Below are 41,465 nucleotides of genomic sequence, written 5' to 3' on the forward strand. Positions count from 1 at the left end.
ATGGCCCCCTCTCGTCAAGTTGTTGTGTCGCAACTCAACTTTAACCGATGAGGCCCTATCCTTCATCCTTTTTTATTCAACTGTCCAACATGTATTGTACTCCTACACTTTGATTGTCCCGCCCCCGCCGCCTTTCCTTGACACCCCGCCTGAAAATGGGGTAAGATATAACGATAACGACGAAAAATCCAATCGACCCAGAAGGAGAAGGCCCAATGGCAAACAGCAGCGCGAAATCCTACGGCAATCAATCCATTTCCGCCCTCAAGGGCGCCGACCGGGTGCGCAAACGCCCCGGCGTCATCTTCGGCTCCGACGGCCTGGACGGCTGTGAGCACGCCGTCTTTGAGATTCTCTCCAACGCCATCGACGAGGCCAGAGAGGGCCACGGCTCGGTGATTACCCTCACCCGCTATGACGACCAGTCCATCGAGGTGGAGGACTTCGGCCGGGGCTGCCCGGTGGACTGGAACGAAAACGAGCAGAAGTTCAACTGGGAACTGGTGTTCTGCGAGCTCTACGCCGGCGGCAAGTACGGCAACGGCGACGGCGACAACTACGAATACTCCCTGGGTCTCAACGGCCTGGGCTCCTGCGCCACCCAGTACGCCAGCGAATGGTTCGACGCCGTCATCCATCGGGACGGCTTTGAATATACCCTCCACTTTGAAAAGGGGGAAAACATCGGCGGACTGAAAAAAGCGCCGTACGCCGGCAAAAAAACCGGCTCCCGTTTCCGCTGGAAGCCAGATCTGGAGGTCTTTACCGACATCAGCATCCCGGTGGAATTTTTCCTGGACGTGCTCAAGCGGCAGGCGGTGGTCAACGCCGGCGTCACCTTCCGCTTCCGCAACCAGGTGGGAGCCAACCGCTTTGAAATCACCGAATTCAAATACGACAACGGCATCGAGGATTACGTCAAAGAGCTGGCCGGGGAAAAGTCCCTCACCCAGCCCGCCTTTTGGCAGACCGAGCGGAAGGGCCGGGATCGGGCGGATAAGCCGGAATACAAGGTCAGGCTCTCGGTCTCCTTCTGCTTTTCCAACACGGTCAACCGCATCGAGCACTATCATAACTCCTCCTGGCTGGAGCACGGCGGCTCCCCCGAAAAGGCCATGCGCTCCGCCTTCGTCTCCGCCATCGACGGCTACCTGAAAAATCAGGGCAAGTATCAGAAAAGCGAGAGCAAGATCACCTGGGCCGACATCGAGGACTGTCTGGTCCTGGTGTCCAACAACTTCTCCACCCAGACCTCCTACGAAAACCAGACCAAAAAGGCCATCAACAACCGTTTCGTCCAGGAGGCCATGACCGACTTCCTCAAGTCCCAGCTGGAGGTCTACTTCATCGAAAACCCCTTCGACGCCGAGAAGATCGCCGAACAGGTGCTGGTCAACAAGCGCTCCCGGGAGAGCGCCGAAAAGGCCCGGCTCAACATCAAGAAAAAGCTGTCCGGCAATGTGGACATCTCCAACCGGGTGCAGAAGTTCGTGGACTGCCGCACCAAGGACACCGAGCGCCGGGAGCTCTACATCGTGGAGGGCGACTCCGCCCTGGGCGCCGTCAAGCTCTCCCGGGACGCCGAGTTCCAGGGCATCATGCCGGTACGGGGAAAGATCCTCAACTGCCTCAAGGCCGACTACGCCCGCATCTTCAAAAGCGACATCATCATGGATCTCATCAAGGTGCTGGGCTGCGGCGTGGAGGTGCAGGACAAGCACGCCAAGGATATGTCCGCCTTTGACCTGATGAATTTAAGGTGGAACAAAATCATCATCTGCACCGACGCCGACGTGGACGGCTTCCAGATCCGCACCCTCATTCTGACCATGCTCTACCGCCTCACCCCCACCCTCATCCAGAGAGGGTATGTCTACATCGCCGAGTCCCCCCTTTACGAGATCACCTGCAAGGACAAGACCTGGTTTGCTTACTCCGACAAGGAAAAAACCGACATTACCGCCAAGCTGGCGGGGAAAAAGTACGATATCCAGCGCTCCAAGGGCCTGGGCGAGAACGAACCGGATATGATGTGGCTCACCACCATGAACCCCGAGACGAGACGGCTCATCAAAGTCATGCCCGAGGACGTGGAACGCACCGCCGCCGTCTTTGACCTGCTGCTGGGGGACAACCTCCAGGGCCGCAAGGATCACATCGCCGCGCACGGGTGCGAGTATCTGGAATTGGCGGACATTTCGTAAGCGATCAAAAGGACGCGGGCGCCATGTATGGCGCCCCTACGGAGGGGGATGGATGATGGAACGGCCTGTGAGAAAACATGTCAGGTTGAAACACTATGACTACAATCAAAATGGCGGATATTTCATTACCATATGCACCCGGGGAAGAATCCCTCTTTTCCGGGAAGGAGATCGGCTCTCCGCTGCCGGCATGATTGCCCGGGCTTGTGCAGAGGAAATATCTAACCATTTTCCGGAGATTGTGGTTGATCTGTACTGCATCATGCCGGACCATGTCCATTTTCTATTCATGGCCGTAGGGACGCCATATATGGCGTCCGTCCGTTCCAATCCCACCATCTCCAAAGTCGTTCAACAATATAAAGCCGCCGTCAGCCGACGCATTGGACGCCCAGTCTGGCAGCGCTCCTTTTACGACCATATCATTCGCAATCCAACCGATCTGGAGGAAACCAGACGGTATATCGCCCAAAACCCTCTGAAAAGGATGAACTCCAATGGCTAAGAAAAAGGCCCCGGACAGCGGGGCGAAAAAAGTCAACAACCCAAACGTCATGGGGCTCCATGCCGAAGTGGTGGAACAGCCCATCACCCAGACCCTGGAAGTCAACTACATGCCCTACGCCATGAGCGTCATCGTCTCCCGGGCCATCCCCGAGATCGACGGCTTCAAGCCCTCCCACCGGAAGCTCCTCTACACCATGTATCAGATGAAGCTCCTGGGGGGCAGCCGCACCAAAAGCGCCAACGTGGTGGGCCAGACCATGAAGCTCAACCCCCACGGCGACGCCGCCATCTATGACACCATGGTCCGCCTCTCCCGGGGTTACGGCGCTCTTCTCCACCCCCTGGTGGACTCCAAGGGCAACTTCGGCAAGGTCTACTCCCGCGACATGGCCTGGGCCGCCAGCCGGTACACCGAGGTCCGGCTGGACCCCATCTGCGCCGAGCTCTTCCGGGACATCGACCAGGACACGGTGGACTTTGTGGATAACTACGACGGCAAGCTCCAGGAGCCTACCCTCCTCCCCACCACCTTTCCCAATGTGCTGGTCTCCGCCAACCAGGGCATCGCCGTGGGCATGGCCTCCAACCTGTGCGGCTTCAACCTGGCCGAGGTGTGCGACGCCGCCATCGCCTGGATGAAAAAGCCCGGCGTGGACCTCCTCCCCATCCTCAAAGCCCCCGATTTTCCCACCGGCGGCGCCCTCCTCTACGACGAGAGCGCCCTCCGCCAGATCTATGAGACCGGCCGGGGCTCCGTCCAGGTGCGGGCCAAGTGGCGCTATCTCAAAAAGGAAAACCTCATCGAGATCGTGGAGATCCCCTACTCCACCACCGTGGAGGCCATCATGGACAAGGTGGCCGAGCTCATCAAGGCGGGCAAAATCAAGGAAATCGCCGACATGCGGGATGAGACCGACCTCAACGGCCTGAAAATCACCATTGACCTCAAGCGGGGCGCCGACCCCGACAAGCTCATGGCCAAGCTCTTCCGCTCCACCCCCCTGCAGGACCCCTACTCCTGCAACTTCAACATCCTCATTGCCGGTATGCCCAGGGTCATGGGGGTGGGGGAGATCCTCACCGAGTGGATCGCCTGGCGGATGGAGGGAGTCCGGCGCCGCACCCACTACGCCATGTGCAAAAAGCAGGAAAAGCTCCACCTCCTCCGGGGCCTCCGGAAGATTTTGCTGGACATCGACCGGGCCATTCAGATCATCCGGGAGACCGAGGAGGACGCCGAGGTGGTGCCCAATCTGATGATCGGCTTCGGCATCGACCAGGTCCAGGCCGAATATGTGGCCGACATCAAGCTGCGCAACATCAACAGGGAGTATATCCTCAAGCGCACCCAGGAGACCGACGCCCTGGCCGATGAGATCGCCGACCTGCGGGACATTGTGGAAAAGCCGGAGCGGATCAAGAAGATTATCACCGCCGAGCTTCAGGCGGTGAAGAAAAAATACGCCGCGCCGCGGAAAACCGAGATCCTCTACGAGTGGGGCGAGCAGGTCGCCGACGAGACGGAGGAGGATGTGCCCGATTACCCCGTCTTTGCCTTCTTGTCCCGGGAGGGATACTTCAAAAAGATCACCCCCCAGTCCCTCCGGATGAGCGCCGAGCAGAAATACAAGGAGGGGGACGGCCCCTTCCTCCAGTGGGAGGGGACCAACCGGGACGAGCTGCTGGTGTTCACCGACAAGCAGCAGTGCTACAAAACCCGCCTCTCCGAGTTCGCCGATACCAAGGCCAGCGTTTTGGGCGAATACCTCCCCACCCGTCTGGGCATGGACCAGGGGGAAACGCCCGTGTGGGCCACGGTTACCGGCGACTACGGCGGACACGTCTTTTTCTTCTTCGCAAACGGCAAGGTGGCCCGGGTGGAGCTGGCTGCCTACAAGACCCAGACCCGCCGCCGCCGTCTCACCGGCGCCTACTCCGATAAATCCCCCCTGGCCGCCGCCCTCCTCCTCCACCAGGACACCGAGGTGGCCATGGCCTCCACCGAGGGACGCTGCCTTCTCTTCCATACCGCACTCCTCACCCCCAAGGCCACCCGCTCCACCCAGGGCGTGGCCGTCATGACCCTGAAGCCCAAGCATCAGGTGGCCTGGGCCAAGCCCGTCCAGGAGACCCCCATCGTTAACCACGCCCGCTATCGGGCCAAGAGCCTCCCGGTCAACGGCGCGCTGCTGCGCCCCGAGGACAAGGGAGAGGAACAACTGACCATCCTGTGACCGGAGGTTTCCCATGAGAGCCAAAGCAAAGCAGCTTCTCCTTTCCTATGTGATGATTACCCTGGCGTCGGCCCTCTACGCTTTGGGCTTCGACTGGTGCTACGCCCCCAACCAGATCGGCTTCGGCGGCATCACCGGCCTGGCCCAGGTCATCAACGCCGCCGTCCCCCTCCTCTCCATCGGCTTGCTGGTGATCCTGCTCAACATCCCCCTCTTCTTCCTGGGCTGGCGGCTGCTGGGGGGACACCTCCTCCTCTCCTCCCTCTACGCCATGTTCATCTCCTCGGTCTTTGTGGACCTGATTGCCGCCGCCATCCCCTTCGCCCCTATGGACCCCATGCTGGCCGCCATTTTCGGCGGTATCCTGGTGGGGCTCTCCCTGGGTCTCATCTTCCTCCAGGGCGCCACCACCGGCGGCACCGACCTGGCCGCCCGGCTGTTGAAGCTCCGGCTGGCCTGGCTCCCCATGGGGAAGCTCCTCATGGGGGTGGACCTGGTGGTCATCGCCGCCGCCGCCGTGGCCTTCCGCAACCTGTCCAGCGCCCTCTACGGCGTGGTGTCCCTCTATATCTCCACCGTGGTGATGGACATGGTCCTCTACGGGATGGATTCGGCCAAGGTGGCCTATATCATCAGCAGCTGCCCCGACGAAATCTCAGCGGCCATTTTTCAGGAGCTGGAGCGGGGGGTCACCATCCTCCACGGAGAAGGGGCCTACTCCGGACAGGAAAAGCAGGTCCTCCTGTGCGCCTTCAAGCAGCGCCAGATCGTCCCCCTCAAGCGCCTCGTCAAGGAGCGGGACCCCAACGCCTTTCTCATCGTCTGCGACGCCCACGAGGTGCTGGGCGACGGCTTCCGCCCCCATCACGGCAATGAGCTCTGACCATCCATGTATATCAATTGAATCAGGAGGTTATTTTTATGGCAAATCTGGAACAATTGCAGGAAAATCTGCGGGCAAGAGGGTTTGAATGCTCCTGCTTCGCCACCGCCAGGGAGGCCGCCGACTATCTGGACGCCAAGATCGACGGCTGCACCGTGGGCATGGGAGGCTCCATGACCATCCAGCAGCTGGGCCTCATGGAGCGGCTGGCCGCCCACAATGACTTCCGCTCCCACTGGACCGGCGGCACCTGGGCCGACTGCGAGGGCACCCAGGTCTACCTCTGTTCGGTGAACGGCCTGGCGGAGACCGGCGAGATCATCAACATCGACGGCAGCGGCAACCGGGTGGCCGCCACCATCTACGGCCATCAGGAGCTTTACCTGGTGGTGGGCATCAACAAAATCGCCCCCGACTACGAGAGCGCCCTCTGGCGGGCCCGCAACATCGCCGCCCCCCGCAACGCCCAGCGCCTGGGGGTGGACACCCCCTGCGCCAAAAAGGGCGACCGCTGCTATGATTGCAGCAGCCCCCAGCGGATCTGCCGCGCCCTCACCGTGCTGTGGGAAAAGCCCAGGGCCATCGGCCGGGCGGAAGTGGTCCTGGTGGGGGAGGAGCTGGGCCTTTGAGCCCCGCCCGCCGGCGGCTGCCGGCCCTCCTCCTCTCCGCCGCGCTGCTGCTTTCCGCCCTGTCCGGCTGCTCGGTCATCCTGGAACGGGAATACCTGGTCAGCACCCCCCACGAGGAACAGCCCGTCACCGACGACGATGAAAACATCCTCCAGGTGGAGACCTATCAGGAGCTGGTCAACAGCATCCTCTATTTTGTGGACCACCGGATGGAACACGGCGTGGTCCGCCTCATCAACTACCCCCGGGACGTGGAGAGCGATCTCTCCGCCGCCTGCCTGGAGGTGGCCAGCGACGCGCCCATCGGCGCTTACGCCGTCTCCAACATCCGCTATGACTCCACCCGGGTGGTCAAATACTATGAGGCCAACCTCTACATCACCTACCGCCGCACCGCCCAGCAGATGGACGCTGTCCGCAGCGTCATCGGCGCCAGCGCCATTCGGGGCGTCCTGGCCGAGACCCTCTCTTCCTTCGGCCAGGAGGCCGTGATGCAAGTGAGCTACTTTGCCGAGGATGAGGCTTATATCTCCGGCCTGGTGCGGCAGACCTATTACGACACCCCAGACGCCGCCCTGGGAATGCCGGAGTATACCATCACTCTCTATCCCGAACAGGGCAGTGAGCGCATCGTAGAGGTCCGCTTTACCTACGCCCTCTCCGCCGAGACCCTGGCCCAGCGGCGGCAGACCCTCCAGCGGGAGGCGGAGGACATCACCGCGCCCCTCCAGGGACAGACCGGACAGACCGCCGTCTCCTCCCTCTTCCGCCTCCTGCGGAAACGGGTCCCACAGTGTACCCAGGGCGCCACCGCCTATGAGGTGCTCCTCAACGGCCAGGGGGACAGCGAGGGGATGGCCCTGGCGTTTCAGCTTTTGTGCCAGTGCATGAAGGTGGAGTCGGTGGTGGTCCAGGGGACCCTGGACGGCGCGCCCCATTTTTGGAACGTGGTCACCTTTGACGACGGAACCGCCCGCCACGTGGACGCCACCCGGGAGGACGGCCTGCTGCTGGACGACGACGCCCTGACCCAGATGGGCTACACCTGGGACCGGGACGAGACCCCGGCCTGTACCCCCGCCGCCCAGCCGGAGATCTCCCCCCAGCCCTCCGGGACGCCGTAAAAATTTTTGCGGTTTTTTGCGAAAAATACTTGACGAACGGCCTGTGCTCCGCTATAATAACACCTGTCGCTTGCAGGTGTAGCTCATCTGGTAGAGCGCCACCTTGCCAAGGTGGAGGTAGCGAGTTCGAGCCTCGTCACCTGCTCCAGCAAAAAGGACACGATGTTCCATCGTGTCCTTTCTTTTTTTCGAAAAACCCCTTGACAATTTCGAGAGGCTTCGCTATAATAATACCTGCCGTTTGCAGGTGTAGCTCATCTGGTAGAGCGCCACCTTGCCAAGGTGGAGGTAGCGAGTTCGAGCCTCGTCACCTGCTCCAGCAAAAGAGAGACATGACAGCCGTCATGTCTCTCTTTTTTTTACCCCAGCAGTTCCTCCGCCAGCCGGTCCGCCGTGGCCAGGACCCGGTCGAAATCCACGTGGGGATTGTAAAGAGCCTCCAGCCGGTCGTGCTTTTCCTTGGCCTGGGCCATGGCCTCCACCGCCTCTTCGGTCAGCGCGGCGGCGATCTTGCGGCCAAAGCGCAGCCGAGCCCGGCTGCGGCGGACGGCTTGGGGGTCGGCCATGGCGTCCACCCGCAGCCGGCGGTAGGCATGGCCCTCATAGGGCAGCTCCGGCGTGCTGGTGAGAAAGGCCAGGGAGAGGGACGGAATCAGGAGATGGGACATCCGGTCGGGCTGGGCGGGGTCGGGACAGACGGTCACGTCATACCCCGCCGCCATCGCCCCCGCGGCCAGGGCCGAGAGGAGAGGATGGGCCAAGCCATAGCTGTCGCACAGGACGTACCGCCGCTGGCACAGGGCCTCCGCCGTGTCAAAGTGACAGACCACCCCCCGGCAGCATACCGCCCCCAAAAAGCGCTGCACCGCTTTGCCCGGCTGGCCGCCGGTCTTTTTGCACTCCCGGGACAAGATCCCCTTTGCCCGGCGGAGCAGCCGCTCCTCCAGCTGAGGGGTCTCCAGCAGGGCCCGCAGATCCGCCCGGATCTCCGACGCCGCCCGCAGACACCGGTAAGCCCGCCGGTAACAGGCCGGGTAGCCCTCCATGGCCTGGACCAGCGCCTGGCGCATGGGCTTTAAGGCCGCCGTGTCGTAGCAGGCCCCCAGATTGACGTAGCGCTCCAGCGCCCCCGGACAGGTGGGTTCCACCACGTGGGGGGCGGTGGCGTCCACCAGCGCCGCGCCCAGGGACGGGATCACCACCGCGTCCAGCGAGTCCGGGTCGCCGGAGCATTGGATGTACTCCACGGTATGGCCCGCAGCCTCCATCCGAGCCGCCACCCGGCGCATGAGGGTGGACTTGCCGCAGCCGGGGCCGCCCTTGATGAGGAAATAATCCCGGGCGCTCTCCCGGTCGATGAGCTGGTCATAGAGCGAATAAAAACCCGTGGGCGCGTTGGCGCCCAGGAAAAAGCAGACCTGCGGGCTGTTTGCCATAAAAAGACCTCCGTTTCTTCACGTTCTATCCCACCATATGCCGCAGCCGGGCCGCTGGTGCGGGGAGCGGTTGCGATCACTGCCGGTTTGTGTTAAAATAACCTCTATATCCGTCTGGACAAGGGCATTATGGGGGTGTTTTCCCGTTGAATTTGCTTTCTATGGCATTTTTCTGCTTTTTTCCCGTGGTGATGGCGGGATGGATTCTGCTGCCGGCCCGCCCGGCCCGGCTCTGGCTGCTGGGGGCAAGCTGGCTGTTCGCCCTCTGGTCCGGGCCGGAGGCCCTCCTCTCCCTGCTGTGCGCCACGGTGGTGACCTATGGGGGCGCGCTGGCGCTGGAGCGGGTGAACCGTGGGAAAAAAGCCCTGCTGACCCTGCTGCTGCTTTGCCTGTTTGGCGCCCTCTTCCTCTTTAAGTACCTGGGCTTTGCCTGCACCCTCCTCACCGGGCTGGGCTGGCCCGTCCAGGCTCCGGCCCTCTTCCTCCCCGCCGGGATCTCCTTTTACCTCTTTATGGCGGCGGGCTATCTGGTGGACGTGTACCGGGGCAAGCACCGGGCTGCCCGGTCCTTTGTGGACACCGCCCTTTTTCTCGCCTTTTTCCCCCAGCTCCTCTCCGGCCCCATCGGCAGGGCAAAGGAGCTGATGCCCCAGCTGCGGACGGGGCGCGCCCCCTCCTGGGACGGCCTCCGGCTGGGCGCGTTTCGCTTTTTGTGGGGCGCCTTCAAAAAGCTGGTCATCGCCGACCGGCTGGGACTGCTGGTCTCCACCGTCTACGCCGACCCCGCCGCCTTCGGACGGCTCCAGGTCATCGCCGCCGCCTGCGCCTTTTCCATCCAGATCTACTGCGACTTCTCCGCCTATTCCGATATGGCCCTGGGCTGTGCCCGGATGCTGGGGGTGGAGCTGATGGAAAATTTCAAAACGCCTTATTTTTCCCGGTCCATTGCGGAATTCTGGCGGCGGTGGCATATCTCCCTCTCCTCCTGGTTCCGGGACTACCTCTATATTCCCCTGGGCGGCAGCCGGAAGGGCGTGATACGGAAATACCGAAATGTTCTGATCGTATTCGCCGTCAGCGGATTGTGGCACGGCGCGGCGCTCACCTTCCTGGTGTGGGGGCTGCTCAACGGCCTTTATCAGGTGGCGGGAGACCTCGCCGCCCGGCACCGGGCCTCCTTGCGCCGCGCCCTCCGGCTGGGGGAGGACAGCCCCCTGACCGCCGGCTTTCAGATGCTGTGGACCTTCCTGCTGAGCACGGCGGCCTGGGTCTTTTTCAAGGCCGAGTCCCTGGGCAAGGCGGCGGCCATCTTTGCCGCCATGGTCCGGGGGCCGTGGCTCACCCACCCGGTCACCGCCTGGGGCCTGGACCGGCCGGAGCTGGTGGTGGCCGGTCTGGCCCTGCTGCTGTTTTTCTTTGTGGAGGTCCGTACCCTCCGGCGGCCGGTGGGCGCCGGCCTGCTGGATGCGCCCCGTCCCCTCCGCTGGGCCGCGGCGCTGCTGCTGGCTGCGGCGGTGCTGGTGTTCGGCATCTACGGCACCGGCTATGACGCCCAGGACTTCATCTATTTCAAATTTTAAGGAGGGCGGGACATGCGTATAAAGCGATGGCGGGCGGTGTGCTGGTCCCTGACCTTTGTGGGACTCCTGCTCCTTGTGACCGTCTTTCTCTCCGCTCTGCTGCGCCCGGTACGGACCAATTACGGCGCGGTGTGGAAGGCCTATCTGGCCGAGCCCAGGGACAGCCTGGACTATCTGTGGATGGGCAGCTCCTACGCCTACTGCGACGTGAATCCCGCCCTGGTCTACGACCAAAGCGGCTTGACCGGTTATGTGGTGGCCGGACCGGAGCTTACCCTCTCCCAGAGCTACTGGTATTTGCGGGAGGCCCTCAAGACCCAGAGCCCCTCCGCTGTCTATCTGGAGGTCACCGCCCTCCAGTTTCAGACCTATCAGGGCTATACCCAGATCAACGTGGGCTATCTGCCCGCCGGATACAACAAGCTGGGGGCTATTTTCACCGCCTCCGAGCCGGAGCTGCGGGAGGGGCTCCTCTGTGACCTGATCTTTTACCACGACCGGTGGAAGGAGCTGACCTGGGAGGAGGCGATGGAGGCCCTCTCACCCCCCGAGACCGACCCCGGCAAGGGCTATACCTGCGTGGAGGGCAGCGACGGCACCCGGGGCGATAGCCCTTATTTCCGCACCGCCGTGGACCGGGAGGTTTATGGGGAAAACCTGGTCTGGCTGGACCGGATGGCCCGGCTCTGCCGGGAGAAGGATATCTCCTTTACCGCCGTCCTCCACCCCACCTGGAGCCGGATCACGGAAGAAAAACGGGAGGAGATGGCGGCGGACCTGGCGGAGCTGAGCATCCCCTTCCTGGACTGGACCGAGGCGGAGGGGGAGATGGGCCTCCAGCCCGACCGGCACTACTACGATGCCGGACACTTCAACCGGGACGGGGCGGCGGTGTTCTCCCGCTGGCTGGGGGAGTTTCTTACCCGCACCGAGGAGCTGACGCCCCGGCCCCAGACCGGGGAAAACCGGAACAGCTGGGAAGCCGCCGCCGCCTTTTGGCGCTCCTGACAGAAAAAACGCATCCGAAACAACAGAACTGCTGTTCCGGATGCGTTTTTTACGGCCTTTTAGTAGAGCGCTACATAGTGGAAGGTGGCCCCCTCCACGTTCAGGCCGCCGCTGCTGCCCTCGGAAATGGTAAAGCCGGTATCGTGGAAGGTGCAGCTGGTATAGATAGAGTTGCTGTAAGAGCGGATGATGGAGACCATCATGCCGCTCACCCCCAGCGCCGCCACCACATCGCTGGCGTTCTGAGCGCTGCTGTGGGTGGATATGAGCAGCATAAAGCTGGGCCGGAAGCCCAGCGTCACCGTTATGGTGCTGCCGGTGCCCACATAGGTGCCGTAGATGCCGGAGGGCGATGTCCGGACGTTTTGGATGGCGGTGTCGATCTTTTGAAAATCCTCGTTGAAGTCCTGCCGGAGAAAGGGGTCCTCCGGCGCCCACTGGTGGAGCGAGATGGTGGGTGTATAGGTTGCCATGGCAATGCCTCCTTTCATTTCTCCCCTTCCCCACCGGCCTTTGTTGCACGTTTGCGTGCAACAAAAAAGCCCCCTTGACATATATCGAATATTGATATACTATGAAGCTGAGGAGAGTAGCGAATATCGATATAGGGAGGTGGGACCGTGGCGCGCAAAAAGCTGGAGACCCTCACCGAGCAGATGTTTTATGTGCTGCTGGCCCTCCGGACCGAGCGGCACGGCTACGGCGTCATGCAGTATGTGGCCCGGCTTACCCAGGAGCGGGTCACCATCGGCGCGGGCACCCTCTACGCCCTTTTGGACCGCTTTGAAAAGGACGGGTACATCCACCGGACCCGCACCATGGAGAGCCGCAAATATTATGTCATCTCCCCCCAGGGGGAGGAGCGCTTACAGCAGGAATACCGCCGCATCCGACAGCAGGCCCGGGACATGGAACGGGCCTTGGGAGAGGAGGAACCGCTATGAAATACCGCTATGAGCTTTTTTGCTATTCGGTCATCGACCTCAAAGCCGCCCAGGCCCACCTCAACCGGATGGGAGCTTCGGGGTGGAGGCTGGACCGGATCTGGCTGGAGACCGTGGCCCGCTATGTCCCCGCCGACCGGCCGGTCTCCTACTGTGTGGACTGGTGCGACGCCCGATTTGACGAAAACGACGACTATTTGCAGCTGTGCGCCGACGCCGGGTGGACCTTTGTGGCCAAGCAGGGCTATTGGAATCTCTACGAGGCCCCGGCGGGCACGCCGCCCATTCAGACCGACAGCGCGCTGGAATACGAACGCTTCCAAAAGCAGGTGTGGAAGCAGATGAGATGGGGGGCCGTTCTGGGCGGCGCGGGGCTCCTCTTCCTGGCCTGGCTTTTGTGGCTGACGGCGCAGGAGATACCCATGGACGGAAATACCCTGCTGCTGTGGATGGGCATGGCCCCGGTGGGCGCGGTGTTTTTCGGTTTGTCGGCAGTCATGGGCCTGGTCGGGCTGGCGCGGTTTTTTACGCAGCTTGCCAAATGGCGGCGGGCCGCCCGGACGGGAGAACCGGTCCCGGACCCCGGCCGGGGGGAAAGGACCGCGGCCAAGGTGTTTGGCAGCTGGAACGCCTTCTTTTGGGTGGGGTGGATTGCCATTTTGACCCACTGCCTGGCCAAAGAGGGCTTTGAAAAGGTCCTTTTTTACGCGGTGGTGTGGATTGCCATCGGAATCTGGTTCCGGAAGCGGCCCTTCCCCACGGCGGGACAGCGGCGGGAGGCCAAGGGATGTATGATAGCGGCGGTATGGGTCCTCCTTTATTGGCTGCTTCTCTTCCCGGTGGCGCGCAGCTGGGAGACGCCCGGACCCGCCATCCCGTCGCTGCTCACCGACGATCCCGCCCGGGTGGCCGCCCAGAGTCTGGGCGACGCCGACACCCTCCGCTACAATGTCCAAGAGACAAGGGGCCTTTTGCTCCACTACACCAGCTGGGACGAGACCGACGGAGACAACCAGGCGTCCCTTTCCTGTTATCGGAGCCGGTGGGAGGCCCTCACCGACGCGGCCTTCCGGTCCATGCTGCGCCAGACCCCCGGCCTGGCGCCGGCGGAAGAAGGGGAGGCGCTTTGGGAGATGGAGGAAGTCTGGCGGGCGGATGTGGTGCGCACGGTCTACCTGCTGCGGACGGAAAACGGCGTGGCGGAGGCAACGCTCTTTACCGTGGGACCGGTGGAGGATGCCCTCAAAACGGACGTGATCCGGCGGATGGAACACTGCCTGGAGGAGTGAGGTGGACGCCATGAAAAAATATACGCTCTGCCTTTTGGAGGCGGTGGATTATAAGACCGCCCAGCGCTGGCTGGACGATATGGCCCGAAAAGGCTGGGAGCTGGAGCGCTGCAACCGCATCTTTGCCGCCTTCCGCAGGGTGGAGGACCGGCCGGTCCGCCACTTCGCCGACCTGGCCGCCGGCTGGGAGGACCGGGAGGATTACCTTCAGCTGTGCGCCGACGCCGGCTGGGAGCGGGTGAGCAAAGTCAACGGCATGGACCTCTTCCGCGCCCTGCCCGGGCGGGAAGTAACGCCCATCCAGAGCGACAAGGGGATGGAGGGAAGGCGCTACTTCCGCAAAAAGCTGGCGGTGGAAGGCGTCCTTTTGATCGTCCTCTTTTTGGTGCTGGCCTTCCTGGTCCCCTGGCTCGTTTCCCTGAGAACCGATTGGAGGATGCAGCTCCTCACCAGCACCGGCGCGCAGCTCACCGGCCTGGCGGTGGTCCTCTTCGCCCTCCATCTGCTCTGGACCCTGGTCCATTCTCTCGGCCTGGCCGTCCGGTACGGCAGGGATCGGGAGGTGCCCCGCTCCGCCCTTCCCCTCTGCCGGGCAAGGGTGGCCCTCTACTGGGTGTCGTGGCTCCTCTATTTGCTGGGACAGGTGCTCTTTCCCCTGTTTGGCCTTCTTTTTACACAGGGCGTGTCGGTTGGGATGGACACCCCCACCGACGCCCAGTGGAGCGTGGTGGAAGAGGCGCCCGTCCCCACCCTGGAACGGCTGGGGGGAGAGAATGGGGATACCTTTGTGCTCTCCCTGCACAAGACCCAGTCCTTTCTGGTCGAGGGGTGGGACTATGCGCAGTGCGCAGGGGCGGACGCCCTCTGGTGTGAGCGGTATACCTGCGTCAGCGCGGACGCGGCCCGGCAGCTGGTCCGCGCCGTACAGGACGCCAAGGCGGAGCGGGGACAGAACGGATATGGCGTCCTGACCTTTTCCCCGCAGGAGCTGCCCGGTGCGGACGAGAGCTGGACGGCCCGGGAGGAGACCTTCGTGCTCCTCCGGCGGGGGACAGAGGTGGCCTTCGCGGGCTGGCGCACCGGGGAAGAGACCCCGCCCATCACCCGGGGGGAGACCTGGGAACGGCTGCTGGAGGCCCTGGAATGGGAGGAAACGCCATGAAACAGCGGAAATGGATGCTTTTGACCTTTCATGCGGTGGATTACCGGTCCATTCCCCTGTTTTTGGAGCGGCAGGAGGAACGGGGCTGGCGGCTGGAGCGAGTCCTGTGGCCCTGGATCGGCCTTTTTGTGCCGGCGGAGACCCAAAGCCGCTATGCCGCCGACCTTTTCCCCACCGACGCCCTGGGAGACGAGGAGAAACGGGCGGAATACCTCCGGCTGTGCGCCGACGCCGGTTGGGACTATGTGGGGCGGCTGGACCGGGCGGCCCTCTTCCGGGCCCGGCCTGGCCGGGCGGTGGTCCCCCTCCAGACCGACCCGGCCCTGGAAAAACGGCAGATAAAAGAGGGGGCCGTCAAGCCGGTCCTCTGGGCGGCGGCGGTGCTGGTATTGAATATGGTTCTCCAGACCCTGCTTCGCGCCGCCATGGGGGAGACCTTTTACTGGTTCGAGCTCTTCCTCAGCGGACCGGCGCTGCTGCTGGCCGCCGGGCTCCTGCTGCTGGCGGCCGATAACCTGATTTTGTGCGGATACGCCCTCCACGCCCTCCGGCGCACCGCCCCCGCCCCGCCGGAACGGGCGCGGCTGTGGAAGGGGCTGGAGCTCCTCTTTCTGCTGCTGCTGGCAGCGGTGCTGATTGTGGGGCTGGCCGCCGGCGGCGGGGAGGAGACCGTGGCCCTGGAAGCGCTGGACCGGCCCCCCTACACCACCGGACAGGTTTCCACACCGCTGGAGGCCTTTGTGGAAAAAGGACCGGGGCTGGAAAAGGTCTGGACCATTGAGAGCCTGGAGGAGGGCATCTCCTACACCAAGCGCTACGACGCCAGGTGGACCTGGCTGGCTGAGGCCGCCTTTGACCAGCTGGCCCGGCAGGCCGACCGGGACAAGACCCGGCAGGTGGCCTGCGGCAACGGGACAGGTACGCCGGAGGCGCCGGATCTGCCCGGCACGGAACACCTGCTCCTCCGATACCAGCGGGGGACCTACCTCATTTTGCGGCAGGGAAAGACCGTGCTGTGCGTGGCGGGAACGGCGGACTGGTCCGACCAACGGAATCTGGACCGGCTGGCGGCGCTTTTGGCGGAAACGGACCCGCCTTGCATCGGGACAGAAGCTGTGGTAGGATAGAGAAAACCATTTCTTTGGGAGGAATCCATATGAATGTCCTCTTTATCGACGCCTGCGTACGGGGCGAACGGTCCCGCACCCTGGCGCTGGCCCGCCGCTTCCTGGACGCCTACCGGACCGGTCACCCGGAGGATACGGTCGCCGTCCGGAACCTGTGCCAGGACCGGCTGCCGCCCCAGTACCCGGAGATACTGGCGGAGCGGGACGCCCTGTGGAGCGCCGGACGGCTGGACCACCCCATGTTCCAACCTGCCCGGCAGTTCGCCGCCGCCGACAAGATCGTCATTGCCGCCCCCTTTTGGGACCTGTCCTTTCCCGCCGTGCTGAAGATCTACCTGGAGCGCATCTCGGTGTGTGACATCACCTTCGGCTACGACGAGACGGGAAAGAGCGTGGGACTTTGCAGGGCCCGATCCCTCCTCTTCATTACCACCCGGGGCGGCAGCTTCTCCCGGCCCGGCGCCTCCTGGATGGAGATGGGCGCCCGGCATCTGGAGGCCCTGTGCGCCATGTACGGCATCCCCGACTTCCGGTGCCTCTGCGCCGAGGGGCTGGACGACGTACACCTGGACCAGCGGGCCCTCATGCAGCGGGCCATGGACCGGGCCGACGCCCTGGCAAAGGAGTTTTGAGCCGTGGAGAAAGCCAAACCCCGTATCCTCCTCCTGGCCACCGGCGGCACCATCGCCTCCCAGCCTACCGGCCAGGGATTGGCCCCCGGACTGGACGGCGCCGCCCTGACCGCCATGCTCCCACAAAGCATTCTGGCCAACTATGCGGTCACCGTCAGGGACATCCTCCATATGGACAGCTCCAACATCCAGCCGGAGGAATGGCAGATCATCGCCCGCCATGTGTATGAAAACCGGAAGGACTTTGACGGTATCGTCATCACTCACGGCACCGACACCATGGCCTACACCGCCGCCATCCTCTCCTTTATGGTCTGCGGCATCGGCATCCCCGTGGTCCTCACCGGCTCCCAGCTCCCCATCGACCACCCCCTCTCCGACGGACCGGAAAATCTCCGCCTGGCTCTGGCCATGGCCGCCTCCGCCACCCCCGGCGTCTTTGTGGCCTTCGACCGGAAGGTCATCCTGGGCACCCGGGCCGTCAAGACCCGTACCACCGGCTTCGACGCCTTTGAAAGCGTCAACTGGCCCTATGTGGCCCAGGTCTCCGGCGGCGGGCTCAACCTCAACCCCGGCGCCCTGCCCCCCAAAACCGGGGAAGGGTGTACCCTGAAGGACGCCATCTCCCCACGGGTCTTTTTGATGAAGCTCACCCCCGGCATGGACCCGGAGCTCTTCGATATGCTCCTCCAGATGCACTACCGGGGCATTGTCATCGAGGCCTTCGGCGCCGGCGGGCTCCACTTCGTCCGCCGGGACCTGGTGGCCAAGCTTCAGACCGCCGCCCAGGCCGGCGTGGCCGTGGTGGTGTGCAGTCAGTGCCTCTACGAGCCCAGCGACTTTTCCCTCTACCAGGCCGGACGGCTGGCCCTGGCACAGGGCGTGATGCAGGGACGGGACATGACCACCGAGGCCGCCGTCACCAAGCTCATGTGGGCCCTGGGACAGAGCGGCGATCCCCGGACGGTCCGCGCCCTGTTTGAAAAAAATCTCGCCGGTGAGCGGAGTATGTTAGAGAAAAGAGGAATGCAGCATGATCGTTGAGTATCAGCCCAAAGGCGTCTGTTCCCGTAAGATGCGCATTGACGTGGAGGACGGCGTGGTCCGCTCCCTGGAGGTCACCGCCGGCTGCGACGGCAATTTGCAGGGCATCGCCAAGCTGGTGGAGGGTATGCCGGTGGACGAGGTCATCCGCCGCCTGTCCGGCATCCGCTGCGGCAGAAAGAATACCTCCTGCCCCGACCAGCTGGCCAAGGCGCTGGAGGAGATAAGAGATAAAAGATAAGAGATAGGGCGGGCTGCTCCGGATTTGGAAGCAGTCCGCCCTTATTGCGTGATTACGGGGTTATATGCAGCGTAAAGGTATAAATGCTCTGCGTGCCGTCCGCCCAGGTGTAGGTAAGGGTATAATACTGAGTCTGGGGCGGAAAGGTCCCCTCCGGCGCGCCGATGGGGGTGAGCTGAGTACCCGTGGAGCCGCCCGAGACGCTGCCCGAGGCGATGTCCGTCTCACCGGCGGTATCGGTGTGGGCGGTGAGGGAGACCTCCCCGCTCCGGTCCGGATGGGTGATGTTCAGATAGGTCCCGTAGGGGACGGCAGCCGTTCCCCCGTCGGGGGAGAGCAGGGTATCGCCCGCCACCAGAATGGGCTCCTCCACCGCCTGGCCCTGAGCCATCCGGGGAAAGGTCAGCTGGAAGGCGTAGGAGAGGGACAGAGCGTCCCCGCCGCTTTCCCAGGTGCAGTCCAGCACATAGAGCCGGGTCTCCAGTCCGCCGGTCTCTCCGCCCCGGGGACGCACCCGCAGCAGCCAGCCGGCATCGCTTCCGTAAGGGGAGAGCTCCGCCGGGAGTCCCTCCGTTGCTTGGCCGTCTACGAGCAGGTATTCCGTGCAGGAGAATCGGTCGGGCATACGGCTGCCGTCCAGATAGAGGTCCGCCCAGGGACTGGGGGTAGGGTCCGTCCGGTGAAGAGCGGGCAGCGCCTCCGGCCAGGGGGCCTCCCCCTGGGGAGAGACCGAAAGGGCGTGGGCGCTGTCCATACCGGGACCGTCCCCGGTGAGATGGAGGGTGATTTCCGGCGTATGGTCGGGCAGAGGCTGAAACAGCGGGTCACACAAAAGCCCCGCCCCCACCAGGAGGACCACCGCCAGTCCCGCCGCCAGCACCCACACCCCCGGCCGGCGCCAGTGGAGGGCCTGACGGATGCGGGCCCCCACGCCGGTCTCCCCAAAGCAGGGAGGGGAGAAGGGGGAAAGCCGGGGAGACGCCAGCGCCAGCAGGGCGGAGGCGTATGCCTTCCGCTGCTCCGGCCAGCGGCGCAGGACGGCGGCGTCACACTGGAGCTCCAAATCCCGGCAGAAGAGGACCCACGCCAGCCACAGCACCGGATTCCACCAGTGCAGGCCCAGCGCCGCGAAGAAAAGCACCTTCAGCCGGGGATGAACCAGACGGATATGGGCCCTTTCGTGGCGCAGCACCCAGGGGAGGACCTCCGGACACAGCCCCAGAGGGACAAAAATGCGGGGCCGCAGCAGACCGTAGACAAAGGGGGTGTCGATGCGGTCGCTCTCCCACCAGACAAGGGGGCCCTCTTGGCGGGGCAGGGCGTCGGACACCCGGCGGCCCAGGGCCATCCAGCGGACCAGCCCGTAGCCCCACAAAAGCACCGTGCCCCCCAGCCACAGCCAGCAGTACCAGGGGAAGGCGGGAGAGACGGCAGCCGGCAGGACCGTCCCCGCCGCCGGTACCGGCTGGGCGGCGGGCAGGACCTGGACGATGGCCTCTGCCTGGGTCTCTACCGCCGGCGCGGTCCAGCGCAGCAGGCTGAAAGGGGCGGTCAGCACTCCGGTGGGCAGCACCATCCGCACCCACACCACCAGCCACAGCAGCACCGAGAGAGCGGCCGGCAGCTTCAGACGGCGGACCGCCCACCGCAGCGCCATCACCACGCCCGCCGCCACGGAGGCGGTGAGACTCATGGAATAAAGGGTGGAACAAAGCTCAGTCATGGCCTTCCTCGCTTTCGTCGATGAGGCGGCGCAGGGCCTCGGCTTCGGCGGCGCTCAGCTTGCGCCCCGTCAGAAAGGCCGCCACAAAGGCGGGCAGCGACCCGCCAAAGCTGTGCCCCACCACCTGGGCGCTCTCATACCGCCGTACCGCGCCCCGGTCCACCAGCGCCGTCACCGTGGCGTCCTCACTGGCCAAAAAGCCCCGGGCACACAGCTTGCGGATGAGATTATAGACTGTGGATTTCTTCCACCCGTACTGCTCCAGACAGAGCCGGGCCAGCTGGGTGGAGTTGATGGGCTCCCGGGACCAGACCAGATCCATCAGCCGGTATTCCGCCTCGTGCAGCTGGTAATCCTCCATGAATCATCCCTCCTTTGTAAAAAGTGGGTTTGCTTTAAGAAACCTTATAGGAGAAGTTTATCAGGACAAACCTCTTTTGTCAAGAGCGAGAAAAAAGACCCGCCGCATTGCTGCGACAGGCCTTTTTTATAAATATCATCGGGGAATCAGCGACGGCGGCGGCCGGAGTAACGGGAACGGGCGGAGCTGCGGCGCTTGCCGAAAATCAGGGCCCGGAGAATCAGAATCACAATCACCACCGCCAGCACGATAAGCACCACGCGCACCCACAGCTGGGAGAAGAATTTCTGGATCTGATCCAGACGGTACAAAAGCTCCGAACGTTCCACCGCGCTGTTGGCCACCAGGTCCAGACTGCCGTATTCCTGGCCGTTGTAGGTCATGGTCACCTTGCCCAGCACCTGGCCCGCCTCCACCGGCGCTTCCACCGTCTCGGGGCAGTCCACCACCCGCTCAAAGGAGGTGATGTCCACGTCGTCCGGCAGGGTGATGGTCAGCGCACCGCTGGGATGGACCGTCACATAGTCGGCTTCCTTGGACAGCGTCACCGCGATTTCAGGGAAGTCCATGGCCGAGTCGTCCAGAATCACCTGCTGCGAGAAGTTGGAAAAGCCCCAGTTGAGGAGGCGAACGGTCTCGGAGAAATAGGTAAAGCCCTCGCTGCCGGTGGTGCCCTCCACACGGGTGCAGTCCATCACCACCGAGATCAGCATCTTTCCGTTTTTCTCCGCCGCGGCCGAGAGACAGTAGCCCGCCTCGGGAGTGTAGCCCGTCTTGACGCCGATGGCGTACTCGTACCAGTAGCCGGTGACGTTAAAGGTGGAGATCAGGCCGTTGGTGGAGCGGACGATCCGCTCCTCGTGCATATTGGTGGCCGGCATGGTGTAGTTTTTGGAGGAGACGATGGTGCGGAAGGTCTCGTATTTCATGGCCTCGGCGCTCATGAGATAGATATCATAGGCGGTGGTGTAGTGATCGTCGTCGTGATAGCCGTGGGTGTTGGCAAAGTGGGTGCCCGTCATGCCCAGCTCGGCGGCCCGCTGGTTCATCAGGTCCACAAAGGCGTCCACGCTGCCCGACACCGTCTCGGCCAGCACGTTGCACGCCTCGTTGGCCGAGGGGATCAGCGCCGCGTACAAAAGGTCGATGACGCGCAGCTGTTCACCCTCCTTGATGTCGGCGGTGGAGGCGTTTTCCCCAATGCCGGCGTGCAGGCTGCCGCTGGCGGTGACCACATCCTCCAGCGACAGCTCGCCCCGGTCCACGGCCTCCAGGGTCAGCAGACAGGTCATCACCTTGGTGATGGAGGCGGGGTAGCGCTTGGTGTGGGCGTCCTGTTCATAGAGGATCTCACCGGTGTCGGCGTCCACCAAAATGGCGGAGCCGGCGTCCACGTGCATGTCGGCAATGATCTGGCTTTGATCGGCCGAGGCGGTCTGATGGTCCTCCACCTCCTGGATGACCTCCCCTTCGGCGGCGGTGGAGGGATTGGCGGCGGCCAGAGCGGGGACGCTCAGCAGGGAGGCCCCCAGGACCATGGAAAGGAAAAGAGAGAGAATACGATTTTTTTTCATAGGAAACGCTCCATATTTATGTTATACTAGACAATATCCGAAATACTGCCGCCGGTGGCGGCAAGTGACATAATGCGACTTTCATTATACCAAACCCCAACCCGGCCTGCAACGGAAAGGAGCGGGAAAATGCGAAAAATTTCCGGTTTGGAAGGGGCGGCTCTTGTGCTGACCGCCCTATGCGCGGCCTTCTCCGCCGGCTGGCTGGTCAGAGGGGCGGCCGAGCCTCCGCCGGTGCTGGTGGAGCGTTCCGCCTTTACCGCGGCCACGGCCCAGCCCATCCCGTCCGCCGCCGGCACCCCGGAGCGCGCCCCCACCCCCAGCGCCACGCCGGTGCAGGACAAGATCAACATCAACACCGCCGATCTGGAAGCCCTCCAAACCTTGCCGGGCATCGGAGAAGCGCGGGCCCAGGCCATCCTGGACGACCGGGAGGCAAACGGCCCCTTCCCCATCCCGGAGGACATCACCCGGGTGAACGGCATCGGCGAGGGGATTTTGGAAAATATCATTGACTACATCACGGTGGAATGACAGCCGTACCGCCGGAAAGGAGAAGCATTCTTGAAAGTTTTAGTGGTAGACGACGAAAAAGTCATCGTCAAGGCCATCAAGTTCAACCTGGAGAGCGAGGGCTATCAGGTGGAGGTGGGCTACGACGGGGAGACCGCCGTGGAATTGGCCAGAGGGGGCTCCTTCGACCTCATCCTGCTGGACCTGATGATGCCCCGCATCGACGGCTTGCAGGCCTGTATGCGCATCCGGGAGTTTTCCAACGTGCCCATTATCATGCTCACCGCCCGCAGCGAGGACGCCGACAAGCTCATGGGCTTCGAGTGCGGCGCGGACGACTATATCACCAAGCCCTTTAACCTCCTGGAGCTCAAGGCCCGCATCCGCGCCCTCCTCCGCCGGGCCGGCATGACCCAGCAGAAGGCCAGAGGCGGCCGGCTCACCGTGGGCCATATTACCCTGGACCCCGACGAGCGCGCCGTCTGGAAGGGCGAGACGCCCGTGGACCTGACCGCCAAGGAGTTTGACCTGATGGAGCTCCTCATGCGCAATCCCAACCGGGTGTACAGCCGGGAAAATCTGCTCAATGTGGTGTGGGGCTACGAGTACGCCGGCGATTACCGCACCGTGGACGTACACATCCGCCGCCTGCGGGAAAAGCTGGAGCTGGACCCCGCCCACCCGGTCTACCTGATGACCAAATGGGGCGTGGGCTATTATCTCAAAAATGGCTGAGCCCCGCTGGAAGGCCTGGCTGGAGCGGCACAAGAGGAGCGGCAGGCTGGTAGGTCCCGCCCGCTCCCTGCAGGCCAGATTCGCCCTGAGCTACGGCGCCATCATTGTGGCCCTCATCCTCTTTCTCAATACCTACCCGGTCCTCATCTCCCAAAACCTGATGTTTCAGTCCAAAGAGGATACCCTCCGCCGGCAGGCCGATATCGTCACCTCCACCCTGGCCGGCTCCGAGGCCCTCACCGCCGAGGGGGTGGAGGCCAACCTCACCAAGCTGGGCCTCACCGGCGTGGACCGCATCATGGTCACCGACCCCGCCGGCCTGGTCCTCTACGACACCAGCCAGCTGGACAACGCCAGCGGACGGTACGCCCTCCTCTGGGAGGTGGTCACCGCCCTCCACGGCAACGACGTCTTTCGCTCCGAGTACCGGGAGGACGCCTTCCGCAGCCGCGCCGCCTCCCCCATCGTCTACCGTGGTATGACCCTGGGGTCGGTCTACCTCTACGAATACGACAGCGAGCAGGCCCTCCTCCTTATGAATTTCCAGGATAACCTGCGCACCATTTCCCTCCTGCTGTGCGCCGCCGCCCTGGTGCTCAGCGTCATCTTTTCCAAAGCGGTTACCCGCCGGGTGGGCGAGCTGCTGGAGGGCGTGCGCAGCGTCCGGGAGGGACAGTACAGCCACCGGGTCTCGGTCTCCGGCCGGGACGAGCTGGCCCTCCTGGCCGACGAGTTCAATGAGCTCACCGACCGGCTCCAGACCACCGAGGAGGTGCGCCGCCGCTTTGTCTCCGACGCCTCCCACGAGCTGAAAACGCCCCTGGCCTCCATCCGCCTGCTCACCGACTCCATTTTGCAGAACGACGGCATGGACCCGGACACCGTCCAGGAGTTCGTCAGCGACATCGGCGAGGAGGCCGAACGCCTCACCCGCATCACCGAAAAGCTGCTGGCCCTCACCCGCCTGGACAGCGGCCGGGCCGTGGCCCGCGCGGCGGTGGATGTGGGCGGCGTGGCGCGCAAGGTGGAGCGGATGCTCACCCCCCTGGCCAGAGCGGTGAATGTGACCCTCTCCCTGACGCTGGAGGAGGGCTGCCGCATCTGGGCCCTTGAGGACGACATCTATCAGGTGGCCTTTAACCTGATGGAAAACGCCGTCAAATACAACCTGCCCGGCGGACAGGTGCTGGTCTCCCTGACCAAGACCGGACCCGCCGGCGATACGGTCCTCCTCCGCGTGGAGGACACCGGCGTGGGCATCCCGGAGGAGGATCTGCCCAAAATTTTCGACCGGTTTTACCGGGTGGACAAGGCCCGCTCCCGGGCCGCCGGCGGCACCGGTTTGGGCCTGTCCATCGTGCGGGATACCGTCCGGCTCCACGGCGGCTCGGTCTCGGTCCGGGGCCGGGCGGAAAAGGGGACCTGCTTTGAAGTGCGCTTCCCGCTGTGGCGGGAGGAGAAAGGGGAGACCCCATGAGACAGAGGCTTCGTATCCTGACAGCCGCCGGACTCTCCGCTCTGCTGCTGGCCGGCTGCGCCGCCTCCGGCGAAAAACAGGGCCAGACCGAATATGAGGTCTATTTCCTCTCCGGCGAGGACGCCAACGGCGCCGCCGTTTCCGCCCAGACCTGCCGCGTGGAGGAGGGAGAGGAGACCATACAGGTCCTGCTGGACCAGCTGCTGGCGGGCCCCTATGAGAGCGGACAGTACAGCCCCTTCCCCCAGGGGACCGAGCTGCGCAGCTGGACGCTGGAGGACGGGGTTCTTACCCTGGACTTTTCCGAGCCGTACGGCGGGATCTCCGGCGTGGATCTGACGCTGGCCAACTCCTGCCTGACCCTCACCCTCTGCCAGGTGGAGCCGGTGGAGGCCGTGCGGGTCACCGTGGAGGGGGAGACCCTCCCCTTCCAGAACGCCGACGCCCTCCGCCCCGCCGATCTCCTCCTCTCCGGCGCGGAGGAGGAGCCGGTCTACTATACCGCCACCCTCTGGTTCCCCAGAACCACCGGCGAGGGGCTGGGGGTGGAGTACCGGCAGATGATGCTCATTGAGGGGGACTCCCTGGTGAATATGGTCTTTAACGCGTGGCTCGCCGGCCCGGTCTCCGAGAGCCTGGCCGGGCCAGGCGTGCAGGACTGCTTCCTCCTCAGCGGCGTGGCCGAGGGTGAGGTCTGCTATCTGGATCTGTCCGAGCGGTTTATGGACCTTTTGCAGGGCACGGAATCGGAGGTCCGGCTGCGGCTCTATTCTCTGGTCAACACCATGGCCAGCAATCTGGAGGGGGTCTCCGCCGTCCAGCTGCGGGTCCAGGGGGAGAGCTTGGGCAGTCAGGCCGGTCTGGACCTGAATCTTCCCCTGGAGGCCGATCCCACACTGGAAAAGAGTTGACAAATCCCCCCGTGTCACGTACCATGAAAACCAGATTTTTTCGACAGAAAGGAAGTCCTCACATGAGCCAGCACCACAACGGTACCAAGTGCCTCCACGCCGGCTACCGCCCCGAAAACGGTCAGCCCCGCAATATCCCCATTGTCCAGTCCACCACCTTCCGCTATGAGACCGGCGAGGCCATGGGCAAGCTCTTTGACCTGGAGGCCAGCGGCTACTTCTACACCCGCCTCCAGAACCCCACCTGTGACCAGGTGGCCGCCAAGATCTGCGCCCTGGAGGGCGGTACCGCCGCCATGCTCACCTCCTCCGGCCAGGCGGCCAACTTCTTCGCCATCTTTAACATTGCCTCCGCCGGCGACCATGTGGTGGCCTCCTCCGCCATCTACGGCGGCACCTTTAACCTCTTTGCCGTCACCATGCAGCGGATGGGCATTTCCTTCACCTTCGTGGACCCCGACTGCTCCGAGGAGGACCTGTCCGCCGCCTTCCAGCCCAACACCAAGGCCCTCTTCGGCGAGACCATCGCCAATCCCGCCCTCACCGTGCTGGACATCGAGAAGTTCGCCCGGGTGGCCCACGCCCACGGCGTCCCCCTCATCGTGGACAATACCTTCCCCACCCCCATCAACTGCCAGCCTCTGAAGTGGGGGGCCGACATCGTCACCCACTCCACCACCAAGTATATGGACGGCCATGCCAATCAGGTGGGCGGCGCCATCGTGGACGGCGGCGCCTTTGACTGGAACGCCCACGCCGACAAGTTCCCCGGCCTCACCACCCCCGACGAGAGCTATCACGGCATCACCTATACCGAGCGCTTCGGCCTGGGCGGCGCCTTCATCACCAAGGCCACCGCCCAGCTGATGCGGGACTTCGGCGCCTCCCCCGCCCCCATGAACGCCTATTTCCTGAATATCGGCCTGGAGACCCTCCACCTGCGTATGCCCCGTCACTGCTCCAACGCCCAGCAGGTGGCCCAGTTCCTCCAGGACCACCCCAAGGTGGCCTGGGTCAAGTATCCCGGCCTCCCCGGCGACCCCCACTACGCTCTGGCCCGGAAGTATATGCCCAACGGCTCCTGCGGCGTGGTCTCCTTCGGCGTCAAGGGTGGACGGGCCGCCGCCGAGACCTTCATGGCCGGGCTGGAGCTGGCCTCCATCGCCACCCATGTGGCCGACGCCAAGACCTGCGTCCTCCACCCCGCCTCCACCACCCACCGCCAGATGAACGACGCCGAGCTCCACGCCGCCGGCATCTCCCCCGACCTGGTCCGCCTCTCGGTGGGCATCGAGGACCCGGAGGACATCATCGCCGACCTGGAAAAGGCGCTGGACGCCGTCCGGGTATGACAAGCGATTTGCAGAGGGGAATCCCGCCTTTTATGGGAAATCCCTTGCATTAAACGACGGGATTCGATATAATAAACTATACATCTGTCGTTTGATGTGTTCGTGTGTCAAATCTCTTTGTATTGGGAGGTAAAAGAATGGCTTTTTGCAGAAATTGCGGCTCGCAAATCAATGACGGCACCATGATCTGCCCCAAATGCGGCGCATCCCAGAATATGGGCGGTATGCCCCAGCAGAACTATAACAACAACGGCTACAACAACGGCGGCTACCCCAACCCCAATTATAACAACAGCTACGACAGCGGCGGCATCGGCTGGGGTATCCTGGGCTTTTGTATCCCCCTGGTGGGCCTGATCCTCTTCCTGGTGTGGAAGGATCAGAAGCCTCTGTCCGCCAAGGCGGCCGGTATGGGCGCCCTGATCTCGGTGGTCATCGGCGTGGTGTTCTACATCCTGGCCATCATCGTGGGTATGGGCAGCTACTACTACTAACTTGATCCTGTGGCTTTACCGCTGGCTCCCCATCCTCTGCGGGTGCCATTGCAGGGATGACCGCTCCTTCCACTTCCACGGCAGACGGTTCCCCGTCTGCGCCCGCTGTACCGGAGAGCTGATCGGCGTGCTGCTGGCGGCGGTCACCTTTTGGCTCTGGCACCCCAGCGGCTGGATTGCCGCGGCGCTCCTCCTGCCCCTCATCGTGGACGGGACCGTCCAGGCCAGGACCCGCTATGAGAGCACCAACGGAAAACGGCTGGTTACCGGTATCCTTTTCGGATACGGGGGGATCGTGCTCTTTTTCCTCTCGGTATCTGCCGCCTATTCCTTCGGCCGCGCTTTGGGACCGGTGTTCTTCGGTCCAAGGCCGGCGGGCTGAGCGCATCAAAAGGAGGTACCTATGCCTTTTTGCAGACAATGCGGAAAAGTGTTGGAGGAAGGGGACGATTATTGCCCCAAGTGCGGCGCGCCTCAGCACGACGCCCCCTCCTATGAAACGCCGTCCTCCTCCGGCGCCGCCGACCGGGGCGGCATCGGCTGGACGATCCTGGGATTTTTCATCCCGCTGGCCGGTCTCATCATCTATCTGCTGTGGAAGGACCAAAAGCCCAACACCGCCCATATGGCGGGACTGGGCGCGCTGGTGTGGCTCATCGTCCGGCTGGGGGTCAGCCTCCTGGCGGCGCTGTTCCACTGAGGGCAAAGAACCGGCGGCGTGCCAACAAAATCAACACAAAGAGCGGGGTCAGGACCTGAAAAATTGTCCTGACCCCGCTTTTTTGATGCCCTCATAACAGGGCCGCCATATCCGCCGGGAGCGGCGACTCCCATTCCATCGCCGCCCCCGTCACCGGATGGCGGAGGGCCAGGGCGCGGGCATGGAGGGCCGGACGGGAGATCTCCGCCGTCTCTGTGCCGTAGAGAAAATCCCCCGTCAGGGGACAGCCCATGTGGGCCATGTGGACCCGGATCTGGTGGGTCCGGCCGGTGTCCAGAACCAGGCGCACCAGGCTGCGCCCTCCCGACACGGAGAGCACCTCATAATGGGTGCAGGCGGACTGGCCGTCGGGCCGGACCTCCCGCCGGAGAGAACTTCCCTCCGCCCGGCCGATGGGGGCGTCGATCACCCCGGCGGCCCGCGGCGGGGTTCCCTGGCACACCGCCAGATACACCCGCTGAAAGGCCGGCGTGTGCAGGGCCGCCTTCAGCTTCTCGTGGGCGTAGGCGTGCTGGGCGGCGCACAGAAGCCCCGAGGTCCCCCGGTCCAGCCGGTTTACCGGCCGGAAAATGGGGCTGTGTCCACACTGATGGTAATAAAATACGACGAAATTCCCCAATGTATCCAAATCGTGGCCGGGACTGGGGTGCATGGCCACCCCGGCGGGCTTGTTCAGGATCAAAATGTCCCCGTCCTCATACACGATGTCCACCGGCCCGGGGGCAGGGGCAATGTCCCCTGACGCGCCCGGCGGGTCGCCCACCGCCACCGACAGAATTTGCCCCGCCCGGACCCGGGCCGTGACCCAGACCGGCTGGCCGTCCAGCAGGATGCCGTCCGCCGTCCGCTTGGCCCGCTTGACCAGCGTGCCAGACAGCCCCAGCACCCGGCGCAGCAGGGTATCCACCTGGACGCCCTCCTGCCGGGGGGAGACGGTCAGCGTCAGCCGGCGGACCTGGTTCTGCCCCATCGGTTGACAGAACATGGCTCATTCCTCCTCAAACAGAAAGACTTCTTCGATGGTCAGCCCAAAATACCGGGCGATCCGGTGGGCCAGCTGGAGCGAAGCGCTGCATTTGCCGTTTTCGAGGGAAATGATGGTCTGCCGCGTGACCCCCACCGCCCGGCCCAGCTCCTCCTGGGTGATGCGGCGCGCCCGCCGCAGGGCGCTGATCCGATTTTCCAAGCCATCTCCTCCTCCTGGCGCTTTCAAATGTAAAGCTTACTTTACAAGAAGGGTACCAGCAAAGGGGAAGGATGTCAAGCGTATTTTACATCTATCCCGCCTTTTTCCAAAAAACGACACGAAAGCTATTTTCATTCCCTGAAAAAAGCGGTATAATAACATCTACCGTGGCGTTTCTCAAAACGCCGCGATCTTTTTCGACGAGGTGGAGCGCCATGGCAGGCAAACTCGGTATTTATATTCACATCCCCTTCTGCCGCAGCAAATGCGATTACTGCGACTTTTACTCGCTGGCGGGCCGGGAGGACCGGATGGACGACTACCGAAAGGCGCTGACGGCCCATATCCGCGAGACCGCGCCCCTGGCCAAGGGCTATCAGGTGGATACCATCTACTTCGGCGGCGGCACCCCCAGCTATTTCGGCGCAAAGCGCGTCAAAGAGGTTTTGGGGGAGATCCAGCGCCGCTTCGACGTGGTCCGGGAGGCCGAGGTCACCGTGGAGTGCAACCCGGACAGCGTGGATAAGAAAATGCTCACCTGCCTGCGCCGGGCAGGGGTCAACCGCATCTCCCTGGGGGTCCAGTCCTCCTGCGACGCCCAGCTGGCTGCCCTCCACCGGCCCCACACCTTCCAGCAGGCCAAGGACGCCGTCCGGGCCGTCCGGGAGGCCAAGATCAAAAACCTCAGCCTGGACCTGATCTACGGACTGCCCGGACAGGATATGGAGGGCTGGAAGCAGTCGGTGGAGGACCTCATCGCTCTGGAGCCGGAGCACCTGTCCTGCTACGGCCTGAAGGTGGAGGAGGGGACCCCCCTCTATCTCCGGGTGGCCGGGGGCGAGATCCTGCCCGACGACGACCAGCAGGCCGATATGTACCTCTGGATGGTAGACCGCCTCCAGGAGGCCGGATACCAGCAGTACGAGATCTCCAACTTTGCCAAAAAGGGTTTCCAGTCCCGGCACAACCTGAAATACTGGCTTGGAAAACCCTATATCGGCTTCGGACCCGGCGCACATTCCGACTTCGGCGGAAGGCGTTATTCCTTCGTCCGCGATCTGGACCGCTACATCCAGGGCGTTTTGAAGGGGGGCGGCATCGTGGATCAGTCGGAGCTCATCCCCCAGCGGGAGCGGAGCGGCGAGTATCTGATGCTCCGCCTGCGCACCACCCGGGGAGTGGAGGAGTGGGAATACCGGCGGGAGTATTTCATGAACTTTGACCCCATCGAACAAAAGCTGGCGGAATTTGAGCGCATGGGATGGGCGGTCTGGGAGGACCGGCGGTGGCACCTGACGCCCAAGGGCTTTCTGGTCTCCAATCAGCTCATCGGCACCCTGTTGGAGATCCAGGAAAAGGAGGCCCTGGACTCCCTCCTCCCCAGACTCCGCCGCGCCCGCCAGGAGCAGAAGCCCTGAGGGAAAACTCCCCGACGGCCTGTTTACAACCCGCAGGCTTTGTGTTACCATAAAGGGCAAGCTCTGTGAGCTGTCGTTTCTCAACGCCCGGCCCAGTAGGGCCGGGCGTTGCTGCTCCCATCGCCCGGCTCCGGGCCACACATCACATGGAGGTACCAGAATGAAAAAATCCATCCGGCAGGTCTTGTCCGCCGCCCTGGCCCTGGCGTTCCTTGCCGCGCCCGCCGCCCAGGCCTCGGTGGCGCTGGGCCACGACCTGCACGAAGTTTCCACCGAGCTCTCGGTGGGCACCGGCATTACAAAGGGCCAGTTTTGGAGCGATACCTATTCCGATCTGCGCACCGAACACTATTTGACCTATACGCCCAATGAGGACGTGGTCCCCACCGTCTCCTATGGCAATTACATCACCAGCCGGGTCACCCTAACCAATATGGCCGCCGTCCTGGAGTACCAGGGACACCGGGTGGTGGGCGGCATCAACGGCGATTATTACGCCTTTTCCACCGGCGCGCCCAACGGTATCGTCATCACCGACGGCGTCCTCCGCTCGGCCTACTCCGCCGACAGCTCCCTGGGCAGCGGCGCCTGGTACTGGGCCGTGGGCTTCCGGGAGGACGGTACCGCCTTCATCAGCAAGCCCGCCATCTCCATCCAGGCCTACTTCGGCGGACAGGCCTATTACATCTACGGCGGTCTCAACAAGGTGCGCAACGCCAGCACCGCCTATACCCTCCTCAACCGGGACTTTGCCGCCACCACCTACAACACCAGCCCCGGCGTGGATGTGATCCTCTCCCCCGTCACCGACAATCTGGGCCAGACCGTTACCCGGGCCGACGGCAAAACCGTGGTGCGCAGCGATGAGCCGGTCATCAACGGCCGCATGACCTTTGTGGTGGAACAGGTGCTGGAGTCCGCTGCCGGCATCGACATCCCCGAGGGCAAGTACATCCTCACCGTCAACAACGAGAGCGGCGAGATCTGGACCGAGCCCCTGAAAGCCCTCCAGCCCGGCGACACCGTGGAGGTGGATTTCACCAGCAAGGACACCGCCAACGACTGGTCCCAGGCGGTCTCCGCCACCGGCGCCCCCAGCCGCCTGGTCAACAACGGCACGGTGGATTATACCACCTTCCAAAACGACAGCAACGCCAACAAGCAGACCGCCCGCACCGCCATCGGCATCAAGGCCGACGGCAGCGTGATCTTCTACACCCTGGACGGCGGACAGGACGGGTACAGCGTGGGCTGTACCCTGGAACAGACCGCAAAGCGCCTCATTGAGCTGGGATGCGTCCAGGCCGTGGCCCTGGACGGCGGCGGCTCCACCACCCTGGGGGCCACCTATCCCGTGGACGAGCGGATGGGCGTGGAAAACGAGCCCTCCGAAGGCACCCAGCGGGCCAATTCCACCGCCATCTTCCTCACCACCGACCTCCAGCCCACCGGCGAGCTGAGCGGCTACTATCTGGCCCCCAGAGATAACCTGCTCCTCTCCGGGGCCACCCTCCAGCTCTCCGCCACGGCCCTGGATACCGCCTATTACCCCATGGAGGGCCTGGAAAACGAACTCTCCTACGCGGTGGTCAACGGCGACGGCACGGTGGACGAAAAGGGCCTCTTTACCGCCGGAAGCACCGCCGGCGTGGTGGAGGTGTCCGTCACCGACGGCCTGGCGGAGGGGACCGCCTCCGTCCAGGTGGTGAGCCAGCCCGACAGCTTTACCGTCTCCCGGGAGGACAACGGCGCCCAGGTCTCCACCCTCAGCCTCAGCCCCGGCCAGCAGGTGGATCTGACCGCCTCCGCCTCCTACCGGAACCTCCCCCTCACCAGTCAGGATACCTGCTACCGCTGGTCGTGCAGCGAGAATATCGGCGCCATTGACGAAAACGGCCTCTTTACCGCCTCCGATGACAAGGGCTCCGGCACCATTCAGGTCTCGGTGGGCACCAAGCAGGTCACCATCCAGGTCAACATCGCCGGCCATATCTCCACCCTGGAGACCTTTGAAGGGGAGGCGCTGACCACCCTGGCCGGTACCGACAGCGTCGCCATCGCCGCCGAGACCGACCAGACCCACGTCAGCCGCGGCAGCCGGAGCCTCCGGATGGAGTACAACACCGCCGACGGCGGCGCGGCGGTGGCCGACGCCGTCCTTAATCTCCCCGACGGGGAGCGCTATCTGGGCCTCTGGGTCTATGGGGACAACTCGGACAACACCCTCAGCGCCCTCACCCAGGACGAAAACGGCGATACCGTGGCCCACACCATTACCGGCCTGAACTTTACCGGCTGGAGATGGGTGTCGGTGACCCTCCCCGCCAAGACCGCCGCCGTCACCGGCTTTGAGATCCTCTGCGGCACCGAGCAGCAGGAGGGGACCATCTGGATCGACCAGATCACCTCCGCCAATGAGGACGTGCAGGACACCGCTGCCCCCACCGTCCAGGTCTCCTGTACGGGTCAGACCGTCACCGCCGTGGTCAGCGACGACCTGGACCGGACCTTTGCCGCCGGACAGGTGACCCTCACCGTGGACGGCACGGCCGTCCAGGGCACCTGGAAGGCCGAGACCTCCACCCTCACCGCCACGGTGCCCGCCCTGAGCGACGGACAGGCCCACCGGGTCACCGTTACCGCCAGCGACGCCAGCGGCAACCTGGGCCGGGGCTCCGCCGACGTGTCCGCCGCTTCCTCCGCCGTTTTCGGCGATATGGATGACCACTGGGCGGCCTCCTATGCCCAATACCTCTACGCCGCCGGGGTGACCAACGGCGTGGCCGGCGCGGACGGTACCCTCCTCTTCCAGCCCGACCGCAACATCAGCCGGGGCGAGTTCTTCGCCCTCACCGCCCGGTGGATGGGGCTGGACCTGAACGACTACGCCGATGTGGAGCTGCCCTTTGCCGACCTGGACGACATCCCCGACTGGTGCCGGAACGAGATCAAGGCCATGTACAGCCTGGGCATCCTCCAGGGAACCGCCGCCGCTGACGGCTCCCTCCTCTGCAACCCCAACGCCTCGATCACCCGGGTGGAGGTCATGACCGTGCTGGGCCGTACCCAGCCCAAGGGCTACGCCACCGCACCCCTGACCTTTGACGACGCCGCCGACGTGCCCGCCTGGGCCCTGAGCTACGCCGAAACCCTGACCGCCCAGGGCGTGGTCAGCGGTTATCAAAACCGCATCGGCCCCAACAACCCCATCACCCGGGCCGAGGTGGCAAAGCTGCTCTATACCATGCTTTGATCCCTGACCGTTATTACAACCGGGACCGCGGGGACGGCAGCGCCGTCCCCGCGCCGCCAAAGGAGGACAAACCCATGTACCGACTCATTGCCCTGGACGTGGACGGCACCCTGCTGGACCCGGACGGAAAGGTCACGCCCGCCACCCGACAGGCCATCCAAATGGCCAGGGCGGAAGGGGTCTATGTGGTGCTGGCCACCGGCCGCTCCTGGCAGGAGGCCGAACACCTGGTGCCCCTGTCCGGCTGCGACAGCCGTATGGTCTGCCAGGGGGGCACCGCCGTGGCCGACTGCGCCCAAAAGCGCAACTTGCAGCAGTGGACCCTCCCCAGAGAGCAGGCCGTGGCCGCCATGGAGGCCCTGGAAGCCCACGGCTTCGGCCTGCTGGTCTTTGCCGACAACGGCCTTTGGGTGGATCAGACCGGCGACGACCTCTTTGTCAGCTATGAGTCGCCGGGCTTTCACCGCTATAAGCAGGTCAGGCCCACCCTGGCCGGCTTCTTTGCCCACAATACCATGCCGGTCAACAAGATCTATGCCCAGGCCGTCCATACCGGCCAGTTCGACGCCGTCCGCCCCCATCTGGAGGAGATGGACGGGCTCTTCCTCACCTCCTCCGGGTGGAACAACCTGGAGATCGTCCCCACCGGCGTGGACAAGGGCACCGGCCTCCGGGCCCTGGCCAGGCTGCTGGACGTGCCCATGGAGCAGACCGCCGGCATCGGCGACAACGACAACGACTTGGGCATGTTTGACGCCGTGGCCATGCCCATCGCCATGGGCAACGCACCCAGGCACGTCAAGGAGCGGGCGGGACGGGTCACCGCCCCTAACGACCGGGACGGAGTGGCCCAGGCCATCCGCGCCCTGCTGGCCGAAAACAAAAACGCTTCGGTTTAGAAAGATTTCCCTTGACGCAGGCGGCAAGATGGGTTATCATAGTGGGCACAGTCAAAAAGGACCGCCATGGACGCACGAATGTCGTCCGCAGGCGGCAGGCTCTGGAGAAACCCGGTTTCGGGTGCCGAAGGTGTAAGGCGGCAGCGCCGATCTCTCAGGCAAAAGGACAGAGAGGAAACGACCGCTTCATATGGTCAGATCAGAGCCGGAACCCCATGGGGGCCCGGCTTTTTTTTACGCTCTTTTGTCCGCTGTGGGAGCGCGTGCGTGCGCCGTGCGCGGGCGTCCGGGGGCTCCGGACCAAAGGAAAGGGAGCGGTTATCATGGATTTGGATCTGATTTGGGACAACTTGGTGACGGCATCGGACCAATTGGCCGGCGTCGTCAAAATCGCCAGCGATTTTGTATGGGATAATATCCTCATCTATGTGCTGGTGCTGGGCGGCATCTTCTTTACCGTCCGTCTGGGCTTCGTGCAGGTGCGCAAGTTCGGCGAGGGCTGCCGCCGTCTCTTCGGCGGCTTCAACCTGTTTGGCAAAAAGGCCAGTAAAGACGGCATGAGCTCCTTCCAGGCCCTGGCCACCGCCATCGCCGCCCAGGTGGGCACCGGCAACATCACCGGCTGCGCCACCGCCCTGGTCTCCGGCGGCCCCGGCGCCATCTTCTGGATGTGGCTGGCCGCCTTCTTCGGCATGGCCACCATCTACGCCGAGGCCATCCTGGCCCAGCGCTTCAAGACCAAGGACGAAAACGGCCACGTGGTGGGCGGACCCGTCTACTACATCCGCGCCGCCTTCCAGAACAAGTTCGGCAAATTCCTGGCCGGCTTCTTCTCCGTGGCCCTTATCCTGGCCCTGGGCTTTATGGGCAATATGGTCCAGTCCAACTCCATCAGCGACGCCTTTTATACCGCCTTCGGCATCCCAAAGATTGCGGTGGGCCTCATCGTGGCCGCCGTGGCCGCCTTCATCTTCCTGGGCGGCGTCAAGCGCATCGCCTCCGTTACCGAGAAGATCGTCCCCCTGATGGCCGCCATCTACATCGTGGGCAGCCTCATCGTCATCATCGCCAACTGGCGCAACATCCCCGCCACCTTCGTCCATATCTTCCAGGGCGCCTTCAACCCCCAGGCCGTGCTGGGCGGCGCCGCCGGCATCACCATGCGGGAGGCCATGCGCTACGGCGTGGCCCGGGGCCTCTTCTCCAATGAGGCCGGCATGGGCTCCACCCCCCACGCCCACGCCATCGCCAAGGTGGACAAGCCCCAGGACCAGGGCGTGGTGGCCATGATCGGCGTGTTCATCGACACCTTTATCGTCCTCACCCTCACCGCCCTGGTGATGCTCACCACCAACGCCGTGGACAGCGGCGCCCAGGGCACCGCCCTGGCCCAGACCGCCTTCCGCAGCCTGTACGGCTCCTTCGGCAACGCCTTTGTGGCCATTTGTATGTTCTTCTTCGCCTTCTCCACCATCATCGGCTGGTACTTCTTCGGAGAGCAGAACGTCCGCTACCTCTTCGGACAGAAGGCCGTTAAGGCCTACGCCGCCATCGTGGTGGTGTGCGTGGTCATCGGCTCCTGCCTCAAGCTGGATCTGGTGTGGAATATGGCCGACTTCTTCAACGGCATTATGGTCCTGCCCAACCTGATCGCCCTGGTGGCCCTCTCCGGCCTGGCGGTGCGCATCCACAAGGGGGAGGACGACCGCCTGCCCCAGCCCTGACCCAGCCGCTTTCCTCCCGGCGGTCCTTTGTGGTACAATAGGACCGAAAGGAGGAGAGGCTATGCTCAGCTGGGAAGCGCTCTACGCGGCGTGCCAGTCCTGCCAGCGCTGCCCCCTGGCCCAGACCCGCACCAACGTGGTGTTCGGCGAGGGACCCAGGGACGCCGAGGTCATGTTCGTGGGCGAGGGACCGGGCGAGCAGGAGGATCTGACCGGCCGGCCCTTTGTGGGACGGGGCGGACAGTTTTTGGACCAGATGCTGGAGATGATCGACCTGGACCGAAGCCGGATCTTCATCGGCAACATGGTCAAATGCCGCCCGCCGGGCAACCGGGACCCCCTGAACACCGAGCAGGAGGCCTGCATCGGCTACCTGCGCAACCAGGTGGCCCTGATCCGGCCGAAAATCATTGTCTGCCTGGGACGGATCGCCGCCATGCGCCTCATCCGGCCCGACTATAAGATCACCAAGGAGCACGGGCAGTGGGTGGAAAAGGCCGGGGTCCGGATGACCGCCATTTATCACCCCGCCGCCCTGCTCCGCGACCCCGCCAAACGCCCCGATACCTTTGCGGATCTGCGCGCCATCCGGCAGATGATCCGCCAGATCTGTACCCGCACCTATCCCCAGCCCTAGCGGCCGGGGAGAACCGGCGCGGCGGAGAGGCTGCGCAGGCCGCGGCCATGCTCCGGCCCCGGACCGTTGGTCCGGGACCGGAGCTTTTTTTGCCCCTTTGCCCCGGGAGAAAAATCGACGGGTTAGGCTGGAAATATTCAACAAAATGGATTAAAATAGAGAAAGAATTTTGTGCATCTCGCCCTTCTTCCCCGCTTTACAAAGGCAAAGTATTGTCTTTGCCGCATTTATTGGAGTATAATGAAAAAATCATAACCTGGAGTGCATCACCCCAAAGAGAGGAGCGCGCATCTATGAAAAAGCTGTTGCAGCTGCTGGAGGAAGATTGTACCCTCACCACCGCACAGTTGGCATCCATGTCCGGCATGTCCGAGGAGCAGGTCAAGGACGCCATCCGCGCCTATGAGGAAGATAAAGTCGTGTTGGGCTATAAGGCCATTGTGGACTGGGACCGGACCGACCGGGAGAGCGTGACCGCCCTCATCGAGGTCAAGGTCACCCCCCAGCGCAACGAGGGCTTCGACCGGGTGGCCGAGCGGATCTATCAGTATGACGAGGTGGAGAGCGTCTACCTGATGTCCGGCGCCTTTGACCTGACCGTCATCATCTCCGGCCGTACCCTGAAGGAGGTGGCCCAGTTCGTGGGTCAGCGCCTGGCCACCCTGGAGGGCGTCACCGGCACCGCAACCCACTTTATCCTCAAAAAATACAAAGAAAAGCACCTCATTTTTGAAAAGCGCGAGGAGCAGGAGAGGGAGTGGATTTTCGTATGAACTATGAGCAATTGATGTCCAAGCGAATCCAGGAGGTCCAGCCCTCCGGCATCCGCAAGTTTTTCGATATTTTGGAGGAGATGAAGGACGCCATCTCCCTGGGCATCGGCGAGCCCGACTTCATCACCCCCTGGCACATCCGCGACGCCGGCATCTACTCCCTGGAAAAGGGCTTTACCAAATATACCTCCAACGCCGGTATGTCCGAGCTCCGCCGGGAGATCGCCGCCTACCTCAACCGCCGCTTTGACCTCCAGTACGACTTCGCCCATGAGGTCATCGTCACCGTGGGCGGCAGCGAGGCCATCGACCTGGCCCTGCGCTGCCTCATCAACCCCGGCGACGAGGTCATCGTGCCCGTCCCCTCCTTCGTCTGCTACGGGCCCCTCACCTCCATGGTCGGCGGCACCCCCGTCTACGTGGAGACCAAGGCCGAAAACGAGTTCCGCCTCACCGCCGACGAGCTCCGCGCCGCCATCACCCCCAAGACCAAGGCGCTGGTCCTCCCCTTCCCCAACAACCCCACCGGCGGCATCATGGAGCGGGCCGACCTGGAGGCCATCGCCCAGGTCCTGGAGGGCACCGACATTATGGTCCTCTCCGACGAGATCTACGCCGAGCTGACCTACGGCCAGCACCACGTCTCCCCCGCCAACCTGCCTCAGCTCAAGGACCGCACCATCCTGGTCAACGGCTTCTCCAAGAGCCACGCCATGACCGGCTGGCGCATGGGCTACGTCTGTGGGCCCGCCCCCATCATTCAGCAGATGCTCAAGCTCCACCAGTTCGGCATCATGTCCGCCCCCACCACCAGCCAGTATGCCGCCATCGAGGCCATGCGCAACGGCGACGCCGACATCGAGCGGATGCGGGACGAGTACGACGGCCGCCGCCGCTACCTGGTGGAGGGCCTGCGCCGCATCGGCCTGCCCTGCTTCGAGCCCAGAGGCGCTTTCTATGTGTTCCCCGACATCCGTCCCACCGGCCTCTCCTCCGAGGAGTTCTGCGAGCGCTTCCTCATGGAGGAGAAGGTGGCCGTCATCGCCGGCAACGCCTTCGGCCCCGGCGGCGAGGGCTTCGTCCGCTGCTGCTACGCCACCAGCATGAAGGACATCGCCGAGGCCCTCACCCGGATGGACAATTTCCTCAACAACCTGCGCAAAAAGCAGGCCAGACAACAAGCCCAATAACCGATCGAAAACCGATAGAAGGAGGTCCCCCATGTTTATCACCTGCCTGGATATGGAGGGCGTTCTGGTCCCCGAGATCTGGATCGCCTTCGCAGAGGCCGCCGGTATCCCTCAGCTCATGCGTACCACCCGGGATGAGCCAGACTATGACAAGCTCATGCGCTTCCGCATCGACATCTTGAAGGATCACCACCTGGGTCTCAAGGAGATCCAAGACACCATCCGGACCATTGAGCCCCTCCCCGGGGCCAAGGAATTTCTGGACGAGCTGCGCTCCTTCAGTCAGGTCATCATCCTCAGCGATACCTTTGAGCAGTTCGCCCAGCCCCTGATGAAAAAGCTGGGCTGGCCCACCCTCTTCTGCAACACCCTGGAGGTGGACCCCGACGGCACCATCACCGGCTTCCAGATGCGCTGCCCCCAGTCCAAGCTGACCACCGTCAAGGCCCTCCAGTCCATCGGGTATGACACCATCGCCGCCGGTGACAGCTTCAACGATCTGGGCATGATCCAGGCCAGCAAGGCCGGCTTCCTCTTCAAGAGTACCGAGCAGATCAAGGCCGATCACCCCGAGCTGCCCGCCTATGAGACCTTTGACCAGCTCCTGGCCGCCATTCGCCAAGCCATGGAACACTGATAACCTCTGTTCTGGGAAGTGAGGAGAACCATGAAAGATTTATTCGACGGACTTGCCTTCACCCCCGCCGAGCTCCTGCTGCCCCGCAACTGCGACCTGATGCGCTGGTCCGTGGTGGCCTGCGATCAGTATACCTCCCAGCCCGAGTACTGGCAGAGAGTGGCCGCGTTCGTGGGGACCGCACCCTCCACCCTGGCCCTCATCCTGCCGGAAAGCTGCCTGGACGGCCCCAATGTGGAGACCGACATCGTGGAGGTCAACAACACCATGACCCGTTACCTCCGGGAGGAACGCTTTGAGCAGCTGGGGGAGACCATGATCTATGTGGAGCGCCGTCTCCGGGACGGGGGCGTCCGCCGGGGCTTGGTGGGCAAGCTGGATCTGGAGCGCTATGACTACGAGCGCTCCGCCCAGACCCTGGTGCGCTCCACCGAGGGCGTGGTGCCCTCCCGCATCCCGCCCCGGGTGGCGGTGCGCAAAAACGCGCCCCTGGAACTGCCCCACGCCATGATTTTGGTGGACGACCCGAAAAATACCCTCTTTGACCCCCTGACCGCCGCCAAGGACCGGATGGAACGCCTCTATGACTTCGATCTCATGGAGGGCGGCGGACACCTGACCGGCTGGCGGCTGGGACCGGATCAGCTGGCCGCCGCCGCCGCCGCCATCCGGGGGCTGGAGGACCCCAAGACCTTCCAAAGCCGCTACGGCGACCATCCCGTTCTGGCCTACGCCGTGGGAGACGGGAACCACTCTCTGGCCACCGCCAAGGAGTGTTATGAGCGGCAAAAGCGCCTGGTCCCCGCCGATCAGCGGGCCGGCCTCCCCGCCCGCTACGCCCTGGTGGAGATCACCAACCTGCACGATGAGAGCCTGGTCTTTGCCCCCGTCCACCGCATTCTCTGCGGCGTGGAGCCGGAGCGGGTGCTCGGCGCCCTGAAGGAGGCCTTCCCCGGAGCCTACGACGGCGTGGGTCAGGGACACGTGTTCCATTATGTGACCCACGGCAGAGAGGGAGACATCACCGTCCCCCACCCCACAACCCAGCTGCCTTTGGCTGCCCTCCAGCCCTTCCTGGACCGCTATATCCAGCACAACGGCGGCAGCATGGATTATATCCACGGCGAGGACGTCCTCCGCGCCCTGGCCGACCGGCCCGGCTGCCTGGGCTTCCTCCTGCCCGTCATCGACAAGGACAGCTTCTTCGGCAGCATCGTCCGGGACGGCGTCCTCCCCCGCAAGACCTTTTCCATGGGACAGGCCCACGATAAGCGCTTTTACCTGGAGGCCCGCAAGATCCGCTGACACCCCAATTCAGAGAAATGAGGGAGCGACATGGCATCCATCCAGCGTTTGGCTCCGGCAAAACTGAATCTCACCCTGGACGTCCTGGGACTGCGGCCGGACGGTTACCATGACCTGGCCATGGTCATGCAGTCCGTCGCCCTGGGCGATCAGGTCACCATCACCACCGGCGGCCCGGAGGGCATCCGGGTGGCCTCCAACCTGCCGTTTCTTCCCACCGGACCCACCAACCTGGCCGCCGCCGCCGCTATCCGCCTGTGCGAGTACGCAGGCGTGGACTGGAACGGCACCGACATCCGGCTGGAAAAGGTGGTCCCCGTCTGCGCCGGCCTGGGCGGGGGCAGCTCCGACGCCGCCGCCGTCCTCCTGGCCCTCAACGAGCTTTTGGCGCTGCACGTCCCACAGGAGCGGCTCCTTGCTCTGGCGGCTCAGGTGGGCTCCGACGTGCCCTACTGCGTCATGGGCGGCACCGCCCTGGCCAGGGGGAGAGGAGAAGTGCTCACCCCGTTGACCCCCCTCCCCCGGTGCGAGGCCGTCC

At 63.7% G+C, this 41,465-nt stretch carries 40 protein-coding genes, 2 tRNA genes and 1 riboswitch; of the genes, 35 read left to right on the top strand and 7 right to left on the bottom strand.

What is annotated here, in order from left to right:
• Nucleotides 1–215: 215 nt before the first annotated feature.
• From H7U37_RS06460 to H7U37_RS06495, 8 genes are all read left to right on the top strand, one after another.
• Nucleotides 216–2,204 (top strand): DNA gyrase/topoisomerase IV subunit B, encoded by a 1,989-nt coding sequence (locus H7U37_RS06460; protein WP_204874546.1) that lies wholly within the window; start codon nucleotides 216–218, stop codon nucleotides 2,202–2,204.
• A 52-nt stretch (nucleotides 2,205–2,256) separates the two neighbouring features.
• A complete protein-coding gene (locus tag H7U37_RS06465) occupies nucleotides 2,257–2,709 on the top strand; it encodes a transposase (protein WP_204874548.1) in 453 nt (150 codons plus the stop codon).
• Entirely contained in the window at nucleotides 2,702–4,945 is a 2,244-nt protein-coding gene (locus H7U37_RS06470; protein WP_204874550.1) for a DNA gyrase/topoisomerase IV subunit A, read from the top strand. Before H7U37_RS06465 ends, H7U37_RS06470 begins: the two co-directional genes overlap by 8 nt.
• A 13-nt stretch (nucleotides 4,946–4,958) precedes the next feature.
• Nucleotides 4,959–5,828: a YitT family protein gene (locus H7U37_RS06475; RefSeq protein WP_204874552.1), complete on the top strand. Its 870-nt coding sequence runs from the start codon at nucleotides 4,959–4,961 to the stop codon at nucleotides 5,826–5,828.
• 38 nt (nucleotides 5,829–5,866) lie between these two features.
• Nucleotides 5,867–6,457 (top strand): lactate utilization protein, encoded by a 591-nt coding sequence (locus tag H7U37_RS06480; RefSeq protein ID WP_204874553.1) that lies wholly within the window; start codon nucleotides 5,867–5,869, stop codon nucleotides 6,455–6,457.
• Entirely contained in the window at nucleotides 6,454–7,581 is a 1,128-nt protein-coding gene (locus H7U37_RS06485) for a hypothetical protein (protein WP_204874554.1), read from the top strand. Before H7U37_RS06480 ends, H7U37_RS06485 begins: the two co-directional genes overlap by 4 nt.
• 72 nt (nucleotides 7,582–7,653) lie before the next feature.
• A tRNA-Gly gene (locus tag H7U37_RS06490) sits at nucleotides 7,654–7,729 on the top strand.
• Between the two features lie 95 nt (nucleotides 7,730–7,824).
• A tRNA-Gly gene (locus H7U37_RS06495) sits at nucleotides 7,825–7,900 on the top strand.
• A 40-nt stretch (nucleotides 7,901–7,940) separates the two neighbouring features.
• Here the strand turns inward: H7U37_RS06495 and H7U37_RS06500 are convergent.
• Complete coding sequence (locus tag H7U37_RS06500; protein WP_243413613.1) at nucleotides 7,941–9,017, bottom strand: P-loop domain-containing protein; 1,077 nt, start codon at nucleotides 9,015–9,017, stop codon at nucleotides 7,941–7,943.
• Nucleotides 9,018–9,178: 161 nt separating this feature from the next.
• Between H7U37_RS06500 and H7U37_RS06505 the strand changes: the two genes are divergently transcribed.
• Nucleotides 9,179–10,597, top strand: a complete 1,419-nt coding sequence (locus H7U37_RS06505; protein WP_204874555.1) for an MBOAT family O-acyltransferase — start codon at nucleotides 9,179–9,181, stop codon at nucleotides 10,595–10,597.
• A gap of 12 nt (nucleotides 10,598–10,609) precedes the next feature.
• Nucleotides 10,610–11,605 carry a hypothetical protein gene (locus H7U37_RS06510; protein WP_204874556.1) on the top strand — a complete coding sequence of 332 codons (996 nt, stop codon included), beginning with the start codon at nucleotides 10,610–10,612 and terminating at the stop codon, nucleotides 11,603–11,605.
• Nucleotides 11,606–11,664: 59 nt separating this feature from the next.
• Here H7U37_RS06510 and H7U37_RS06515 read toward each other — a convergent pair whose 3' ends face one another.
• Complete coding sequence (locus H7U37_RS06515) at nucleotides 11,665–12,078, bottom strand: hypothetical protein (RefSeq protein WP_204874557.1); 414 nt, start codon at nucleotides 12,076–12,078, stop codon at nucleotides 11,665–11,667.
• Nucleotides 12,079–12,225: 147 nt separating this feature from the next.
• Here H7U37_RS06515 and H7U37_RS06520 point away from each other — a divergent pair, with 147 nt between their 5' ends.
• Genes H7U37_RS06520 through H7U37_RS06550 form a run of 7 tightly spaced genes read left to right on the top strand, consistent with a single transcriptional unit; the run spans nucleotide 12,226 to nucleotide 18,044 of the window.
• Nucleotides 12,226–12,549, top strand: coding sequence for a helix-turn-helix transcriptional regulator (locus H7U37_RS06520; protein ID WP_204874558.1), 324 nt, complete (start codon nucleotides 12,226–12,228; stop codon nucleotides 12,547–12,549).
• The gene (locus H7U37_RS06525) at nucleotides 12,546–13,838 is read left to right on the top strand and encodes a DUF2812 domain-containing protein (RefSeq protein WP_204874559.1); all 1,293 of its coding nucleotides are present in this window, start codon (nucleotides 12,546–12,548) and stop codon (nucleotides 13,836–13,838) included. The genes H7U37_RS06520 and H7U37_RS06525 overlap by 4 nt, the downstream gene beginning before the upstream one ends.
• Before the next feature lie 10 nt (nucleotides 13,839–13,848).
• The gene (locus H7U37_RS06530) at nucleotides 13,849–15,000 is read left to right on the top strand and encodes a DUF2812 domain-containing protein (protein WP_204874560.1); all 1,152 of its coding nucleotides are present in this window, start codon (nucleotides 13,849–13,851) and stop codon (nucleotides 14,998–15,000) included.
• A complete protein-coding gene (locus H7U37_RS06535) occupies nucleotides 14,997–16,127 on the top strand; it encodes a DUF2812 domain-containing protein (protein ID WP_204874562.1) in 1,131 nt (376 codons plus the stop codon). Before H7U37_RS06530 ends, H7U37_RS06535 begins: the two co-directional genes overlap by 4 nt.
• Nucleotides 16,128–16,156: 29 nt before the next feature.
• A complete protein-coding gene (locus H7U37_RS06540) occupies nucleotides 16,157–16,759 on the top strand; it encodes an FMN-dependent NADH-azoreductase (RefSeq protein ID WP_204874564.1) in 603 nt (200 codons plus the stop codon).
• A 3-nt stretch (nucleotides 16,760–16,762) separates the two neighbouring features.
• Nucleotides 16,763–17,803: a type I asparaginase gene (locus H7U37_RS06545; protein WP_204874566.1), complete on the top strand. Its 1,041-nt coding sequence runs from the start codon at nucleotides 16,763–16,765 to the stop codon at nucleotides 17,801–17,803.
• Nucleotides 17,793–18,044 (top strand): TIGR03905 family TSCPD domain-containing protein, encoded by a 252-nt coding sequence (locus H7U37_RS06550; protein ID WP_204874568.1) that lies wholly within the window; start codon nucleotides 17,793–17,795, stop codon nucleotides 18,042–18,044. Before H7U37_RS06545 ends, H7U37_RS06550 begins: the two co-directional genes overlap by 11 nt.
• 52 nt (nucleotides 18,045–18,096) lie before the next feature.
• Here the strand turns inward: H7U37_RS06550 and H7U37_RS06555 are convergent, their stop codons facing one another.
• The 3 genes from H7U37_RS06555 to H7U37_RS06565 all read right to left on the bottom strand — a co-directional run bounded on the left by H7U37_RS06555 (nucleotide 18,097) and on the right by H7U37_RS06565 (nucleotide 21,702).
• Nucleotides 18,097–19,767, bottom strand: a complete 1,671-nt coding sequence (locus H7U37_RS06555; protein WP_204874570.1) for a M56 family metallopeptidase — start codon at nucleotides 19,765–19,767, stop codon at nucleotides 18,097–18,099.
• A complete protein-coding gene (locus H7U37_RS06560) occupies nucleotides 19,760–20,128 on the bottom strand; it encodes a BlaI/MecI/CopY family transcriptional regulator (protein WP_204874572.1) in 369 nt (122 codons plus the stop codon). The genes H7U37_RS06555 and H7U37_RS06560 overlap by 8 nt, the downstream gene beginning before the upstream one ends.
• Before the next feature lie 146 nt (nucleotides 20,129–20,274).
• A complete protein-coding gene (locus tag H7U37_RS06565; RefSeq protein WP_204874574.1) occupies nucleotides 20,275–21,702 on the bottom strand; it encodes a D-alanyl-D-alanine carboxypeptidase family protein in 1,428 nt (475 codons plus the stop codon).
• A 129-nt stretch (nucleotides 21,703–21,831) separates the two neighbouring features.
• Between H7U37_RS06565 and H7U37_RS06570 the strand changes: the two genes are divergently transcribed.
• The 8 genes from H7U37_RS06570 to H7U37_RS06605 all read left to right on the top strand — a co-directional run bounded on the left by H7U37_RS06570 (nucleotide 21,832) and on the right by H7U37_RS06605 (nucleotide 27,884).
• Nucleotides 21,832–22,236 (top strand): ComEA family DNA-binding protein, encoded by a 405-nt coding sequence (locus tag H7U37_RS06570; RefSeq protein WP_204874576.1) that lies wholly within the window; start codon nucleotides 21,832–21,834, stop codon nucleotides 22,234–22,236.
• A gap of 30 nt (nucleotides 22,237–22,266) precedes the next feature.
• Nucleotides 22,267–22,950 carry a response regulator transcription factor gene (locus H7U37_RS06575; protein WP_204874578.1) on the top strand — a complete coding sequence of 228 codons (684 nt, stop codon included), beginning with the start codon at nucleotides 22,267–22,269 and terminating at the stop codon, nucleotides 22,948–22,950.
• Nucleotides 22,943–24,427 carry a sensor histidine kinase gene (locus H7U37_RS06580; RefSeq protein WP_204874579.1) on the top strand — a complete coding sequence of 495 codons (1,485 nt, stop codon included), beginning with the start codon at nucleotides 22,943–22,945 and terminating at the stop codon, nucleotides 24,425–24,427. Before H7U37_RS06575 ends, H7U37_RS06580 begins: the two co-directional genes overlap by 8 nt.
• Nucleotides 24,424–25,338 (top strand): GerMN domain-containing protein, encoded by a 915-nt coding sequence (locus H7U37_RS06585; protein WP_204874581.1) that lies wholly within the window; start codon nucleotides 24,424–24,426, stop codon nucleotides 25,336–25,338. Before H7U37_RS06580 ends, H7U37_RS06585 begins: the two co-directional genes overlap by 4 nt.
• Before the next feature lie 62 nt (nucleotides 25,339–25,400).
• Nucleotides 25,401–26,690, top strand: a complete 1,290-nt coding sequence (locus tag H7U37_RS06590; RefSeq protein ID WP_204874583.1) for an O-acetylhomoserine aminocarboxypropyltransferase/cysteine synthase family protein — start codon at nucleotides 25,401–25,403, stop codon at nucleotides 26,688–26,690.
• A gap of 137 nt (nucleotides 26,691–26,827) precedes the next feature.
• On the top strand, nucleotides 26,828–27,184 hold the full coding sequence (locus H7U37_RS06595; protein ID WP_204874584.1) for a zinc-ribbon domain-containing protein: 357 nt from the start codon (nucleotides 26,828–26,830) through the stop codon (nucleotides 27,182–27,184).
• A 1-nt stretch (nucleotide 27,185) separates the two neighbouring features.
• A complete protein-coding gene (locus H7U37_RS06600; RefSeq protein WP_204874585.1) occupies nucleotides 27,186–27,566 on the top strand; it encodes a DUF2085 domain-containing protein in 381 nt (126 codons plus the stop codon).
• Between the two features lie 21 nt (nucleotides 27,567–27,587).
• Nucleotides 27,588–27,884, top strand: coding sequence for a zinc-ribbon domain-containing protein (locus H7U37_RS06605; RefSeq protein WP_204874586.1), 297 nt, complete (start codon nucleotides 27,588–27,590; stop codon nucleotides 27,882–27,884).
• Between the two features lie 91 nt (nucleotides 27,885–27,975).
• Here the strand turns inward: H7U37_RS06605 and H7U37_RS06610 are convergent, their stop codons facing one another.
• Both H7U37_RS06610 and H7U37_RS06615 read right to left on the bottom strand, forming a co-directional pair.
• A complete protein-coding gene (locus H7U37_RS06610; protein WP_243414261.1) occupies nucleotides 27,976–28,890 on the bottom strand; it encodes an RluA family pseudouridine synthase in 915 nt (304 codons plus the stop codon).
• A 3-nt stretch (nucleotides 28,891–28,893) separates the two neighbouring features.
• On the bottom strand, nucleotides 28,894–29,091 hold the full coding sequence (locus H7U37_RS06615) for a helix-turn-helix transcriptional regulator (protein WP_204874587.1): 198 nt from the start codon (nucleotides 29,089–29,091) through the stop codon (nucleotides 28,894–28,896).
• Between the two features lie 215 nt (nucleotides 29,092–29,306).
• Between H7U37_RS06615 and hemW the strand changes: the two genes are divergently transcribed.
• The 10 genes from hemW to ispE form a co-directional block, all read left to right on the top strand.
• Nucleotides 29,307–30,509 (top strand): radical SAM family heme chaperone HemW, encoded by a 1,203-nt coding sequence (hemW, locus tag H7U37_RS06620; protein ID WP_204874588.1) that lies wholly within the window; start codon nucleotides 29,307–29,309, stop codon nucleotides 30,507–30,509.
• Between the two features lie 160 nt (nucleotides 30,510–30,669).
• Nucleotides 30,670–33,762, top strand: a complete 3,093-nt coding sequence (locus H7U37_RS06625) for a phosphodiester glycosidase family protein (protein WP_204874589.1) — start codon at nucleotides 30,670–30,672, stop codon at nucleotides 33,760–33,762.
• Between the two features lie 74 nt (nucleotides 33,763–33,836).
• The gene (locus H7U37_RS06630; RefSeq protein ID WP_204874590.1) at nucleotides 33,837–34,661 is read left to right on the top strand and encodes a Cof-type HAD-IIB family hydrolase; all 825 of its coding nucleotides are present in this window, start codon (nucleotides 33,837–33,839) and stop codon (nucleotides 34,659–34,661) included.
• A 91-nt stretch (nucleotides 34,662–34,752) separates the two neighbouring features.
• Nucleotides 34,753–34,841: riboswitch (glycine riboswitch) on the top strand.
• Between the two features lie 143 nt (nucleotides 34,842–34,984).
• Complete coding sequence (locus tag H7U37_RS06635) at nucleotides 34,985–36,385, top strand: alanine/glycine:cation symporter family protein (RefSeq protein WP_204874591.1); 1,401 nt, start codon at nucleotides 34,985–34,987, stop codon at nucleotides 36,383–36,385.
• A gap of 61 nt (nucleotides 36,386–36,446) precedes the next feature.
• The gene (locus tag H7U37_RS06640) at nucleotides 36,447–37,022 is read left to right on the top strand and encodes a uracil-DNA glycosylase (RefSeq protein ID WP_204874593.1); all 576 of its coding nucleotides are present in this window, start codon (nucleotides 36,447–36,449) and stop codon (nucleotides 37,020–37,022) included.
• A gap of 293 nt (nucleotides 37,023–37,315) precedes the next feature.
• Nucleotides 37,316–37,795, top strand: coding sequence for an Lrp/AsnC family transcriptional regulator (locus tag H7U37_RS06645; protein ID WP_204874594.1), 480 nt, complete (start codon nucleotides 37,316–37,318; stop codon nucleotides 37,793–37,795).
• Nucleotides 37,792–38,985: an aminotransferase class I/II-fold pyridoxal phosphate-dependent enzyme gene (locus H7U37_RS06650; protein WP_204874596.1), complete on the top strand. Its 1,194-nt coding sequence runs from the start codon at nucleotides 37,792–37,794 to the stop codon at nucleotides 38,983–38,985. Before H7U37_RS06645 ends, H7U37_RS06650 begins: the two co-directional genes overlap by 4 nt.
• A 31-nt stretch (nucleotides 38,986–39,016) precedes the next feature.
• Nucleotides 39,017–39,622, top strand: a complete 606-nt coding sequence (gene thrH / locus H7U37_RS06655) for a bifunctional phosphoserine phosphatase/homoserine phosphotransferase ThrH (RefSeq protein ID WP_204874598.1) — start codon at nucleotides 39,017–39,019, stop codon at nucleotides 39,620–39,622.
• 30 nt (nucleotides 39,623–39,652) lie between these two features.
• Nucleotides 39,653–40,927, top strand: a complete 1,275-nt coding sequence (locus H7U37_RS06660; protein ID WP_204874600.1) for a DUF1015 domain-containing protein — start codon at nucleotides 39,653–39,655, stop codon at nucleotides 40,925–40,927.
• 30 nt (nucleotides 40,928–40,957) lie between these two features.
• The coding region (gene ispE / locus H7U37_RS06665; RefSeq protein WP_204874602.1) for a 4-(cytidine 5'-diphospho)-2-C-methyl-D-erythritol kinase at nucleotides 40,958–41,465 on the top strand (508 nt) is incomplete at its 3' end.

It is taken from the genome of Pseudoflavonifractor phocaeensis, assembly GCF_016901735.1.
Taxonomy (GTDB): domain Bacteria; phylum Bacillota; class Clostridia; order Oscillospirales; family Oscillospiraceae; genus Pseudoflavonifractor_A.

What these genes read in the sequence shown, in the direction of transcription:
- H7U37_RS06540 (WP_204874564.1), top strand. Translation starts at nt 16,157, where the DNA reads ATGAATGTCCTCTTTATCGACGCCTGCGTACGGGGCGAACGGTCCCGC.
- H7U37_RS06475 (WP_204874552.1), top strand. Translation starts at nt 4,959, where the DNA reads ATGAGAGCCAAAGCAAAGCAGCTTCTCCTTTCCTATGTGATGATTACC.
- H7U37_RS06480 (WP_204874553.1), top strand. Translation starts at nt 5,867, where the DNA reads ATGGCAAATCTGGAACAATTGCAGGAAAATCTGCGGGCAAGAGGGTTT.
- H7U37_RS06560 (WP_204874572.1), bottom strand. Translation starts at nt 20,128, where the DNA reads ATGGAGGATTACCAGCTGCACGAGGCGGAATACCGGCTGATGGATCTG.
- H7U37_RS06570 (WP_204874576.1), top strand. Translation starts at nt 21,832, where the DNA reads ATGCGAAAAATTTCCGGTTTGGAAGGGGCGGCTCTTGTGCTGACCGCC.
- H7U37_RS06590 (WP_204874583.1), top strand. Translation starts at nt 25,401, where the DNA reads ATGAGCCAGCACCACAACGGTACCAAGTGCCTCCACGCCGGCTACCGC.
- H7U37_RS06505 (WP_204874555.1), top strand. Translation starts at nt 9,179, where the DNA reads ATGGCATTTTTCTGCTTTTTTCCCGTGGTGATGGCGGGATGGATTCTG.
- H7U37_RS06660 (WP_204874600.1), top strand. Translation starts at nt 39,653, where the DNA reads ATGAAAGATTTATTCGACGGACTTGCCTTCACCCCCGCCGAGCTCCTG.
- H7U37_RS06625 (WP_204874589.1), top strand. Translation starts at nt 30,670, where the DNA reads ATGAAAAAATCCATCCGGCAGGTCTTGTCCGCCGCCCTGGCCCTGGCG.
- H7U37_RS06585 (WP_204874581.1), top strand. Translation starts at nt 24,424, where the DNA reads ATGAGACAGAGGCTTCGTATCCTGACAGCCGCCGGACTCTCCGCTCTG.
- H7U37_RS06500 (WP_243413613.1), bottom strand. Translation starts at nt 9,017, where the DNA reads ATGGCAAACAGCCCGCAGGTCTGCTTTTTCCTGGGCGCCAACGCGCCC.
- H7U37_RS06630 (WP_204874590.1), top strand. Translation starts at nt 33,837, where the DNA reads ATGTACCGACTCATTGCCCTGGACGTGGACGGCACCCTGCTGGACCCG.
- H7U37_RS06580 (WP_204874579.1), top strand. Translation starts at nt 22,943, where the DNA reads ATGGCTGAGCCCCGCTGGAAGGCCTGGCTGGAGCGGCACAAGAGGAGC.
- H7U37_RS06470 (WP_204874550.1), top strand. Translation starts at nt 2,702, where the DNA reads ATGGCTAAGAAAAAGGCCCCGGACAGCGGGGCGAAAAAAGTCAACAAC.
- H7U37_RS06530 (WP_204874560.1), top strand. Translation starts at nt 13,849, where the DNA reads ATGAAAAAATATACGCTCTGCCTTTTGGAGGCGGTGGATTATAAGACC.
- H7U37_RS06465 (WP_204874548.1), top strand. Translation starts at nt 2,257, where the DNA reads ATGATGGAACGGCCTGTGAGAAAACATGTCAGGTTGAAACACTATGAC.
- H7U37_RS06535 (WP_204874562.1), top strand. Translation starts at nt 14,997, where the DNA reads ATGAAACAGCGGAAATGGATGCTTTTGACCTTTCATGCGGTGGATTAC.
- H7U37_RS06650 (WP_204874596.1), top strand. Translation starts at nt 37,792, where the DNA reads ATGAACTATGAGCAATTGATGTCCAAGCGAATCCAGGAGGTCCAGCCC.
- H7U37_RS06460 (WP_204874546.1), top strand. Translation starts at nt 216, where the DNA reads ATGGCAAACAGCAGCGCGAAATCCTACGGCAATCAATCCATTTCCGCC.
- H7U37_RS06645 (WP_204874594.1), top strand. Translation starts at nt 37,316, where the DNA reads ATGAAAAAGCTGTTGCAGCTGCTGGAGGAAGATTGTACCCTCACCACC.
- H7U37_RS06595 (WP_204874584.1), top strand. Translation starts at nt 26,828, where the DNA reads ATGGCTTTTTGCAGAAATTGCGGCTCGCAAATCAATGACGGCACCATG.
- H7U37_RS06605 (WP_204874586.1), top strand. Translation starts at nt 27,588, where the DNA reads ATGCCTTTTTGCAGACAATGCGGAAAAGTGTTGGAGGAAGGGGACGAT.
- H7U37_RS06550 (WP_204874568.1), top strand. Translation starts at nt 17,793, where the DNA reads ATGATCGTTGAGTATCAGCCCAAAGGCGTCTGTTCCCGTAAGATGCGC.
- H7U37_RS06565 (WP_204874574.1), bottom strand. Translation starts at nt 21,702, where the DNA reads ATGAAAAAAAATCGTATTCTCTCTCTTTTCCTTTCCATGGTCCTGGGG.
- hemW (WP_204874588.1), top strand. Translation starts at nt 29,307, where the DNA reads ATGGCAGGCAAACTCGGTATTTATATTCACATCCCCTTCTGCCGCAGC.
- H7U37_RS06525 (WP_204874559.1), top strand. Translation starts at nt 12,546, where the DNA reads ATGAAATACCGCTATGAGCTTTTTTGCTATTCGGTCATCGACCTCAAA.
- H7U37_RS06510 (WP_204874556.1), top strand. Translation starts at nt 10,610, where the DNA reads ATGCGTATAAAGCGATGGCGGGCGGTGTGCTGGTCCCTGACCTTTGTG.
- H7U37_RS06555 (WP_204874570.1), bottom strand. Translation starts at nt 19,767, where the DNA reads ATGACTGAGCTTTGTTCCACCCTTTATTCCATGAGTCTCACCGCCTCC.
- thrH (WP_204874598.1), top strand. Translation starts at nt 39,017, where the DNA reads ATGTTTATCACCTGCCTGGATATGGAGGGCGTTCTGGTCCCCGAGATC.
- H7U37_RS06635 (WP_204874591.1), top strand. Translation starts at nt 34,985, where the DNA reads ATGGATTTGGATCTGATTTGGGACAACTTGGTGACGGCATCGGACCAA.
- H7U37_RS06515 (WP_204874557.1), bottom strand. Translation starts at nt 12,078, where the DNA reads ATGGCAACCTATACACCCACCATCTCGCTCCACCAGTGGGCGCCGGAG.
- H7U37_RS06640 (WP_204874593.1), top strand. Translation starts at nt 36,447, where the DNA reads ATGCTCAGCTGGGAAGCGCTCTACGCGGCGTGCCAGTCCTGCCAGCGC.
- H7U37_RS06610 (WP_243414261.1), bottom strand. Translation starts at nt 28,890, where the DNA reads ATGTTCTGTCAACCGATGGGGCAGAACCAGGTCCGCCGGCTGACGCTG.